The organism is Lysinibacillus xylanilyticus (assembly GCF_001708185.1).
GTDB classification, from domain to species: Bacteria; Bacillota; Bacilli; order Bacillales_A; family Planococcaceae; genus Lysinibacillus; species Lysinibacillus xylanilyticus_A.
On sequence record NZ_MDDN01000010.1, the window covers coordinates 57,672 to 115,342 of the forward strand.

Here is a 57,671-nt window from a genome sequence, read left to right on the forward strand (position 1 = left end):
GATATACCTACTCAATATAATGTCTTCTTCAATATCCCAGCCTACTTTGATGGCAGCCTGTAAAGCTGGAATATTCCCTTTGTAAATATGCATAGCAATTTCCGGTAGATCATTAAACTTCCCAACACCTTTTAGAGTAATCATCCAGTTCCCGTTCCTCCCTAAAGTTTCATGAAAAATTTGCTTTAATTGAAGGGACATCTTTGATTAATGGTCTCCATTCAACTTTTTTTGATTAAATCATGATGATTTTGTCATTAATTATACTCTACTGTAATATATTTATTAATATGGATGATAGTTTTCAACTATACTTATTTTGTAATTAAAATTTTTTTGGATTATCACCAAAAGTTTTGGATGACATTTTTTTAAGTATATACCTGTATATTAGTTGATTGGAGTGGAAACCGGGCGACTCCTTGGGGATTAGCGATAGGGGAACGAAGGCTAAGAGCATCATGTCCTGTGATAACGCCTTCGTGACCAACATCGTGCTGCTGCCGCTACGTTTGCACTACGCTTTCGCGCAAAAAACATCCTGCTGCTGCCGCTACGTTTGCACTACGCTTTCGCGCAAAAAACATCCTGCTGCTGCCGCTACGTTAACACTACGCTTTCGCGCAAAAAACATCCTGCTGCTGCCGCTACGTTAACACTACGCTTTCGCGCAAAAAACATCCTGCTGCTGCCGCTACGTTTGCACTACGCTTTCGCGCAAAAAAACATCTGTTGGCCCGAGACCCTGGAGCGAAGCGTCAGCGGTAAAGCGCCCAGTCGGAATGGAAATCAACCGCTCGTTATGGTGATGAGCCGATTTTTTGGAAACAAAAAAATAGAACCTTCAATCCAAAATTAGATTGAAGGTTCTATATTATATGTCGTAGAAACATGATGCTTACATCCACTGTTTCTACATCAAAATTTTATTTTAAACGAAGGGCTTCGTCTGTAGAAGCATTAATTTCATTAAGAAGCTCTGGGTTTTCTGCTAATTTTTTGCCATAAGATGGGATCATTTCTTTGATTTTAGGTTCCCATTCTTTAACATTTTGAGGGAAGCATTTATTGATTACCTCAAGCATAACGTGTACAGCAGTAGAAGCACCAGGAGAAGCTCCAAGTAATGCAGCAATTGAGCCATCAGAAGCACTTACAACTTCCGTACCAAATTGAAGCGTTCCTTTACCACCAGCTTGTGTATCTTTAATAACTTGTACACGTTGACCAGCTACAATAATATCCCAATCGTCGCTCTTAGCATTCGGGATGAATTCACGTAGCTCTTCCATACGTTGTTCTTTAGATAGCATAAGTTGTTGGATTAAATATTTTGTTAATCCCATTTCTTTAACCCCTGCCGCTAATAACGTTGTAATATTATGCGGTTTTACAGAAGCAAATAAATCCATATTCGAACCTGTTTTTAAGAACTTAGGTGAGAAACCTGCGAACGGTCCAAATAGTAATGATTTTTTGTTATCAATGTAACGTGTATCAAGATGCGGAACAGACATTGGTGGAGCACCAACTTTAGCTTTTCCGTATACTTTTGCATGATGTTGGTCAGTAACTTCTTGATTTTTACATGCCAAGAATAATCCACTGATTGGGAATCCACCAATATGTTTTCCTTCAGGAATACCTGATTTTTGAAGCAACTCTAGGCTTCCTCCACCAGCTCCAAGGAAGACAAATTTCGCTGTATGGTATTCCATTTTACAGCCGTTTTTGTCATGCACTCGTACTTCCCATGAACCGTCGCTAGTACGTTTCATGCTTTCAACACTATGATTGTAGTTGATATCAACGTCTTTAGTTTTTAAGTGATCGAATAACATACGTGTTAATGCACCAAAGTTAACGTCTGTACCAGTATCAATTTTTGTCGCAGCGATAGCTTCATCTGCTGGACGATCCTGCATAATAAGAGGAATCCATTCCTTTAGTTTTTCTGGGTTATCAGAAAATTCCATACCTTGGAATAAAGGATTTTTTGTCATCGTTTCATGACGTTTCTTTAGAAACTCTACATTGTCTTCCCCTTGTACTAAACTCATATGAGGTAAAGGCATAATAAAGTCTTGTGGATTACTGATCAGTTTATTGTTCACAAGATAAGACCAAAACTGTTTTGAAACATGGAACTGTTCATTAACGTTAATCGCTTTACTAATATCGATTGACCCGTCTTTTTTCTCTGAAGTGTAGTTAAGCTCACAAAGTGCCGCATGCCCAGTTCCCGCATTATTTAATTCGTGAGAACTTTCTTCACCTGCTTTATCAAGCTGCTCAAACACTGTAATTTTCCAATCTGGTGCTAATTCTTTAAGTAATGTCCCCAAAGTAGCACTCATGATTCCGGCACCAATTAAGATAACATCTGATTTAATTTGTCTGTTACTCATTTTTACCTTCCTTATATATTAAGATTTGCAGAAAGGATGTAAGCTCTCCTGCTTCAGTAAGCCATGGAGTAACTTTTGAGCACACCTTTTCTGTATCAATTATTACCTTATTGCAGTTTATCACAATTACCTAAAGATTAAAATATTAACTATCTATATGAGAGTTATGTGCATTTTTCGAGCCTTCCTCTTAATAAATCAAGAGAAAAACCTCCTATTCCCTCATCAAGAAATCCAGCATTTATTGAATCTTTATGGAATAATTGTCCTAAAATTGGCTAGCATTTTCATATAATAATGAGGATTTTTTAATTATTATATCTCTATAATAACATAAAAAGATGGAACCAGTCTTGTTTTTACACCAGCCCCACTCCACATTAAAATATAGCGAATTTTCACAATATTTTCTAGTGCTATTTTAAAATTATTTCTTTTTTATTTTAACGCAAGTTGAAATATCTATACTTCGACGGGACTTTTTATTTTCCAACCATCTATTTCAAAACCACCAGCCTGATTAAATACATGGTTTACTAACTCTTCATAAATCTCGATCATCTTTTGTTTATCCGCTTCTTGTAATGCTTTTAAAAACATTTCTTTAAATATTGAATCGGGAAAAGCCTTTTTCACATATTTCTTACTGTATATTGGATCTACAAGGTAGGACCTAATTTGATAATAAGGAATGCTTTCTAAATTTAAAAACCTACAGTACTCCGAGAATAAATTAGCTAATGAATTATAATAGACAAAGTGGAAATCTTCTTTGTCTTGTTCACAACAATCTTTTAAATTATCTAATGAATCCCATAGTAAATACTTTTTTATTTCTAAAGCTGTTTTATTTAGTTCATCGTATTTTTTATTTAGCCATTTTTCAGCCTCGATTCTTATTTCACTAATTATTCCCGTGTTATCGAATAAAATCTCTCCTGTAATAAACTGAATCATGGACATTGTTCTATGGTTTTGAAAATCCTCTTGAAAGTATTTTTGAATTTGTTTTGGAGGGTTAGCAAAATATTCTATAAGAAAGCCATTAATAATTTTATTTCCTCTCTCTCTCCAATCTACATCATCAGTTAAAATAATATGTATATCTATATCAGAACGCTTTGAAGGATTTCCAGTAACATAACTCCCACATACAAGTGCACCTACGACATCATTTCTGTTCTTCCAATCTTTTAAAAACTCTCCAAGTGCAATTTGCCATTCTTCCATAAAATTATCATCACCTTTCTCAAATATAAAATCGTTCAATACCGATATATTCAATATTTGTTTAGATAACCCTTCCGGAACTAATGACGCTGAATATGAAAAAACACAGCATTTTTAGCTGCATTAATTACGTTATTATCATGAAAGAACTTGGTGATAAAATCATTTTTTTATAACCTCCAACATTGTCTCTCCTTCACTTTTTCCGTTAATGGGTTATTCATTAAACATCCTATTTATATTATTAAGTTCTATCTTTTCTTCTTCTTTTCGATAATCGCGATAATCATTTTCTTCAGTAATTATTAGTCGTTCTTCTTGAAAGAATGATAACAAACGCCCTACTTCTTTTATTAGCTTTGGCTTGATATCATTTAGTATTTCTCTTCTACTATTAAATTCATTTTTATCCCATTCATCTCCTTGCATTAGTTTAGGTATTGAATCAATTCCTGTTATATATGTAAGCCCTAAAAATCGAAGAAATGAATATCCACTGCAATAATCATCATATAACTGCTCCATTATCTCTACTACATCACCTTTTTCAAATATGATGTTTTTCAAAAGAGAAATAATCCGTGACTGTTCAAACTCTCCAAGTGGAATTTCCATCTTTATTATCTTCACTAATTCAGTTTTAATATGCTTTTTTCTATAATCTAAATCAAGTAAGTTAAAGTAAAAGTCATGGTTATAAATACTTTCAATTTCTTGTGTTTTATAAAGCCATTCTTCAAATTCTGAGATGCTAATATATCCTTTATATATTTTATAAAACTGTTTTTGAATATCCGCTTTACTATTCATTTTTTTCTTCAACTCCTTCAATATTTCTATTTGCAACATAACAAGAACTATTTTGTTTTTTGGTTCAAAGCTTTAGAGGTTAAATAAAAGGAATTGGATAAAAATCCAATCCCTTTTATTTAACCTTGACTCTGTGTCTAGACTATACATTACACTTATTTAAAAAAATCAGCCAAATAGGTTTGAATAGATTCAGGTAATATTTGAAAGAACAATCCTTCATATTTAATGTCGAGAATACCAGCAATGAAAACCATAATAATGATGACAAATACAAGGGGTTTCTTATTTTTAGAAATCCACTTCAATAGGTTCCCCTCCTCTGAATAACTTAATAGTTTGCAAGTTAAGTATATATTGATTCATGTGAGATATAAACCAATCCTTTTGATGATCATAACATTCTCTGTCACCCAAGTTGGGAATGTTACATAAATTAAAATGATGCTGTTCTAAAGTATTATAAATTGATTTCAAATCAATCCCTTTGGATAAACAATACTTCTGTCTCACCAATACCGTTTAGAAAGGAATGGCTATGGTAAATTTTAAATCGTTTCGTGGGGTCGTTACACAGATTGAAGATTTTTCGATTGGGCAAAATGGAGAAAGAGAAGGCTGTTATAAACTTATGACGGTAGTAGATGATACTGGCGGCATCGTCAATTTTGTCATCTCTCCTTCCACTTACTTTGTAAACCAAGAAATCGTGACTCTCCGTGATCGGATTACTGGATATTATGATGGAGATGCACCTGTACCGTTGATATACCCACCTCAATATCGTGCACTCATCGTTGTTAAGGAAAATAATTTTCAAAATGTTAAAGTCGACTTTTTCAATAGCCAATTAGTGAGTAGTGATGGCCAATTACAACTAAATCTCTCTCCCTCTACTGTTATCTCGCTAAAAAACGGGCAGCCTTTTTTAAAAAGCCCAACAAATCGAAACCTAATTGTTATCTATGGTCCTACTACAAGAAGCATTCCTGCGCAAACCACACCGTATAAAATAATCGTTTGGTGTTAACAATACAAAAGTATAACAACAATATTTCCCAGGAAAGAAAGCGAAATGTTTACTCATCTGCGCAACATTTCTCTAGAAACCGATAATTGACTGCAAGTGAACCTAATGAAAAATAATTAAGCGGCTTAAGCCCTTTTATATATAGGACTCAAGCCGCTTCATGCATTTTTATTATTTCTATTGTCTACTTACAGAGAGCAATTCAAAATTGAGTAAGTTTATATCTTACTTTTCTTACACTTCATCTTTCATTTCATGTAGCTGTTGCTTGATCTGCTCTAAGTATTCTTTATTTTGTTGGACTGTATCCAAATGCTCACCATATTGCACTGCATTCATAAAAGCATTTTCAGCATGCTCTAGATGATTGAAAGCATGCTCAATTGCTATCTCCTCGGGGTGTGACTTTGCGTGCTTTAATAAACGCTCTGCCTTTTGGACAGAGTTGCCGAACAAAGTGCTTGGATGATCCTTTTTCCAACTCGTATCTGAGTGTTTAGCCAATTATGCCTCTTCCCTTCCTGCTAATTAGATAAATTATCTAGACATAGTATTTTAAAATGTCCAGAAAATATGCACGGATGAATTAGCGAATAACCGCAAACCAAAAAACGCATTCTTAAACAAAAATTAGAAAAAGAGGCGGGAGACTTCTGTACCTGTCGCTACGCCTTCGGTACAAAAGACATTTGCTGAAAGAAGTTAAACTTGTATCTCACTCATTAATGCATGAGTATTATCTTCTGAGTCTTTAAAAAATACCATCCATGTTTCTGTTTGTCCCATTTTCGCTACAACATGTGGTTCATCAATAAAAGTAACTTCTTTCCTTACTAAATCCTCGTATGTCTTACTGATATTTTCTACTTGAAAATAAATTACTGAACTGGCATAAGTAAATTCATCTTTTTCTGGAAGGCTTAACAGGAGTCTCAATCCATTACAATCAAAGAACGCCATGCTATCCGTATTAAATAAAAGTGAAAGTCCAAGTATTTCTTTATAAAAATGGATTGCTTTATCTAACTTCTTAACGGGGATTCCGACTTGTCCGACTTTTTGAATCATGTTGATTTTCCTCCTCATGAGTTGTAAGAACATTTCTTTCTTAAAGTTCTTGATTAGCCATCTTCTTATTGTCAGGATGAATGCTTTTCATTCCTTCAAAAAATGGATACTCCCTACTTAAATATTTTTCTAGCTCTCCGTTATCACGAAGAAGCTGCTCTAAGTAATACTTTGAACAATCTATCCTTTTTTGAATTTCCTGTTGATTCTGTGTTGTCGAACCGTGTCCAGGTATGTGCGTCGTTATTTGATGATTTAGCAAAATATTTTCAGCTTTATTGATCGTATTTACATAGTCTTGATAATTGCTAAAGATGAACGGAAACTCAATATCTGACAGGTAATCACCCGAAAGAAATAGACCATCAGGCTCAATCACTGTAAATAAACCATCGTCCGTATGACCAGGTGCTTGATAAAATGTCATGGTAATCGAATCTAATTCTAATTTATGCCCATCCTCTGAAACAACAATATCTACAGTTGGGTATACGGGTGAATAGCTTCTATTCAAATAATATCCTTGGTCAAATTGTTTAATTTTTTGAATGATATCTTCTTTGTTCGGATTTTCATCAAATTGTTTAGATGCAATTACCTTAGCATCTGGAAAGGCTCCAGACCCAATAATATGGTCAAAATCGCTATGTGTGTAAATAATATATAGTTGTTTATCACCTTTAATGTTGTTTATGTAGCTCTTAATTTCTTCAATTTCAGTAGGTAACCAATTAGGATCTGTCATAATTATCGCTTCGTTCGTTTGAATGATTGCCGAGGTAGTCATATATAATGCACTTTGAAAAACTGTAATATTATTTTTTTGAAATTGAATCATTATGGACCTTCCTTTTCCCCTTATTATTAATACATATTTCTTTAATTCTTATTCATACGCATAGGTAGCATTTTAAAGTTAATGTGCCAGTTTGTTGGAAAAGAACTTTAATTTGTTTATTTGCTCTCTCTTAATTCAATAGTTCGAGGAATATCGATAAATTCCTTCTTTAGTAAAAAAAGTATGAGAAATCAATTTAAATTTCACATACTCTTAGTTTCTTAACATAGTAACAGTTGATTCATAAATCCCACATTCATCTAAAGAAAAAACATGCTCTTTCTCAAGAACATGTCTTCTAAAATGGCCTTTATTTATGATAAGGTTCTTCGTGACGTGATATGTCTAAGCGGTACTTCTTAATTTTTAATAAACTTAAATCTCCCTATTTAAAAACGCTAAACTTTTGTTTGATATATATCTGATTTTATCGGTTTTAAATTCAAAGGAACTTTAAACTCCTGAAGGCTTTCTATATGATTAAAAAATTCATCTATATCTTCAAAATCCATTGACCATTTTGCTACCTGGAACTTACGTAACTCATCTGTTGGCTCAAATTCAAAACTACAGAAAAGTTGTTCCATATGGGAATATTCATCTTCTTCATCAAGAATAGAAAATTGACGTACAAAGTCAAAATAAAATTTCTTTCCAGTATATTCATAAACACCACATTGAAATAATATTTCTTTTTCTTCTTCTCCTTCAATTGCCTCTTTCGAAAAAGCCTTAAACTCTTCCCAAACCTTTTTAATATCATTGGTATTTTCACCAATTCTGTTTTTTAGACAACTTTCAGTATTACTAACTGTAAGCATTACAACACCTCTGTAAAATTTAATTGTACAACTTAATATACTAATTTACTTGCTACAAAGTTGGCGTACATGAAAATAACTACAAAAGTATATACATTTTAACAATTTTTTTGTACATAGTTAAATGCATATTGGAATTTAATTCTCTACAATATATCACAAAAATTGGTATACAAAGGAATAACAATATAATTAATTTAACAGATATGCATATTATTTCAATTATTGAGTCATAAAATTAATTGAAGCTTAATAATTTTATGTACAAAAAATCCGGTCATATCAATTATTCTCGCCTATAATTAAGTAGAAATCTTTCCATTCAATCGAGGAGTATCAACATGAATAAAAATACAGACAACATAGAAGTCATCTTCCTTTCTGACCCATCCGAATGCTTGCTGCACCCATTTTATACTAAAAAAATCGTCTTTACAGGGGCTCTTTCCACTATGACACGTTCAGAAGCCGCGAAAAAAGTACGAGCTTGTGGAGGGGTTATGCAAGGAGCTGTTACACAGGAGACAGATTTCGTTATTCTTGGAAAGAAACGTCGTGGTATAAGTACGAAACAATCGAAAGCTGAGCAGTTGATTAGCCTTGGCCAGGACATCCAAATTATTTCTGAGGATGATTTTATTTGGCTCATTTCTATGCAAAAGGAAGATCCGCTGCCTCACATTTGAACAGCTTTCTAGAACTCATTTCATTAAAGAAGGATTGTAGCCCTACATAAAAAGACAAATCACAAAATGCTCTTAAGGATTTTTAACTAATTTCTATAATTTTTTTCCTACCTGTTTATTACTACTGTAAAATAAAAAGAATGAGCTATTTGATATGACTAAAGTAAACATTTAATAAGAATTTATATAGGACAACAAAAAAAGATTGGGGGTTCATTTAAATGTCTATCGAACAAACGAGGTATTCTCGACTGGCCAATATAACGAAAATGATCAACATGAAGCAAGATTTACGCGAAGTATTGGAGCAAGTAACACTAGCAATATCTGAAGAAATCGTCACATGTGATTCTGTGGGCATTTATTTACCGAGAAAAGATGGAACATTCAGAGGATATGTAGGAAAACCAGAAGTTATTAATGGCTGGACGTTGAATATGCATGTAATTGACACTGAAATAGATTTACTGGCAAAAGAAGTAATTGAAACAAAGAAAACCATCTATATTCCTGATACTTCAAAGGATAATCGACCTGATCCCAGAGCTGTTGAGGGGTTCCATATTAAATCTTTATTAGTTCTTCCCATCTCCTTTGAACAAGAGTTATTTGGGCTTGTTTTTTTATTTGATTATGGAATTCCAATGAACTTAACAGACGAAGAAATTCAAACGGTTGAGTCATATGTAAATATGGCTGCTGTTGCTATTCAAAACGCAAACAACTTAGCTTATAAAGAACGTCTCATTAACGAAAAGCAGTTGCTGCTTGATGTTACACGTGATTTATCAATGTGCTCCTCACTACAGAAGTGCCTTGATAAATGCTTTTTCTACTTAGAAAAGGTTCTAGATAATAGTAATATAGGCGTTCATCTATTAGATCCTTTAGCAGAAAAAAAAATTAAACCGGTTAAGTTGAGTAGAGATAGTGATTGGACAGAAGAAAATTGGCTAAAAACACATAACAAAATAAAAATTGACCAAAGCAATGATGCTGTCATACAGGAGGTTTTTGAAACCAAAAAAGCAATTCTTATTCCTAATGTATTTGAGGATGAAAGACCTAATCATGAAGTTTGTCGCAATTTTGGTATAAACGGTTTAGTTATGTTTCCTTTGATTTCAATGGGTGAAATTTTAGGACAAATATCTATTGTTAATCTTGAAAAAAAAGCATTTTTCTATTCAGAAACTCAATTACAGCTAGCCCAATCAATTGTTGACACTACAGCATCTGCATTATCAAACCTTTTATATATGGAAAAACAAGAAATCATTATCGAGGAGAGAACCTCGGAGATACTAGTCAAAAATAAAGAGCTTGAAAGAGTTATAGCAGAGTTACAGCAACTTAGCCGTGAAAAAGAGTTAATTCTCAATTCTGCAGGAGAAGGAATCTTCGGGTTAAATCTTGATCGAAATATTACATTCTGCAATCCAGCAGGTGCACTCATGTTAGGGTATGAAACAGAGAAGGAATTAATCGGAAAATCAGTCGATTTAATTATGGGTCGAAGTGAAACAGAGGATAAAATTATGGTTTCATCCTTTTTAAATACAAATTTCAACAACTACAAGAAATTTTTTCGAAAAGACAACTCCATTTTTCCAGTCGAATATGTCACCTCCTTAATCAAAGAAGGGGACAAGATTGTAGGAGAAGTTGTCACATTTAAAGATATAACTCAAAGAAAGCAACTAGAAGAGAAGATTAAATACCACGCTTATTTTGATAGTTTAACGGATTTACCCAATAGAATTCTTTTAAAAGAGAGACTAACTCAAGGACTGAAGTATGCAAAAGAAAATGGAGAAAAATTAGCCGTTCTTTATTTAGATTTAGATCGTTTCAAGTTAGTCAATGATTCTCTAGGACATAGCTATGGAGATCTATTGCTCCAAGATGTTGCCAAACGTTTAACTGCTTGCGTTCCAGAAGGTGCAACCGTATCACGACAGGGAGGGGATGAATTTACAATCTATTTACCTAATATTAAATGTGAAAATGACATTTTGAAGGTTATTAATTGTATAAACGCTTCTTTCTCTAAGTCTTTCAATCTAGTAGACAATGAAATATATATTAAAACAAGTATTGGTATAAGCCTGTTTCCTGAGAATGGTGATACTACAGAAACGCTAATCAAAAATGCAGACACAGCTATGTACAAATCGAAAGAAACCCCAGGTACTAGCTACCATTTCTTCAGCGAAGGGATGGATACAAGAAATTTTGAAACTATCAAACTTGAAAATGAATTATATAAGGCTTTGGAGCAAGATGAACTAATTATCTTCTATCAGCCACAAATAAATTATAAAACAAACAGCATTAAGGGAGTAGAAGCTTTACTAAGATGGAATCATCGAGAACATGGAATGATAGCACCAGATAAGTTTATTCCAATTGCTGAAGAAACAGGTTTAATCGTCCCTATAGGTGAGTGGGTTCTCAAAGAAGCTTGCAAACAATTGAAAAAGTGGCATAATCAAGGATGTCCATTAATTAGTATGTCTGTAAATTTATCGGTCCATCAGTTCGAGCAGAATAATTTATTTTCTATCGTAAAAAATGTCCTAAAAGAAACAGATTTGTCACCTGAGTATTTACAACTAGAGCTTACAGAAAATTTAATTGTTAAAAATACAGAGTTAACATTTAAAACGATGACGCAATTGAATGGAATTGGCGTAAATTTAGCTATTGATGATTTCGGTACCGGCTATTCATCTTTAGGTTATTTAAAGAATTTGCCGATTTCCACATTAAAAATTGATAAATCCTTTGTACAAGAAATGTTAACCGATGATGCAGCAGCCATTACAAATACGATTATTACTCTTGCTCAAAATTTAAACCTTGAGGTTATTGCTGAAGGGGTAGAAACAAAAGAACAGGCAGATTTTTTACTGGCACAAAATTGTCATTTAATGCAGGGATATTTTTTTAGTAAGCCCATGAAGGCTGAAGATATTATGAAAAAATATTTCTATTAGCATTCTATGTTCTATTTTAGAAAGTAAAGGAGAATTATTATGAAAGCAGCTCGTACGGTCTTAGAATATTTAAAAAATAACGGTGTTCAACATATTTTTGGTATTCCAGCAGGTTCCGTCAATGCATTTTTTGATGAACTCAATGATATGAGTGGATTAACACCGATTGTAACAAAACATGAAGGAGCAGCATCATACATGGCTGCAGCTTACGCAAAATACACAAACCAGATGAGTGTATGTATTGGTTGTAGTGGACCTGGTGGGACAAACCTGGTAACAGGTGCTGCAAATGCCATGCGTGAGCATTTACCGGTTTTATTTTTAACAGGTGCAGTTCCAGTTAACACGGTCGGTTTAAATGCTTCTCAAGAGTTGGATGCTGAACCGATCTTTCAACCCGTTACTAAATATAGTATAACGGTTAAAGAATCAAAGGACTTACTGAAAGAAGTAGTAAAAGCCTCCGAAATCGCTATATCTGGGGTGCCTGGTCCAGTGCATATTGCTATACCTATAGATGTTCAACACGAAATAATTCCAAACATAGAAATACCAGCTCCACCTAAGAGAACAGCAATAGTTCCTAACCTAGATACCATTAAAAATGTAGCTGAAGAGCTATTAACAAGAAAAAATGGTTACATATTGGTAGGACAAGGGGTAAGGAATTCAGTTGAGCAATTGCTAGAGTTAGCAGAAATACTAAATTGGCCGATTCTAACAACACCGCAAGCAAAAGGATACATTCCAGAGAATCATCCTCTCCTAGTTGGCATTTTCGGTTTTGCTGGGCACGAAGCTGCCTCAGAATTGATAGCTGAAGGCGATGGACAAGTATTATTAATCGTGGGTTCAAGTTTAGGAGAAACAGCAACAAATAACTACAACTTAAATCTTACAAAAAATCGTTTTTCTATACAAATGGACTATGATCAATCAGTGTTCAATCGAAAATATGAGATTGATCTACCTGTATTAGGTGATATAAATGTAAGTTTATTATTACTTATAGAAGAATTAAGAACTAAAGGGGCAACCCAAAAAAGCACTGCACTTGAGGTAAAAGAAAATAAAGAACTTGTTGGAGATATAGGAGAATATAACACGAAAAATGTTCTATTGAATATTCAAAAATATTTACCATCCTCCACTAGGTACACAATTGATATTGGCGAATTTATGTCCTATGTCATTCATCATATGAAGGTTTTAGATTATGATACCTTTGATATTAATGTACACTTCGGCGCAATGGGAAGTGGGATTGGGTCTGCCATTGGCTCAAAATTAGCTGAACCTGAACGACCTGTTGTATGTATCACAGGTGATGGTTGCTTTTTCATGCATGGCATGGAAATATTAACAGCAAAAGAACATAATTTACCGATTTTATTTATTGTTATGAATAATGCTCGTTTAGGAATGGTATACCATGGACATGCCCTACAGTTCCATCGTACTCACCCATCTTTTGAGCAAAATCCAATTAGTATTAGTGCTTTGGCTTCAGCGATGGATATACCAAGCTTCCGAGTAACGGAACTGCTAGATATTAACCAAGATATGATTAATAACTTATTGAATCTAAATGGGCCTGCAGTTTTGGAATTAGCTTTAACAGATCATAATACACCTCCTATGGGAGACCGAGTTAAATTTTTATCTTCTTTTGGAAAGTAGGAACTTTTGAAGTTTCATACATCCGCCGGAGGCTTTAAGCCAACGCGATGTTGGTCACTCAGGCGTTTTCACAGGATGTGAAAACGCCTGAGTTCCTCTATTTCAGTGGGTGTTTAGACACCCGCTGAAAAGGAACTTAAACCCATATTCATCTCACCAACTATAGAGGCGGAAGATTTCTGTACCTGTCGCTACGCTTTCGGTACAAAAGACATTTGCTGAAAGAAGTTAATAAAAAAGTCATATAAATCGGGAATCATACTCCCCTTATATGACTTTTTTTATCTTATAGAGATTTTCTATGACACCGTAAACAACCTGTTATGTCTATATAAATACAACTCTATCTTTAACTAATAGCTTACCTATCTACTAGCTTCTTTATACATTTGAGAATGAATTTTTAATGACTCCAAGTATAGCTCCCATTGTTTTTACTTTGAACTCATCTGGAACAGCTTCACCTGTGGGATTTAAGAAATAGTAACTATTGATATTCTCATCGAAGTAATACCCTAAACTCGTTAGTGAATGTTGTAAGTCAATTGGTAATTCTACTAGCCCAGTTTGTTCAGTGAAATAATTTGTAGGAAAGACCTTCACATCAATATCTCTTGCTCCAGTGTATACTACAAATAAGTCTTTTTCATGTTGAACGATCCACTGACCTTTTGAATATAAAGAAATTCCGGATCCTTCTAATGAAGATATTCCGTCTAAATTAACACCAAATATTTTATTGATTATTTTGCGAATTTCTGCGCCTGTTATTTCCCCGTCGTATTGATTTAGATAGTAATCTATTACTTCTCTAGCTACAAGGTCATTTCCTGTTGATGAAGAAACCCCATCTGCCTCTTCCTTCGCTTTAGGTAAAATAGGTACCTTATCTAAATTAATCTTGAAAATTAAATCTACAACATGACAAATCTCAGAACTACTAATATTTTTTCCATAAGAATTTAAATACTTATCCATCGTTTCTGTCTTTTTCATCATTTAACCCTCCCATAACAAATATAACTCTACAAACTATCACCGCGAATGTTATTTCAAATCTATATAACCTCACACAGTCACATTTATTATACCAAAGTTTAACAATATTTGATGTTTCATCTAAAAATAAGGGTTTTTTATACTGATAAAAACCTCATTCTCGGTTGTTATCGATTGCCAACATCTTTTTTATGCTCGTAAGCTTTCTGCATATTTTAATGCCAGCTGCGTTCGTGAAGTTACTTTAAATTTTCGATACAAATTTTGCAGATGCTTCTTTACTGTATTTTCACTGACATATAAATAACTGGCGATTTCTACATTTTTAAATCCCTTACATAAATACATTAACAGCTCTTTTTCACGTCGTGTAATTTGCAATGACTCGCCTGGCTGAACATATTGATGTAATAAATAAACATTTTCAATCATCCGCTTTACATAAGATAGCTTTTGACTATCCCGCTCTGTAAATGGTCTTTCCCCTTCTTTTCGCAAAAAGCCAATAGCTGCTGTTGGCTTTTGCTGCTTGTACAGATACATAACCATTTCATCTATAAAATCATTGAATTGTAAAAAGCGTTCAACATAATACCGCTTTTTCTCCTTCGATATTACTTCATTTCGTAGCATTAATTGAATATCGGGTTGGTTTTGCATATTCACTGGGTGTAAAGGATCATAATATTTATATTCGTGCAGATAGTTTTCTACCGTATATGTCTCTACATTGAAACAAACAGGCTGTTCATTTAACTCTCCATCTGCCACTTCCCAAAATACCGTATGCTCATATTGAAAACATTCACTCAATACTCGCAACATATTCAATTTAAAGTCCTCACTTGTTTGTTGTATATTCATATTCGAAATCCTAAACGTTGCTTCTAATAAATACTCCACCTCTTTTTGCTCATACAATATTAATTCCTCCTTTTCTCCATTAAGTTCATATATTCTCGTTCAAGACAAATTATCCTTTTGGGTAATATCAATTTTTTTCACTTCAATTTAAGATGAATTTGTAAGTCAAAACTATCATGAGGTGATCAAATGAATTTACAGGAATATGCATCATATGACGGTATTGGATTAGCGGAGTTAGTAAAAACAAAGCAAGTGACGCCACACGAACTTACAAAACTAGCGCTACAAGGTATTGAAAAGGTTAATCCTTCGATTAATGCCATTGCCAGCGTGTTAGAAGAACAGGCTGACAAAGCAATTTCAACTTTAAATGATAATCAACCATTTGCAGGTGTCCCATTTTTAATTAAAGAAGTTGTACTCCACGCGGAAGGTGTGCCACATAATATGGGCAGTCGTGTTGCAGAAAATGCTGTAATGTCCGTCGATAGTGAATTAATGAAACGTTTTAAAAACGCTGGTTTTGTATTAAGCGGTACAACCACAACACCAGAGTTCGGCTATAATGCCGCAACGGAAGCTGTCATTTATGGTCCAACACGTAACCCTTGGAATCTAGACCATAGCCCTGGTGGTTCAAGTGGCGGTGCAGCCGCTGCTGTCGCAAGTGGTATCGTCCCAATTGCGCATGGTAATGATGGAGGCGGGTCCATTCGTATTCCTGCATCATGCAGTGGTATCGTTGGCTTAAAGCCTTCACGTGGTCGCGTGCCAATGGGGCCTTATAATAGTGAGGCATTAAATGGGCTAGCAATTGAATTTGCGCAGACAAAAACCATTCGTGATACCGCTACATTACTGGACCAAGTAGCTGGGCCAGATTTAGGATGCTATTCGATTATTCAAAGCCCAGAAATGCCTTACAGTAAAGCCATTCAACAAAAGGTACGTCCACTGAAGATCGCCTGGACAACAGAAACAAATTCGGGTGCATTCGTTGATCCGGAATGTATCGAGGCCGTACATAAGGCCGTAAAATTATTAGAAGAGTTAGGGCATGAAGTAGTCGAAGCTCGACCAGTTTACGACGAAGCACCATTTTCACGCGCAACGGTAAATATTTGGACAGCGAATATTTATAAAATGATTGTGGGGGCAGCAGAATTAACAGGTAAAACACCTTCACGTGATAATATTGAGGCAGCCATTTGGCAATGCTATGAATATGGCAAAAACTTAAAAGCTAGCGCACTTTTAGAAGCCATTAATACGAATGCGCTTGTATCACGTCAAGTAGCGACATTCTTTGAAGATTATGATGTACTTTTAAGTCCAACAATCGGTACATTACCAGCGAAAATTGGTGAGCTAAATGCGGATAATCCAAATATCTCGGCGATTGAATGGACAGAGCAAATTTTCACATACGCTCCGTTTACCAATTTGTTTAACGCAACAGGTCAACCGTCGTTATCATTGCCGCTTGCGATGAGTGCGTCTGGCTTACCAATCGGGCTGCAATTTACAGGACGCTTCGCAGATGAGTTAACCCTTCTACAGCTTGGGAAACAATTAGAAGAATCTGCGCCATGGAAAGATCGTAAACCACCCGTACATGTAAGTGCAGAAGTTGCGGAAATTGCTACAACATAAAAAAAGTATTAAAAGGCAGAAATCCCAATCGATTTCTGCCTTTATTTTTATGGTATTACTTTATAGGAACTATGATGGGTTCAATTGCATAAGGTTCTTTAATGAGTTCTAGTGCACCATCACTGTCCTTCATTTTGTAAATACCTACTACAGGAGTAATCATTATCGATGTTGCTTTTTCATCAAAACGGTTTGTAGTAATGCGTGCTTGATTCTCGCTTAGGTCATTAAAATCTGTAAAATCTGTACTATGTCCTGTACCTCTGTGATGAACAATATTATACACATTTCCTAAATCATCGGACACCTTGTACTCAATTGATATTCCACGCCACTCTTCTTCCTCTTTAGCTATTGACGCCATATCTACTAATTCTGAAATTTTCAATGTTGTAGAAACAGGTGTTTCTGTTATTTCTCTAACGATTACTTCTGTACCTTCAGCTTCCGTTATTATACTACCTTTTTCAAATACTTTAGTTTCACTTGCGAGTTTTGCTAAAGTGAATTCAAATGACCAGTCTCCTGCTATTGCATTATTTCCATTATTTAAATCAACAATTTTATTTCCTTGGAAAGTAATTTGTACTTTCTCTGGCTTTGGTCCTTTAATGAGTTCGTAAATATATAATACAGCATACTCTTTGTCATTTATTTTTTTGACAATATAATGATTATCGAATCCACTATGTTTATATCTATTTTCAAATTCATCAGCAGTTATTTCACCCTCTAATTCACCCTCTAAGATCGGCCTTTCCCCTAATTTTTTTTCACTCTTTATTGTGTAAGCTATCGTAATATTTTCTCCATCGTAAACAGCATCTGTTACAGTTACTTCAACATCATTACTTTCTTGAGTCGTTCCAATACTTGTAGAATATTCATCATGCTTTTCGAATACATACTTCTCGTCATCAACGAATAACCCGAATATATTCCCGACAAACGGTATATTTGCCGCAAAAGTAGGGAATGCGTAGCCAATTGAAATACTTGAAGCAACTAAAAATACAACTGCAGCCACAAAAATTCTTGTTAAATGCTTTTTCTTATTTACTTTCATTACATTTCTTTTAATTCTCTCTTTTTCAAGAGTACTCACTTCCATCGGGTCCATATTCATGTCGATTTTTAAGTGATTAAATTGTTTATATAACTTTTTCATGTCACACTTCCCCCTAATCGAATCTGTTGTAACCGTTTTTTTCCACGATACAATCGGTTATCAATAGCAGCCTTTGTCAAACCGTGATGCTCAGCAATTTCTTCATTTCTCATATTTAAAAAGTATTTCATCGTAAAAATATCACGGTCTAATTGGTCTAATTGGCTCATCATTTTTAATAATTCTTCTGTAGAAATCTTTATCAAAAATTCTTCTTCAGCTGATTTTACCGCCTCACTTTTTTCATCTATCTCATAAAACAATGGCGATTTAGATAACTTTCTTTGTTTATTGATTGCTTTATATTTTGCTATTGTGCAAATCCATTTTCTAAAATCCTCTTTATCCCCTTCAAATTGCTTAGCATTTTCGAAAGCTCCCAAAAATGTATCACTTATACATTCTTCTATCATTTGAGGATCATTGTAAGATTTTAAAGCATTATATATAACTGCTTTTACGATACCGACATACTCGTCGATTACATATTGAAGTGCTTCTTCTCGCTTTTTCTTAAGATACTTTATAAAGTTTTCATTAGTTATCCTCATACAAACACCCTTTCTTAAAACATAAGAGCCCCTACACTTAAAACATCGCTCAAAATTAAATTAATTCTCGCAATCATTAGAAAACTTGTGAAATATTTTCAAAAAAAAAAAAAAAATTAAATAAATAAATAGTACGCCATATCAAACATGCTATTTATTTATAAGTTTCTTTTCGTCAATTCAACTTTATTACAAAAGTAGTAAGTATAAACAAAAAAACAGACCAAATCTTAATCGATTTAGCCTGTTATAGTTTATCTTTTTATACTTTAAGGTCTTCACATAAAAATTCCATAATAAAAAGCAGGGAATTCTTTCGAGATTCACCTATTTTTTTGATATTATTACAAAATTTGAATTTATAAAGAAAACCTCTAAGCATGTTATATAGTACGTCCCTACGTTAAGTCGCCGCTGCTGAGGAAACAGCAGCTTGGTCAGCCTTTACACAATCAATTGCGACAACGAGCGCAATAATGATAGCTTCCATCTCTTCATTCAATATTTGTACCTTGTAGCTATCGCCCCAAGTGAACCACTCCTTGTTCACTTTACCGACGACTTTACCATGCTGTAAGATTTGAAAATCCATATCCCACCAGTTACCTTCTACCTCAATGCCTGCCGCATCAATTGTATAGCGTGCTTTAAAAAACGAAAACTCCTTCTTAATCGTTAACACCTCTTGACCGTTTACTTCAACAAAAAACTTCGGTAAAAAGCTGAACACCTTTTTCGTAATAAGTGCGACCTCATCTCTTGCTGCATTCATAATGGAGAACGTTTTTGGAATTTGCATAAAACTGCCCTCCACGTAATAAACATCCTTCTCCTGCTGATCCTTTACCGTAAATTTTCCACTTAAACTGAATACCTTCTGCTTTATATAAAGTTGCTTCATACTACGCCTCCTTTTTAATAGCAACCACGATCTTCATTTTTTTAATGGTATGGCACAGCTTTGGCATTTTTTAAATTCTTTCATACTATTACCTCAAAATGTAATTTTATTAAGCTTCTAATGTTTTATAAATCTTTTCGACTCTTTTTAATTGTGGTGCTGTTAGGTATATTTCTCTTTTTCGTAACACATGCAATAATTCCTCTTTATTTTCATCTGTTACGGCTAAGAGCGTACTTTCCGAGTGCTGAGGAATTTCCTTTGGTCTGCAATTCTCAAGGTGATGGAGTAATATTGGAAAAATCACATCATTGTTTTTTTTACTGACGGCTGCTAGCTTCGCAAGAGTTAGGACACCTTTATCAATTGTAATAACTGAACCAACTTTCATAGCATTTTTTAATATGTCAAGATGAGCCATAATGGTTTCTGATGCTTCCTCAGTAATCGTCGCTAATGCCGTCATTCCACCCCAGACCAAACGATTATTACGGCTTTTTAGCAACTCTATAAAAGTCAGGACATACTTACTTATGAGTTCTGGTTTAACTTGTCCAATTTCGTACGCTACTTTAATACAATCGTATTGAATCTTTTTATCTTTGCAAGTTAGGTTTTCAATGATTTCTTCTATGCCCGTATAATTTTCTTCATTAGCTAATTTATGTGCTAGCTCAATATTTGGCCCTTCATCATTTCGACTTAGTTGAGAAGCTAACAGGTTCACAACTGACATGATTATCCCTCATTTATCAAATTTATTTTATGTATATATATCATCACATTTAACCCGTAATAAATCTATATGAGGTTCTCAGCACAATTTAAGTCTGATAATTTGTATTCTCTTATATGTTTTGACGAATTGACCATTGATCATTAATCAAAACAACTAAAATCTCAACCAACCACTATTTAAAATATTGTATATTAAAAACTAAAATATGTAGTATATTCCATAATCTTTATTTATGTTATATACTATACGCTAGAATAATAAAGGAGTTTATAAATTTGGCAAATAATATTAATTTTTTATTGCGGGTTATTTTCTTTTGCCATCAAAGACCAGACCGTTCATTCTATTATAAAGGGAAGAAATTCCCTATATGTGCAAGATGTACCGGTATGGCAGTAGGTTATCTCTTATCCACAATATTAGTCATACTTTTAGGCATATTTGATTTATGGATTATAGCCTTATTAATTTTACCAATGGCTATTGATGGTATAGGACAATTATTTGGTAAATGGACAAGTAATAATACTAGACGGTTCCTTACTGGATTACCTGGTGGAATCGGCATTATTTATATTTTCTACACTATTGGTTACCAGTTTTTTTTATTTGGTCAATATGTTGGAAGAAATCTATAACAAACTATTGGAGGTACTATTATGTATTGTACAAACTGTGGCGAACATATTTCGGAACACGCAGAAATTTGTATCCACTGTGGTGTCCGTGTAAAAAATACAAGTGGTGAAGACAAACCAAACTGGGGTGTTAACATAATTACACTTTGCTGCGTGCCACTTGTTGGATTAATTATGTTCTTTATTTGGAAAGACGAAAAACCAGTTGCTGCTAAATCCGCTTTAACGTTCTTCTTTATTAACATAGGAATTATCGTATTATTCTATATTGCAATGTTCATTATTGGATTAGCAAGTAACTAAAACGAGGGATTACATATGTAATGTACTAATTGCTAAAACGGCAAGGCAAGAAAGATGGTAAATGAGAATTTTCTAATATGCAGGGGGTTTTGATATGTATTGTCCTAATTGTGGTTCTAGCATTAACGAGAATGCTGAAATTTGTGTACATTGCGGTGTTAACGTATTAAAATTTAGCAACCAAGTAACTGCAGCAAAAAATGATACACCAAACATTTGGATTAATGTACTCAGTTTATGCTGTTTCCCGCTACTTGGAATTATTATCTATTTTGTATGGAAAGATACACAACCAAAAGCAGCAAAATCAGCTTTAATATATGCATTGTTTGGTATAGGTATTTCAATTATTATCATGATTATTTCATTTGTAATAGGTTTTACAGCAGGAATGGTGGAAGATAGCTATTATTACTAATAAAAAAGGATTGTTTCATTTTAATTTAGCTGCAATATGCCGCCGCTTAATAATTAAGAAGGGTAGACATTTAGAAAAGTCTCCCTTCTTTTTATTGTATTACTATAAATAAAAACAACAAGCTTAAAATAATGTATATACAAGCCTATCGTTTTTTTATGAAGATTTAATAAGGTTGCCGTCTTTATCAGTAAATTTACCAACAATAATCATTATCAAATCAATTATTGTCCAAATACCGAGTCCTCCTAATGTGAGAACCATTAAAATACCTGTACCGATTTTACCAGCATAAAAACGGTGAATACCTAGACTTCCTAAAAAGAAACAAAGTAATAATGTTGCTACGAAACTTTTGTCTGACATATAAATACCTCCTATAAATTTATAAATACTATATTATGAGACCGTACTCAATAAGTATATTACAGAATAAGTGTTTTTCAACATTTTTTTCCTCGAAACTGTTCTACATTATTGATATTTACTTCCTATAAGAACAATCCTTTTAGAAAGTCGATTTTCTATCATTGACCTTTGATCGTCATCTCTTCTCCGTGATGAATCTAAATGATATTGTTGTTTTTGAGAGCTGCCGCTGTACACTCCATTCTATGAAACTATGTTTAATTAAACCAAGTTAGTCTACTACACAATCTTCTATGCATCTTGGGCAAGTACAAGCTAGTGGCATACATGATTGAAAGAAATGTTGTTCGATGAAGTAATCGCCTGTGTACCCCAGCATGCCTCTAGTTTCATTAAAAAGAACAGGTTTATCTAAAAAGTTTTCAGCTATAAACTTTGCACGAAGTGAATCTTCTGGTAAAAGTATAGCTTCTGCTATTTCTACCCCATTTGGTTTAATATGTGGTGTTTCTTTAATTCATTGTTTTCAATTGATTCTCTTCTTACATCTTTATATCATTGTTAAACAAGATCTTTTGTAATCAAGGTTTTTTCATTTTCAATATAAATGTGACCTCTCCAAACATCCAAATTTAATAAAAAAAACCGCACCTACTTATGGTACGGTTCACCGTAACTAATCTAAATGAGGTTATTGTTCATTATTTTCATAATTAAATTTAACTAAAAAGATAGTGCCTTCCGATCCTGTTTGAATTTCTATTTTTGCATTATGACGGGCAGCAATGGCATAACATACGCCTAACCCCAATCCAGTTCCATTATCTTTGGTCGTGTAAAATGGAGTACCCAGTTTCTCTAATACTTCAGGCCTGATACCTTTTCCTTGATCCCGCACTGCAAGTACCACACAATTTTTACCTTCCTTGTAGGTGCTAATGGTTAGAACTTTCCCTGTGCTCATCGCTTCTAAGCCATTACGGTATAGGTTTATTAATAATTGCCGTATCTCATTACGATTTAAAAGTAATTCCGGAATGTCATTTGTATCGACTTGAATATATTTATTTTGATTATACCCATCAATCTTTATTAAAGGAAAAATATCATGGATAATTGAATTTAAATCTAACATCTGCAAATCGGATTTCCTTGTATTACCTGTTGAGAGAAATTCAGTAATAATAGAATTGGCACGGTCAAGTTCTTCAATCATTAAATTAAAGTACATATTATGTTTCTCATAGGTGTTCTCTTCTTTTAATAACTGCAACAATCCTCGTACTGTTGTCATTGGATTTCTAATCTCATGGCTGATACCCGCTGCCATTTGCCCTATTAAATCTATGTTGGATAACCTTTTCAATTCCTTCGCATATTGCTTTTTTTCCGTTATGTTTTTAAAAATACAACAAATACCATTATCATACGGGTATGCAATAACTTCGTGCCAATATTCATCAAAGGTAGAAAGAAATTCGAAATGAACTGTAGTTCGCTCTGACATTGCACGATGAAACTCCTTATACATAACTGTGTCAACGCTACTCGGGAAAACCCCCCATATATTCTTGCCTAATACATCTTTTGCTGTTTTTCTTTGTGGAAAATATTGATGCTTATTTACGTACGTAAATTCCCATTTATTATTCAAAGTAAAGAATCCATCCGTAATACTTTCAATCACACTTGTAACTTTTTCATTAGCGGCAGCTAGTTCTCTCGTTCGCTCTTCCACCATGCTTTCAAGTTGATCCATATATAACAAGTTTGAAAACGTAGGAGCTGTGGCATCAACGATAGATTTAGCCAGTTGAATTTGGGAATTATCGTAATTGTGAGCTTTTTCCTCTTTGCCACCAACGATTACCCCTAATACTTCTCCCATTGAAACCAATGGAATCATCAGTAGACCCTTACTATCTATATTTTTTGTTTGAATAACCTCATGGATCTTGGCTTCATAGCTTTTCTCCATCCAATCCGCTTCTGTCCATTCACAGTCCTTGCTTAACTTCGTTGTTTTAATCGTTGTTTTGTCTAGCGGGTCTAAAAGGTGGACAGCCATGTTTTTACTCTCTAAAATCTGTCCTAAGTAAAAAAAACATTTATCAAAACTCTCCTGTATCGAGGAACACATTGATAAATCACGGGTAACATTTAGTAACAGCTGCTTCTCGGCAATAAGGGTTTCCTTTTGAGTTAAATTATTTGCGTTTTGAATTGCGACGGCAGCCATATTTACATAAGCTTCAACACTTTGAATTTCTGAATCTGTTAAGTTCTTTGGAGCTCCATAATCAAATAAAAAAACCAGACCAAATAACTCTTGCCCAAATGAGATAGGCAGTACTAATAAGGACTTAATTTTGAACGCATAAACTGGTCTCGTATCCAGCCGATGATCCTTTGAGGTATCAGGGATATAGATGGTTTTTTTGGTTTCAATAACTTCTTTTGCCAGTATGTCTATTTCAGGATCAATTACCTGAGTATCGAGTGCTACGCCATTTATAGTCTCTGGTTTTCCTGCAAACCCTCTAAATGTTCCATCTTCCTGAGGTAAAAAAATTCCAACAGCGTTGCATTGAACAATCTCCTCTGATATCGCCATTGTTACACGCTGCAATACTTCACGTAGTTCTAATTTTGTATTTATTATTTTTGTAATATTCGCGAGCCTAGAATATCTCGCCTGATCACTTAACATTCACATAGCCTCCAATTATAGACATAATAAAATAAACATAATAATATCAGTGAAAATCAAGACCAACCTGCCATTTTCGATTTTCTTCTGTATTCTTTTCTTCCCCTTGTTTTACATAGAATACCGCATTTACTTATGATACGGTTCTCCTTTCATAATCCTAAAACTCCTATAAATCTGCTCCACCAACACAAGCTTCATCAGCTGATGTGGTAACGTCATCTTTCCAAAGGACTGCTGCTCATCTGCTCGCTTCAACACATCATCATGTAAGCCAAGGGAGCCGCCGATGACAAAGGCAATTTTGCTTTTGCCATAGGTCATGAGAGATTCGAGATCTGTTGCCATTTGTTCAGAGGTTTTCATTTTGCCATTAATGGCTAGGGCGATAACGTATGTATCTGGGCCGATTTTAGATAGAATACGTTCACCCTCTTTTTTCTTAACGATTTCCATTTCAGCATCGCTTAGTTGCTCAGGTGCTTTTTCATCTGGTACCTCGATTAGATCCATTTTTGCGTAGCCACCGAGACGTTTTACGTATTCGTCTATGCCCATTTTTAAGTACTTTTCTTTTAGTTTTCCGACTGATACAATCGTTATATTCACACGTTATCCACCTTTACAATTCATTTACAAACAAATTATCCACAAAAGTTATCAACATATCCACATAACATTCCTATATATTGTGTAAAGTTATTTACTTGATACAATATATTCTGCAGGTTGTTCACAGTAGCTACATTTTGTGGATAACTTTTGATCCTCTTCGACTTTATCCATAATTGGGAACTCTTTTTGTTCTGCCACAAACATGTCTAAAGCGTGATCTATATGGTTTTCACAGCTGTATTTTTCCATTTTTACACCTCTTCTTATTTTTCAAAATTTCCACAAACTTATTCACAATTAGGTCTATGTTATCCACAATCTATTGTAACAAAGGTTAAGCCAGTATGGAAGAATAGGCTTTCACCGCTATTCGCCGGTGTAATGTTATTATTCACAATTTTCTAGTTATCCACAATATTTTCTAAATCATTCATTCAACTCCTTTCGAATATTTTTTTCAACATCAAAAAATCAGTGGGAATTCTATAATCCCCACTGATTATTCACTTACAATGTATTGCTATTTGTTAATGTTAGCGATAGCTCCACCAATTTACCTTGGCGATATACTTTCATCGTTAATTTATCACCAACTTTTTTGTTGTTATATAAATGTTTACGTAAATCGATTGCTGTTTCAATTTTTTTACCATCCATTTCAACAATAACATCGTACTGTTGTGCGCCTGCTTTTGACGCTGGTGAATCATTCACAACATCTGTAATAACAACACCTGTTGTGATGTCTTTTGGCAATTTTAACGTTTCTTGTTGGTAGAATGACGGAACATCCGTTAAATCTACGAATGAAATACCCATTGTTGGACGGTTCATTTCACCATTTTTCTCTAATTCCTCGATAATTGGAATTGCTGAGTTAATTGGAATTGAGAAGCCTAGACCCTCAACAGAGGATTCAGCAATTTTCATTGAGTTTATGCCGACTAAATCACCAGCAAGGTTAACAAGTGCTCCACCACTATTACCAGGGTTGATTGCTGCATCTGTTTGTAATACTTCTTGTTGCCAATCCACTGTACCATCACCATTTATGTCAACCGGTACAGAACGGTCCTTACCAGAAACAACACCTGTTGTAACAGAGCCATAGAACTCTAAGCCAAGTGGGTTACCGATTGCGATGACTGTTTCACCTTGTTTTAGTACATCTGAGTTACCGAATTTCGCAACTGTTTTAACATCTTTAGAACTGATTGAAATAACAGCTAAATCTGTCCAAGGATCGCGTCCAACTAATTTTGCTTCTTCTTTCGATCCATCTGGCATTGTCACCTCTAACTGTTTTGCACCTTCAATAACATGGTTATTTGTCACGATAAAGGCTGTGTTACCTTGTATTTTATAAATAACGCCTGAACCGCTTCCAGCAGGCTGGCTAGTTGTAGTTGGTGGGTTCCAGAATCCACCACTTGTCACTTCTTGAATATTAGTAATCCCTACAACAGCAGCTGAAGTCTTATCTACCGCTTTCGTTACATCGGTTGTTACTTCCGTTGCAACTTGATTGATGTTTGTTTCATTTTTACCTGTGCTGCTTGTCCCTGGCATTTGATTGACAAGTCCAGGTAACATGAGCCAAACAAGTAAAGCGCCTATGATGACACCGATAAAACCGGTAAATAAATAACCACCCTTACCTCCGCCACCGCTTTTCTTTTTATGACGCTTTTCTTGGATCTCTCGCTCCTCTCGTTCGAGTCGCTCCTGAAGAGGTGATTTCTCTATTTTATCGTCTTTTAGAAAATCACTGTTTTTATCATCATCTTGAAAATTGCTCATTCTCCTCATCCTTTCAATTATTAGTATTTGTTAGTTGTTACCCTTATATTACGGTTCAAACATTAAAATCAGATGAAAAATAAATAAAATGGATATAAAAAATAGCTGTTCAAAGCATTTGCTATAAAATGCTATCGAACAGCTCATTAAAGATTCATTTTTTATTGTTTAAACCGTGACTAATTTAGTCGGTTCCTCTGCTTCTGTATCAAATAAATTTAAATACTCTCCGACAATAATTCCGCAAGATTGCAATGTTTGTGTAACACTCATGCGCGCAAGCTCTTTCATGTTATTGTCCTTACTCAAATGTGATAAATAAATATTTGTTGGTTTTTCAAATACTACCTCACTCATTGCAATGGCTGCATCCTCATTTGAAACGTGCCCTACATCACTTAAAATACGACGTTTTATAGACCACGGATAACGTCCCATTTGCAGCATATTGACATCATGGTTACTCTCAAATACAAAGGAATCAGCACCTCGAATGATGCCTTTCATACGGTCGCTTACATAACCTGTATCCGTTATAATAACAAGCTTACGCCCATTTTCATGAAAGCTATAGAACATTGGATCTGCTGCATCATGTGATACGGCAAAGGATTCAATAGCTAATGAGCCGAAATGCTTGACTGTATCCATTTCAAATTCAAAACGTTGCTCTAACGGAATATCACCAACAAGCCCGTCCATCGCCTGCCACGTTTTGGCGTTCGCATAAATGGGTACATTATATTTTCGCGCCAATACACCTATTCCTTTAATATGATCACTATGCTCATGTGTAACGAAAATGCCACTTAGCTGTTTCATATTGCGGTCGATTTTTGTAAATAGTTGCTCCATCTTTTTACCACTGAGACCGGCATCGACAATAAATGCATGATCCTCATTCTCTACATAAATCGAATTGCCTGTACTGCCACTTGCTAAAACACTAAACCGCATCATTCAACTCCCCAGTCTTCTTCTTCGCCCTCTTGCTTGTTTTCTTGGATTTCAATAACATTACCTTCACTAGCATTGACAAAATATTCTTCTGTTTCTCCATCTAATTTCACTTGTACTTCCCATGTCGGTACTAACACTTGCTTTTGCGTTAAATAACCCATTGTCGAGTAACCTAACTTCATTTGCGTAATATGCGAATCTGGCTTTAGTAGCGATTTATTATAAAGTGTCTGGATAATTTGAAGTGGTGGTATGACAGTTTCCTGTTTCTCCATTTCTTCAATATTATCAAGCATCGTTTGTTCATACATTGTAACTTCGTTGTCCATATTCCATTGTACTTTTAATAAGGCACTCTCATTGTAATAGAACATTCGATTACCTTTTTTCTGGAAGAATATGGCGGTTCTTTGCTCACGATCTACCTTCCATAATGCATAAGAATCCCCATCTTTTACGTTTGCACGGACAAACTCTGTAATACTTGTCTCATCATCATTTCGTAATTTCACAGGGTTTATAAAATCAACATGTACAAGTGTATCATCCTCACCTATAATATTTGGTTGCTGATTGCTCTTAGTAAATTCAGTAGGTGTAAATTTATGCACTTTGCCCGTAATATAAACAACAAATTCATTACTATTAGGAAGTGATCCATACGTAATATTATCCTCTTTCAAACGGGCTTCTATTGTTTTTTCACCAGGTATCTCCACGCTCTGCGCTTCATTATAGCGATTTAAATAAAAATAATACAAAAAGATATTTAAGATTAAAAAAACGAATATAAAAATAGATTTTGTTCTATTCCAATCCATTTTTGACACCTCCTAATGTTTCAGGCGTCAGATTCGTCCATACACCGTTACTTATCGCAAACCAGCACGGTTCTAATGTCATATTTTGTTTACTTTTATCTTGCGTTAAATAGTAACCCACAACAATATCATCTATATCTGACAATACAGTGTTATTAAACTTTTGAATCTTTTCAACGATTTCCGATCCTGATGGCAGTTCTTTAATCTCCTTTTCGGATGGAATGTCTGTACTTAAAGAATAGTACGGACGTTTGTAGCGGAAAATACGATTATCTCCCCAAATAGTTGTAATTCGATTTATAGCTTGATCACTATAAACTGGTAATCCATGTAAATATAGCTGATAATCTAATTGGTTATTATTTGTACTTGTTGATACATAGCGATAATCAGCTGTAAAACCTCCATGTTCATTGATAAATTCAAAGCTATCCGTCAAGAGCTTAGAAGGTTCTATTTTTATACTACTTTCTGCAGTTGGATAAACAAAAATCAATGATTTCAAATTCTTATCAACCGTCATCAGTGACGTACCATCTTGATATTTTACAGAGTTTGGACTTTCATCGGTGCGCTGGACAACATTTGGTTCTGTAAATAACACATCTTTAAAAACATCAGGTGATTTCTCATTGATAAAATACGTATATTTTGTTGATTCAACTTTATCGTTATCAATATAAAGTGAAGTAAAACCATCACGCTCCACTTCTTTAAAAGTGTCGTATGTTTTCGCTGGTTCAATAACATTTCGTACAAATTGATTAGCATTTTGTAGACTGACATGCGAACGCATCAATGTTTCATTATTGCTACTTATGAAAAATACTTGTAATTCTTTGTTATTATAATTACTCCAATCTATAACCATACGATTAAAGGTTGTTTCAGGTAGCTCCTTGTCAGCAAACTGAAAAATTGAGCTAAAGGCGGAGTAAGGAATTTCGCCAGCAAAAAAGATAGTCATACAATTATTAGAACGAATCATCTCGTTTATAGAGCTGGCTGTAAGGTTATTGTTATCGCGCACTAGATCAATATTCCAGCCCACAAATGATTTCATAATATCTTCCATTGCAGCATTAGATACAGTTCCGGTAAATTCCTTATCAAAACGGTAAATAGCCTTATAAGGACGAATTACATCTTCCATTTTTTTTTGTGGTCCAATTTGGATTTCTTTTTCCTCAGTTTTTTCAATCACTTTATAATCTGGCGTGTATGTCCAATTCAAAAAGGTTAAAACCACACTTAGCATAACGAGTAGGAATAATACAACTGATTTAACTGGTTCTATATATTTCATTCCCACTCACCTGCCTCGTCAAAATCATCTAAATCAAGTGGTAATGTGAAGAAAACCGTTGTTCCTTGCCCTTCTTCACTTTCAGCCCATATTTTACCACCATGAGCTTCAATCATTTCCCTGGCAATAGCTAGCCCTAGACCTGTGCCGCCCATAGAACGAGCACGAGCACGATCCACACGATAAAAACGATCAAAAATACGTCCCACATTTTCCTTAGGAATTCCCATACCATCATCAGAAATCATGACCTTTAACATATTCCCTTGCACAGTAAAGCCAAAGCGAATATTGCCTCCATCTGGTGAATATTTAATAGCATTAGAAATGATATTATCGATAACCTGTGTCACCTTATCCGTATCAATTTCTACATAATAAGATGCCTCTGGGAATAACCGTTCAAACATCACTTTGTCTGACTTAGACATTTCAAAGCGATCGATAATTCGGTTAAAGAAGGAATGGAATAGAACAATGTCTTTATTCAACTCATAATCTGTACTATCCATTCGTGATAACTGCAACAAGTCATTTACTAAGCGGATCATACGCTCTGTCTCTGTTTGTGTGACATTCAAAAATGTTGGAGCAATGTTTTCATCTTTCCATGCACCGTCTGCTAACGCCTCTAAATAACTACGCATCGTCGTTAATGGTGTCCGTAATTCATGTGACACATTTGATACAAATTCTCGGCGGTCCATCTCTATCTTTTCCTGCTCTGTAATATCGTGCAGTACAGTAATTAAACCATTAATAAAACCAGTTTCTTTTTGAATAACAGAGAAATTCGCACGTAAAATATACGGCGCGTCTGCTGTACTGAAATCTAAATTCACTGCATCATTCATATGAATTAAATCTTCAAAACTATACTCTTGGTCAATGCCTAAAACAGATGCAATAGGACGACCTACTGTTATATCTCTTGTAATATGCAGCAGCTCGAGTGCGGGATCATTAATAAGAATGATGCGCCCTTTTCGATCGGTCGCAATAACACCATCCGTCATATTACTAAGGACCGAATCGAGCTTTCGCCGTTCTGCCTCTGTAGTAGATTGCGCCTCCTGCAAGCGATTCGTCAAGTGATTAAAGGTTATAGCAAGTTGACCTATTTCATCTGTACCATAAACTCGTACTTTTCGTGAATAGTTTCCTTTTGCCATCGCCTGAGCCTGCTTACGCATATCTGCAATTGGCTGTGTAATTGTTCGTGCCACTAAAATCCCTAAAAAGATAGTAACCACCAAGGACACTGCTGTACCACCGAGGAAAATACGGTTAATGTCATTCACCTGTTCGAAAACAGATTCAATATTAGCTTCAATATAGAGTACCCCAACGATTTCATCATCAGGACCTGCACCATCTCGAATTGGCGAAGCTAACACCCACACTCGATTTCCTGTATTACTATCAAGTTTAATGTTTTCAAATAATGTTTCTGCAGAGATTGCACGGCGTACGAGATCATTATTCGAGCGCTGTCCAATCAAATTTTGATTGTCTATCTCAGATGTGGCGCGAATACGCTGTCTAGTATCGATAACGCGGATTTCTAAAATGTCTTCATTAGAAACATCCTTCAACCCCTCGGAAAACTCCATTACAATTGTTTTCAAGCTTTCTTCAAGAGATGGCATAGTTTCATCGCGTTCTTTTAAGATTTCTTCACGAATGCTATATTCCATCAAATCGACTCGTTGAAAAATGGATTCTCGGAAATTGGTTTTTAAATTGTTCTCTAATTCGCGCGCAAAATAAATACCTATTATTTGCAAAGCTAGCAGTATTAACAAAATATAAATTAATACTAGCTTGACATGAATGGATTTAAAGAAGCTTACTTTCTGCATTCCTATTTACTCCTGTTCAGGATTTCGTAAATAATATCCTACACCACGGCGTGTTACAATCCAAGCTGGGTGACTTGGATTATCCTCTATTTTTTCACGTAAACGACGAATTGTTACATCAACTGTTCGTACATCACCAAAATAGTCATAGCCCCACACAGTTTGTAGTAAATGCTCACGCGTCATTACTTGTCCAATATGCTTACCTAAGTAATGTAATAACTCAAACTCCCTATGGGTTAATTCAATTGACTCTTCACGTTTCAATACTAAGTAGGCATCAGGCTGAATAACAAGCGACCCTACCACAATTTCATTGGACGCTTCTTCAACCTCTTCGGCAGCAGGAGCTACCACTTGTAAGCGACGCATATTTGCCTTTACACGTGCAATAAGCTCACGTGTACTAAATGGCTTTGTCACATAATCGTCTGCGCCCATTTCTAATCCTAATACTTTATCAATCTCAGAGCCTTTTGCTGTTAGCATAATGATAGGAAAATCATATTTTTTACGTATTTCTCTACAAACTTCCATCCCATCACGCTTTGGTAACATTATATCTAAAAGCATTAAATCTGGTTGTTCTTCTTCAACCTTCTCTAGTGCTTCATCTCCATCATAAGCACAAATAACTTTGTAGCCTTCTTTAATTAAATTAAACTGTAAAATATCTGCGATTGGTTTTTCATCGTCAACAACTAAAATTGTTTTGTCCATCTTTTTTCTCCCTTTCGCTATTTATCTATTCTTAAACGAAGTGTAATGATCTATTCTTAAACAAAATGTATTGTTCCGCTGGATGCTTTAGTCCAACAGATTGGTCACTCAAGTGTTTCCACAGGCTGTGAAGTTCTTAGCCTAAGTTCCTCTATTTCAACGGATGCTAGGACACCCGCTAAAATTAACTTTAACCAACATTCATCTCACTACCTATAGAGATGGGAGACTTCTGTACCTGACGCTATGCTTTCGGTACAAAAATTACCTACTGAAAGAAGTTAAAGTCACTACTCTTAACTCTACCATGCTTTTAACTTCTATGCATTATTCTAAATCTAAAGACATTAGACGATATTGTATTGAACTACATTTCGACAAATATTTCTCGGGAAATAACTTGGAATTATAAAAGAACTATACAAAAAGACAGCCCCTTTTTGGCTGCCTTCTATCCGAATGGATTAACGACCTACATATGATAATGGATTTACTAACGAACCATTCTTTTCAACTTCAAAGTGTAGATGTGTACCTGTTGAATTTCCAGTAGAACCCATAACACCTATAACAGAACCTTTTTCTACTATCTGCCCGACTTTAACATTAATTGAAGATAAGTGTCCGTAAAGTGTCGTATAACCATTATTATGATTAATCACGATACGATTACCATAGGTACCTGATTCGCCAGCTGCGGCAACAACGCCATTATCAGAAGCTAAAATATTGTAGTTACTTGGACGGGCAATATCAATACCACGATGGAAATCTCCCCAACGTTCACCCATCTGACTTGAAATATAGCCACCTACAGCAGGCCAAGAAAATTCACCCGTGCCACGAGATGAAATTACTTTCGTACCAACAACTTCAATTTGATCAACAGGTTGCTGTACGATTTTTTCTTCTGACGCAACTTTGGATGTACGATTCCCATTTTCAGACGTTAACAAATAAGTGGTTTCTTTCTTTCCATTAACACCTTGTTGTTTAATTACTTTCTCACCTTTATACATCATCGGATCTTCTTCGATTATTTTCTTAAACGGAATTTGATCAGTAACTTTCTTTTCCTGTTTTACTTCAAGTGTTACAAATGGTTTAGCAACTGTTACATTTAATGCTTGTCCAATTTGTAAAACTGTATCAACCGTGATACCAGGATTTAACGCTAATAGCTCAGCTGTTGTTAAATCATGTTTTTTAGCAACCGAACCTAGAACATCACCTGATTGAATTATATATATTTCTTGCTCAAGAGCACCTGTCATTAAATATTTCACAGCTTCCTCAGGCGTTACAATAGCATTCGGGGCTACTTTTTGTGCTCCACCTGAAATTCCCTGTTTAAAAGAAATATCTAAAAGTCGTGTTTCACCAGTTTGTAACGGTGGTATATTCGTAGATTGCTGGTTAGTATCTAAACTATTTAACTCTTGCTGTGAAACATATTGTAGCTTTAGCATACGAATAGTATCTTCATAGGCTTTTGCATCTTTTAAGTAAACAACAGGCTTATTATCTACAAATAATGTAAAAGCTGGAGACTGAGCTACTAAAGATTGCTCAATCTTAGCCAAAGTTTCCGCATCTTTTGTTTCATCACTAAACACTTGCTCTGGGATTATTTTAACAGATGAGTTAGCATCGATCGTTAACTCTTTGTATTGTTGTTTTGCCTCTTTTTCCTTGGATGCAATGATTTCTTGGACCGCTTTCTCATTAGAGACCGCACCAATATATTTATTTCCCACGTAAACGTGATAAATTTTATGTAAATCTTCTTGATGATTTTCTTTTGCATAACCTACATTAAACGTTAAACTTGTCATTAAAACTGTAATAATGGATACCTTTTTAATTGAAGAAAAATTGTAAGTGAATCTATCGTTTTTTTCTTTTCTAAACCAAGATGAACTCATCAATAAAGCTCCTTCCAACTTTAACCTATTATAGGATGAATTACCCATAAGGCTTTTTTGCACCACTATACTGTATCATAAAGAAAATACGGTTTGAATGTTTTCATCTTTTTGTAATGTAAATGTATTATTTATCTACTAATTGTTACATAATCCCTATTTTCCGTAGTTTTTTTAATAATAATATTTTCATATAATTAGTCAGGGTAAAATGTAGGCGTTATCACAGAATATGATTTCTTTCACAAACATAAAAGGGTGTACCGCATATGGCACACCCTTTTGTGTTTTTCATTTATTATGCTTCCCAAACGTCTACTAAAACGTTCGTTTGTTCACGTGCAGGACCAACAGAGAAAGTAGCAATTTGAATACCTGTTAATTCACTAACACGTTCTACATAGCGTCGTGCATTCTCAGGTAGCTCTTCTAATGTTTTGCAACCTGTAACATCTTCTGACCAGCCTGGTAGCTCTTCATAAATCGGCTCACATTGTTCAATAATATGAAGATTTGCAGGATACTCCGTAATTGTTTCATCTTTATATTTATACGCTGTACAGATTTTCACTGTCTCTAAACCAGATAAAACGTCAATAGAATTAAGTGCAAGATGTGTAATACCACTTACGCGACGTGAATGACGGACTACTACTGTATCGAACCAACCTACGCGACGTGGGCGACCTGTTGTCGTACCATATTCACGACCTACTTCACGAATTTGTTGACCCACTTCATCAAATAATTCAGTTGGGAACGGACCATCACCAACACGAGATGTATAGGCTTTAGATACACCAATAACACTTGTAACGCGTGATGGACCAACGCCAGCACCGATCGCTACACCTCCGGCAACAGGATTCGAAGATGTTACAAATGGATACGTACCTTGATCGACATCAAGTAAAATACCTTGTGCACCTTCAAATAACACTTTGCCGCCCTCATCAAGTACATCATTTAAGATTTTAGATGTGTCTGTTACATATTTTGCGATTTCTTGCCCATAGCCGTAATATTCTTCGAAAATTTCTTCGAATGTTACACCTTCAACTTCATAGAATTTCTCGAATAATTTATTTTTAATTGCCAAATTATGACGTAGTTTTTCTTCAAATACTTCTTTGTCTAATAAATCAGCCATACGGATACCGATACGTGCTACTTTATCCTGATAGCAAGGCCCAATCCCTTTACAAGTCGTACCAATTTTTTTATCGCCACGGCTTTCTTCATCAGCGATATCTTGTTTGATATGATAAGGTAAAATAACATGTGCACGGTTAGAAATACGTAGATTATCCGTATCAATACCACGCTCTTGTAAACCTCTAAGCTCAGTTACTAATGACTTCGGATTAACAACTAATCCATTTCCGATTACTGAAGTTTTTTCTTTATAAAAAATACCTGATGGAATTAAATGTAGCTTATAAGTCTCCCCATCAAATTTAATTGTATGTCCAGCATTATCGCCACCTGCAAAACGAGCGATTGCTTCGGCTTTTTGTGAAAGGAAATCTGTAATTTTACCTTTCCCTTCGTCTCCCCACTGTGTTCCTACAACTACAACTGATGTCATAATCAGCACCTCCGTTAGATACGTTTGTATCACAATTTTCAAGCCGTTAATTATTGTAACAATGATAGAAACGCCTAGTCAACAAAAAAATAGTTAAAACACGAACGTAAAATCAAATAATTTGATTCAACGTTCGTGTTTAATGACAGAATGGTATGAATATTATCTAACATTCAGATTAATTCCACCTTGGCGTAATTGCTGACGTTAAGTTCCTCTTTAGAGGTAGCGGGCTTCTACTGAATGAAGATAAATAGCATACGTTTTAACAAATGTCATCTCCAACTATTGGTGATGAACCAAATAAATATTTAATCACGTGGAGGTGGTGGCGGCATTTGCGACCAATCCACATTAATGAATTTATTGAATTCTTTTTTAAACGCAAGTGTAACCGTACCTGTTGGACCGTTACGTTGTTTAGCAATAATAATTTCAATCATATTTTTACTCTCGGACTCTTTATCGTAATAATCATCACGATATAAGAAGGCAACAATATCAGCATCTTGCTCAATACTTCCCGATTCACGTAAGTCACTCATCATTGGTCGCTTATCTTGACGTTGCTCAACGCCACGTGATAACTGTGATAATGCGATAACTGGAACCTTTAATTCACGTGCTAATCCTTTTAATGAACGTGAAATTTCAGATACCTCTTGCTGACGGTTTTCACCTGGTTTACCACTACCTTGAATAAGCTGTAAATAATCGATTAAAATCATACCAAGACCATGCTCTTGTGCTAAACGTCGACATTTTGCTCTAATTTCATTGATACGTACACCTGGTGTATCATCAATAAAAATACCGGAATTCGATAAACTCCCCATTGCCATAGTTAGTTTACCCCAATCTTCCGTTGTTAAAGCACCTGTACGTAAAACTTGTGCATCTATATTTCCTTCTGCACAAAGCATACGCATAACTAGCTGCTCAGCACCCATCTCTAAGGAGAAAATCGCAACATTTTCACGTGCTTGAACGGCAACACTTTGTGCGACATTCAATGCAAAGGCCGTTTTCCCTACAGAGGGACGTGCTGCTACAATAATTAGATCGTTGCGCTGGAAGCCAGCTGTGATATTGTCTAAATCACGGAAGCCTGTCGGAATACCTGTAACGTCTCCCTTTTGTGATTGAAGCTTCTCGATGTTATCGAAGGTTTCTACCAATACGTCTTTAACATGCTTAAAGTCACCCGCATTTTTACGATTGGCTACCTCCATCATTTTCTTCTCTGCTTCACCTAGTAATGCCTCTACTTCATCCTCACGTGTATAGCCATCTTCTACTATTTTAGTAGCTACACGAATTAAGCGACGTAATAGGGCCTTTTCTTCGACAATTTTCGCATAGTGAGCGACGTTAGCGGCCGTAGGGACAGCATTGGCGAGCTCTAGTAAATACGATAGCCCGCCAACGTCCTCAATTTCTTTTTTAGCTGATAATTCTTCAGTAACTGTTACAACATCTATCGCTTTTCCTTGATCACTTAAACGTAGCATCGTTTCAAAAATTTTCTTATGTGCATTCTGATAAAAATCATCTGCTAGTAAAATTTCAGATGCAGTGATTAACGCTTGAGGATCAAGAAAAATTGCACCGATAACCGATTGCTCCGCTTCCCGGTTATGCGGTGGGACGCGGTCCATCATCGGTTCATTCATGGATTGTCGCCCCTTATTCTTCCGTTACATGAACTTTTAATGTTGCAGATACTTCATGATGTAGTTTTACAGGTACATTTGTAAAACCTAGCGCACGAATTCCATCAATTAAAGTCATTTTACGTTTATCAATTTTAATGCCATGCGTTTTTTGAAGCGCTTCTGCAATTTGCTTTGTAGATACAGAACCAAATAGGCGACCACCTTCACCTGATTTTGCTTTTAATTCTACTGTTAACGCTTCTAATTTTTCTTTTAATGCTTTTGCTTCAGCTAATTCTGCAGCAGCGTTTTTAGCCTCTAATTTCTTTTGACCGTCTAATTGACTTAATGCTTGAGCATTTGCTTCTGCAGCATAGCCATTTTTAATTAAGAAGTTTTGTGCATAGCCATCTGCTACATTTTTAACTTCTCCTTTTTTTCCTTTTCCTTTAACATCTTTCAAAAATACTACTTTCATGATTCAGAACTCCCTTCGAGTACCTCATTTATGGCCTCTTCTAAATATTTTTTTACTCCAGCAATGGAATTTGCTTCGATTTGGCAAGCTGCATTCGTTAAATGCCCACCGCCACCAAGTTTTTCCATAATAAGCTGTACGTTTACCTCGCCAAGTGATCTTGCACTTATACCGATTTTGCCATCTAAACGATGCGCTATGACAAAGGAAGCACCAACATCCTTCATGGTTAGTAAAATGTCTGCTGTTTGCGCAATTAGTACAGAATCATATATTTTTGCTTCCTCACCTACAGCAATAGCAATACCTGGCTTCACGAAATTAACAGTCTGCACTATTTTAGAACGCTCAATATACGTATCGACATCTTCTTTTAATAATCGCTGTACTAACACTGTATCTGCACCATTTGTCCGTAAATAAGATGCTGCTTCGAAAGTACGGGCTCCTGTACGCAGTGTAAAACTCTTCGTATCTACAATAATTCCCGCCAGTAATGCAGTAGCCTCTAGCATATTAATCTTTGCACGTTTTGGTTGATACTCGAGTAACTCTGTCACAAGTTCAGCCGTGGACGACGCGTATGGTTCCATATAAACAAGCATTGGATTTTCTATAAAATCCTCACTTCTACGATGGTGATCAATCACTACAACTTTTTCAGCTAGCTTCAATAGGTGTGAATCAATGACTAAATTCGGTTTATGTGTATCGACAATAACGAGCAATGACTTTTCTGTCATTTTTGTCGCAGCTTCCTCTGGTGTTAGGAAATTTTCATAAAAATCCGATTTATTCTCAATTTCATTCATTAAACGCGTTACACTACCATTTAATTCGTCAAAATTTATGATGACATAGCCCTTTACATCATTCATTTGTGCCATTTTACGTACACCAACAGAGGCACCAATAGAATCCATATCAGGGTTTTTATGTCCCATGATAAACACTTGGTCACTATCTTGAATTAAATCACGTAGTGCATGAGAAATAACACGTGCTCTAACGCGCGTACGTTTCTCAACCGGATTCGTTTTCCCACCATAGAATTTTAACTTTCCAGTAGGTTGCTTAATGGCAACTTGATCACCACCACGGCCTAAAACTAGATCTAGACTTGACTGTGCTAATTCACCAAGTTCTACTAATGAAGATGATCCTGCGCCAACACCAATACTTAATGTTAATGACGTATTTTTTTGTGCTGTTTTTTCTCGAATGGTATCTAAAATAGCAAATTTTTTCTTTTCAAGCTCCATTAAAATGGATTCGTTTAATACCGCTAAAAAACGATCAGATGATATTCGTTTCACAAATATCCCTTGCTCAGCCGCCCAATCATTAACAATTGATGTCACCATCGTATTCGTTAAACTACGCGGCTGATCATCCATCGCTTGTGTAATTTCGTCATAGTTATCAACAAATAAAATCGCAATAACTGTACGATCTGCATAATATTGTTTTTCAATGGCTATTTGCTCAGTAATATCAAAGAAATATAGCAAATTCTCTTCTTTTTTATAATACACTCGATATTTACGATCACGAAGCGTAATCGTATCTTCGTTGGTCTCCTCGGTCTTCATTAGCACGTAGATGTCATCAGATATATTTACGATTCCCTCACCTACTAAATTTTCCATATTTAAAACACTCTGCATATATGGATTCGACCATTCTATTTCATACTGCTCATTAACAAGTAAAATCCCAATTGGCATTTCCAGCAATGCCTCTTCCCCAACTTTTTTCATGCGGAAGGAGATGGATTCAATATGCTTTTCCGTTTCTTCAAAGGTAATTTGTTCTACCTTCCACGTATAGGCCATTATTAGAACAAACCCTACTCCATAACCGATACCTACTCCGATATTCCAAATACATAGAAGCACGAACGTCACAATGCCAAAAATGGAAAGAACAAAAAGCGGATAGCGGATTGGTCGTTTTCTAAAAGTCCCCATTACATCAGCCCCTTATTCTTTAGTTTTCCCCTTCACAAGTGAACGTAAATCGAAACCTAAATCTACAATACCTAGCAATATCATAAAGGATGATAATGGTAAGGCTAACAAAGTAGCTATCCATTTAACACCATTCGGCATTTCCTTTTTAGAAATGAAATAATGTAAAAAGGAAATCCCCTGCAGGATTAATAACATCCATAAAACATAAGAAACATTTAAAACAATAACATCTAATGTAGACCCAAATTCTGGACGCATAAATAAATTAATGCACAACACAATCATGTAATACCAAAGAATAGATCGTGGTAGACGCATATTTTGGAACGATGCAAATTTCGGTACGTCTAAACCAAGACGTTTTAATACAGGTAAATTTAACGTTATGATAATAAATGCTGCGAAAAATGCAGAGATTGTTATTGTTGCAGGCATTGTCAGCTCCATAGTTTTTAACATTGCCTCAATTATCTCTGGCTGAAATACTACTTGACCTGTCACATTTTTTGCAAGTTCATTTGATTGCTCATAATTTTCGCGTAAAATCTCTAAACTCATGTCAATTATGTTGATGCCAGCAAATTGTACATAAGCTACATAGACTATTGTCATTGATAGAAGAAAAGCAATCCCAGATGACATGAATAGGTAAAGTTTGCTCTTCTTTAGATAAATTGCATTTCCTATTACGACACCAATTAACGCCAAAATAAAGGCAAATGGTAACATAGTTATACCACTCGTTAAAGTGGTTAAGGTACAGCCTACTACTGCTACGAGTATTGATGAGGAACGCTTGTAATTTGCGCTATACCAAGCAATCGGTAGTGGGGCAAATATTAGACCTACTATAAAAATGATTGGTACGTATGCAGAAATAAGCATTAGAATCGTAAAGATTGCGACCATCATTGAGCCTTGTACAAGCGCCTTTGTTTGATTATTCGGCATTGAAAACCTTCCTTTTTTCAGTCAAACTTACTGACCTTTATTGTACCATTTTTTCACGTTATTGAACAAAAAACGCTAAGAACAACTGTATGCTTTGTCATTAATTTTGTAAAACCATTGGCTAAAGTGTTAAAAACATAGCTATATAGAAGATTTTTTATCGTAAGAACACTTAATATTACTATTTATCACATAAAAAAAGGCTTTTAACCAAAATGATTATAAGCCGTTTTGTTTATAAATTAAATCTACTTTCACTTAGTCGATTGTTTATTTCATCCGCACATTTCTGTAATAGGATGGCATTTTGTTTTTCAATTACATATTTCATTTTCCGTTTTTCATGCCTTTAAAAGTGTAATCAATTCTTATGATAATGGCAAATGGTAATATATAGAGTCAGGTGTATTGATTTTTATCCACTCCGATTAATTAACAGAATCTGATTTTCACTACGGGCTACAATCCGTTAAAAATGGAAATGTACTAGCGAAATAGCATCAAAACGATCCTTTTATCGCTCAATAATAAACCTATTTTTCCCCAATCAATACACCCGATATAGATTGAGATTAAGTTATTCCAAATTCTCCGACCAAACGGTTAACATATCGCTTTCCCTCAGATAAAAGTTATTATTGTATCAAATCTAACTAGACGACCTTTACTATAAAAAAAAGCACAACAAGATTTTATCAACCTTTGTTGTGCTTTATATCTATCTTATTTATCTTCTGCAACGAATGGAAGTAATCCCATGATACATTCTCTTCATTTTTACAAATTCACTCCAACCAATCTCTTTGCATTTATTGTAGAGGAAAAAGATAGTAAGTTCTCTTTTAGAAAAAGCCGTAACTAAAGTTGTGTTAAATCCAGGAATATTTAGAAACTTAGGTTCAAGGTCAAAATTAATTCGATAGAGAGCACTATTTTCAGTAACAATAATATCAGAAACATATCTTCTCTGAATTGTTCAATATTTTTTTCTGGTTCATTACCCTACATCATTGAGCTGGCTTTCAATATTGCTGAAATGCTTGATTGAATTTCTTCTTTAACTTCTTCAATTCCATATTTTATATCAATAAAATAGCCTTCCTCATTAAAAAGTTGCGCACCAATCGTATTTATTTTTGGTAAATTATAATAAGCAGTTGAATCAGTAATTGCAATATTAAGGGTTACCTTATCGAAAAAAGAAATTATTAATGAAGGAACAGAGGAGACGGAATGTATGAAAACAAGAATTGCAATTATAGAAGATGAAGATAATATACGAGAGATATGTAAACGGTACTTAGAAAGAGAAGGGTATGAAGTATACACTGCTGTGAACGGAACAGAAGGATGGAATGTATTTCAACAATACCAACCAGATCTAATTATTTTAGATTTAATGATGCCGGAAAAAGATGGATGGGAACTATGTGAGGAAATTCGCCAACATTCTAATGTACCTATTATTATGTTAACCGCGAGAGGAGAAGAAAGAGAGCGGATTTTAGGATTAACAATGGGAGCGGATGATTATGTAACAAAACCCTTTTCACCTCGTGAATTAGTATTGAGGGTACAAATTATATTAAGAAGAGGAAGTCAAGTAACAATTCAAGGAATAGAGCCTGCATCAGGATTGATAGAGTTTCTAGATTTGAAAATTGATCCAAAGAAAAGACGGGTATTTGTTTGTCAATATGAAATAGAGCTAACAGTGAAAGAGTTTGATGTGCTTTATCTCATGGCAAAACATCCTAAACAGGTGTTTTCACGGTCTCAACTTCTTGAACAAATTTGGGGATTTGAGTATGAAGGATGTACAAATACAGTAACTGTATTAATGAGTCGTTTACGTGAAAAGTTGGAGAAGCATGCAACAAAGAACCGTTGGATTCACACAGTTTGGGGCATCGGTTATTGCTTTGAATCAGATGGAGGAAATGATAAGTGAAGTTACGAAATCAACTTTTATTGATGAATCTATTAAGCACGGGTATTATGGTAATTTCTATATGGTATAGTGAAAGGCAAATGTTACTTAGACCAGAACAAACACGGTTATTAATAGTAATTATAATTGTAGCAATGATTATTTCTACGATGATTTTTTGGTTAATGACACGCCCTATCATGAGGTCTATTCAAAATTTAATTGCCTTGACCAAACAATTTAGTGATAGACAATTTGGAACGATGTACATAATAGGGAGAGAACCAGAAGAGTTTAAAGAATTAGCGGAAGCTTTTCGAGAAATGGCCAAAAAACTAGACGAAAGCTTTGCTAAGTTAGAAAAAGGAGAAAAAGCACGTACAGAGCTGATTGCGAATATTTCCCATGACCTACGAACTCCTATGGCTAGCATACAATTGATGGTAGAGGCATTACAAGACGGTTTAATTGAAGACCCTGATATGAAACAACAATATTTAACGACAATCCTAAATGATATACAACGATTAAGCGGATTAATTAATAATTTGTTTGACCTTTCTAAGTTAGAACTTGGACAAGAAGTTTTTAATCCTAGTTTAATACATGTAGATAGTATTCTATTAAAAGTAATAGATTCACATGCCATCTTATTGCAAGATAAAGAGATTGATTTACAATTGTACGTTTCTGAGACATTACCACGACTTTGGATTATGCCATGTAAAATAGCACGAGTTATCAATAATTTGTTGCATAACGCGATTCGGCATTCTCCTACATGTGGAGCTATCGAATTAATTGTTGAGGAAAATAAACAGAAGCAGCAAGTTCAATTCACCTTGCGTGATGAAGGAGAAGGTATTTCCTCCGATGATCAATTACGTATATTTGAACGCTTTTTCAGAACAGACCCATCAAGAAGCTCACAATCTGGAGGTTCTGGACTTGGTTTAGCCATTGCAAAATCGCTAGTTGAAATGCATAAAGGACAAATTGGTGTTCAGGATCGTCAAGATGGGAAACAGGGATGTGAATTTTGGTTTACTATTCCCGTTACATCAGAAAAGAAATAAGATTATGAAAGACTTTTGTAACATTTACGAAAGGGAATTGTTATACTTTGATATTAATATATAAATATGACATTTTAGTCCGTATGAAAAAAGTATAAGCAATGTACGGTACTTAAAAGCAAGGAAGGAAAGAAAGGAAGAAATTATATGATTAATAAGAAAAAAGTGATTCCCACAGCACTAGCATTTGCTGTTTTAGCAAGTCCTGTTTTTTCTTTAAAGGCCGAAGCAAGCACATTACCTTCAGATTCTAGTGCAATTACTTCTGTTGAAAAAGAAAATCAGTCTTTAAATCTTAAAGAGGGACAGGTATCAGAAGAGAATTCCAATGTAAACCAAGAGTTTGATCCAAATTATATCAACAATCATATTATTAAAGCGAATTTTCCATCTGTGACACCACCTCATATTAAGGAAGCAAAACCACTTGAATATCTATATTTAGATTATTCTTATGTAAATGGCAATAAAATTATTGAGGATTGGAGAAATAAAGAGCTAAAACATATGGATCCACCACCTAGATTTTATTACGATTTACAATTCATGGGATATAGCCCGTCTCAAATTGAAGAATACTTTGGAAGTACTTATGGAGAATCTTTTGTAAAAGGCCTTGTTCTGGAAACATTAGAAAACTTTTTCCAAACTCGATATGCACAAGATCCAAATGATCCTGATGTGCAAAAAATATTACAATCTAAATACTACGAAAAAAGTGAAGCTGAAGATTCATTTTGGTTACCAGAATTTTTCCAAGGTGAAGGTGGATTAAAAAGAGCCATTCTAGAGGAATTCGGAAAGAAAAGTTTAGATGAGCTTGGAATCCAAGTTATTTGGGGTGACAATAATTGGGGCGCTGAAAAGGCTGTAACAATTGGTTATTCAGCGAAAACACCATTTAATCCACTAAAAGATGCTGTATTAACGGAAAAGAAATACCTGAAGAAAGTTCCTGGTGGATCAGCATCTATTCCAGCTAAAAATACAGGATATGAAGTAACATTTGACATCAAAACAGGCATGACAAATGAACAATCACAATCATTTGCTCACACAGTAGGTGTAAATGCAGGTGTGGGTATTGAAGATGTTTTCGAAATTGGAGCAAGTTATGAGTTCCAAAGTACATTTGGTACAAGTATCTCATTAAGTGAAGAACAAACAGTTTCCCGTAAGTTTAGTCTTACTAACGAATCAGATCGTTCCATTACAGCTGCATTATATCAAGTTACTGCTGAATATACATTAAAACCAGGTTCAGTAGCTACTGGAATTGTAAACAAAACAGTAAAATCACCTTTCGCGCAGTTCTGGCAAGGTGGCCATTATTGGGATACATCTACAAAAGTAAAAGTATCATCTACTTCAACAGGTGCAATTAAAACGGATGATTTAAAATTAATTCGCTCAGATGTATTAGAATGATAAAATCGATCAAACCGAGCTCCTTTGGACTAAACAAAACCCACAGAAAACATTCTTGTTCTCTGTGGGTTTTGTTTAAATTTTCATTAGGATAGTAACCTTTTATCTTTACAAGTGGTGATTACTCAACAAATCACCAATAACTTCAATATGCCTATAAAATGAACTAACTGTTGCTAAGTAACGATTTAGTGTTGCAGTAGAAACTTTGCCAATAGCTTTCCGATTATCAATAAACTCAATAAAGTTTGGTGTGTCTGATGGATTTACTTCATAAAACTTTAATTTTTCCTGTTCAAGCCATAAATAAAAAATTTTTAAATCTTCTAAGTAGCTTTCCACAGTATTTGGTGACAGTCCTTTTTGCTCTAAAGTATTCGTAAGATCCAAGACCTCTGAAATAATCTTCATATTTTAATTACCCCTTAAAATAAGAACGTATATTCCTAAATATTAAATTATAATATTTTATAAAATTATCCAATTCTTAGGTTCATCACCAAAACGTGTGGTTGATTTCCGTTCCGACTGGGCGCTTTGCCGCTGACGCTTCGCTTTCGCGCAGAGCAGAGCTTCCTGGGGGCGTCCGATGAGCCGCTTCACTCGCGTTGCTCGCTCCAGGGTCTCATCTGTGACGCTGATCCCCAAGGAGTCACCCAGCCTCCACTCCAATCAACTTATTTATATAGTATATGTTTTAACAAATGTCATCCACAACTTTTGGTGATGAGCCAATTCTTAGCACTTAAACCCTCAAATAAAAACAAAAAAAATACAACAAGGACTAATTAAGCCTTGTTGTATTTTTGTTATTTTTATTTATCTTCTGCAACGAATGGAAGTAATCCCATGATACGAGATACTTTGATAGCTGAAGTTAATTTACGTTGGTACTTAGCGCTAGTGCCAGTTACGCGACGTGGTAAGATTTTACCGCGCTCAGAGATGAATTTTTTTAATAAATCCACATCTTTATAGTCGATATGCGTAATGTTATTAGCAGTGAAGTAGCAAACTTTACGGCGTTTGCGGCCTCCGCGACGTGGTGCCATAGTGTGTCTCCTCCTTATCATTTTTTATTTTAGAAGTATTAGAACGGTAAATCATCCTCGGATACTTCTATCGGTCCTTTGCTATTAGCAAATGGATCCTCATCTACACGTGTATAATTCGGCTGATTCATAGGTGGTTGATTTTGCTGATAAGCATCGCCGCCAAATGAACCCTGCCCTGGCATAGCACCACCAAATTGTTGTTGTGGTTGACCACCGCCATATGACGGTTGGTTATTACCGTAAGTCTGTCCACCGTATTGAGGTGATGCAGGAGCACCGCCACCATTACGAGGTTCTAAAAACTGTACGCTATCTGCCACTACATCTGTTGTGTATACTCGCTTACCATCTTGTCCTTCATAACTGCCTGTTTGAATGCGGCCTTCCACTCCAATTAAACTTCCTTTTCGCATGAAGTTCGCAAGGTTTTCAGCCTGTTTGCGCCAAGCAACACAGCTAATGAAATCAGCTTCGCGATCGCCTTGTTGGTTTGAGAATGTTCGATTCACAGCAACTGTAAATCTTGTAGACGCAACACCATTCGGCGTATAGCGCAGCTCAGGATCTTTTGTTAGTCTTCCAACTAATACAACACGGTTTATCATCAGAAATGCAACCTCCTTTTCAGCATTTTGTTAAAAATAAATGATTACGCTTCTTGGCGAACCGCAATGTGACGAATGATATCTTCGCTGATGTTAGCAAGACGTGTGTATTCGTTAATTGCATCTGAAGTAGCGTTTACTTTCACGATTTGGTAGAAACCTTCGCGGAAGTCTTGAATTTCATAAGCTAAGCGGCGTTTGCCCCACTCTTTTGATTCGATGACTTCTGCACCGTTAGAAGTTAAGATTTCGTTGAAACGTTCAACTAAAGCTTTCTTCGCTTCGTCTTCAATGTTCGGACGTACGATGTACATTAATTCGTATTTTCTCATCTGTTTACACCTCCTTATGGACTTAGGCTCTCCTGTATACAGGGAGCAAGGAGCAAGTAATAATTATTACTCACATCAATGAATTGTAACATATAGGTACTTTTCTTTCAAGTCGCAAACAAAGAATTCATTCTATATAATAAAAATAATAGATTTATGAAAGGAGAATCTTCATGTCACTAGATACAGAACCAATCGTAATAGAGTTAGATATAAAAAAACTAATGATGGACAATATTGTTATCACAAGTGGACTTGTCATATTATTTGTAGCGATCCAATATATTTGCTTTAAAGATTTTGATTTTTCATTTTGGAGTATGATTAGTGGGGTCATACTCTTTGCCATCCTGTATATTGTTCTCATTATATTGCATGAAGCCTTTCATTTAATTGGCTTTATGGTCTTTGGAGGCGTGCCCTTTAAATCATTAAAATATGGTCTTAATTTAGAGCTTGGCGTAGCGTACGCAACAACTGAACAACCATTACCAAACCATACAATGAAAAAAGCTTTATTACTTCCATTCTGGACGACTGGCGTCCTTCCGACAATTGCTGGTTTCTACTTTAACAGTACTGTTTTAGTAGTAGTGGGTGCTTTTTTAATAGCTGGAGCAGTCGGTGATTTTGCCATGTATAAAGAATTACGCAAATATCCAAAAAACGCGTTAATACAGGATGACCCTCAATTTCCTAAGCTTTATGTATATATGCCTGAGAAAAAAATAACTTAGATTAGAAAACACTTTGATACGTTCCAAATAGAATCTGCTTGGCTCCAAGCAGATTCTATTTTTTTACATACATTTATGGGGTTAAAAAACCATGCTGTGCAGCTGTATATAAATTTCTCCAAATACGATTGATCGAAGAGGTTTCCGTAATTGCATCCATACCAAGTCTGCGTATTAAGTTATTAGCAATATCTACACATGCTGCAGCGATATCTTTACTCAGTCGTGAAAACTGTTGTAGTTCTTCCTCAGCTAGCTTATGACCTTCTTGATGTTTTTTCCAGTACTCACTCAATATTGAATAAAATTGCTCTTCAAGCTGTCTAAAGTGCTTCTGTTGCTGCATCAATAAAAATTGTAATGCCCCCATACGTTCAGTACGGTTTGGATCATGATTTCTTTGCTTCACTAATATAGACGTCTCTTCTAAGAAATTTTCTGTTATCCCAAGACAAACGCTTAAAAAAGAAGCTTCCGCAAATGCGCCAAATGGAAAACTATGTACTGCACTTTCATACTTGTTTTTAATTATGCCTAATTGAAATGTTGCCTCTTGTGGTACCCAAGTACTTTGCACACGAATTGTATGACTAGCTGTTGCTTTTAAGCCCATTGCCCGCCAATCGTTAAGAACCTCTACCTGGTCACGCTCCACTGAGCAACTAATTATTTCATCTGTCCTAACACCGTCATGTTCGACAAAGCAATTCATTGTAAAAGTTGTAGCATAATCTGCGCCACTACAATACTTCCACTGCCCTGTAACACTATAGCCTCCATCCATTTTTTTTGCTGTTCCTGTAGGATAACCACTGCCTGCTATTACTGCATTTCTTGGTGAATAGATTTTTTCACAAGCAGCTTGGTTTAATGTTGGAATAAATGCATTACCACCTGTACCGATTGTGACAAGCCATCCAAAATTCCCATCGAGTGCTGACATTTGTTGAAATACTTTCATACCCTCTAGTAAATCTAAATCCTTACCTCCTAATTCCTTTGCTGTGAATAACTTAAACAATCGGTGCTCATAAATGACCTCTAACACATCTTCTGGCAATCTACCTAGCTCTTCAATTTCTAAACCACGTTCTTTTATTTGTACTATTTTCATACTATAACTCCCCCCCCTTAAGGATTGAAAATTCAGATAACTATATAGACAAAAAAAGGGCAATCTTCCTATGATTGCCCTGCACATTTTTTATACATTGAAACGGAATAACATAATATCGCCGTCTTGCACTACATATTCTTTACCTTCAAGACGTACTTTACCAGCTTCTTTAGCAGCAGGTTGAGATCCAGCTTCAACTAAATCATCGAAAGCAACTGTTTCCGCACGGATAAATCCACGTTCAAAGTCTGTATGAATGACTCCAGCACATTGTGGTGCCTTCATGCCTTTACGGAATGTCCATGCACGTACTTCTTGTACCCCAGCAGTGAAATATGTTGCTAGTCCTAGTAAATCATATGAAGTACGGATTAATTGATCTAAACCAGATTCTTTAATGCCTAGTTCTTCTAAGAACATTGCTTTTTCTTCATCATCCAGCTCAGAAATTTCTTCTTCGATTTTTGCACAAATTGTGATAACTTGAGCCCCTTCAGCAGCTGCATACTCACGTACCTTTTGTACATACTCATTATTATCTGCGTCAGCTACTTCATCTTCTGAAACGTTCGCCACATAAAGCATAGGTTTAATTGTTAAAAGATGAAGTCCTTTAATAACCTTTAGCTCGTCTTCTGAAAGCTCTGCAGCACGTGCTGGTCGACCGTTTTCCAATTGTTCTTTAACTTTTACAAGAATTGGTTCTTCAATCATTGCTTCTTTGTCTTTTTGCTTTGCCATTTTGCCAACACGTTGTAATCGCTTATCAACCGATTCTAAATCAGCAAGTGCAAGCTCTAAATTAATGACTTCAATATCGTCAATTGGATCTACTCCACCTGATACGTGCGTAATATTTTCATCAACAAAACAACGTACAACTTGGCAAATTGCATCAACTTCACGAATGTGAGCAAGGAATTTGTTCCCTAACCCTTCACCCTTTGAAGCGCCTTTTACGATCCCAGCAATATCTGTGAACTCAAATGCTGTTGGTACTGTTTTTTTAGGTGTTACTAATTCTGTTAATTTATCTAAACGTGCATCTGGTACTTCAACAATACCGACGTTCGGATCGATTGTTGCGAATGGATAGTTTGCAGCCAATGCGCCCGCTTTTGTAATTGCGTTAAATAATGTTGATTTTCCAACGTTAGGTAAACCAACGATTCCAGCTGTTAATGCCATAAATGGACACAACCTTTCTATATCTGTTCAAATTTGCTCTTATCTCCCGTACTAAAAAACGGATACTACGAGGGTGCAGAAATTCCCCACTGATTAATCACTATATAACCCTATCTATTATATTGATTCACTCATAAAAAGTCTAATACACATCTATTTCGCCTTGGTGTAATTGCGTCCGGATTTTGAATTGACCGCACAATTCATTCCTTTCATAATCCGTGACATCCGCCGGAGGCTTTGGGCCAACGTGATGTTGGTCACTTAGTCGTGTGTTGTTGCTGTCGCTTCGCTTTCGCACAGATAAAACCGTGTTGCTGTCGCTCATGGCGTTCTTAGACTGAGTTCCCCTATTTCAGCAAGTGTCTTTTGTCCAAAAGCGTAGCGACAGGTACAGGTGTTTGAACACCCACTGAAAAGGAACCACATGCGCATTCATCTCACCACCTTCTGAGATGGGAATCTTCTGTAACTGATGTTTCACTTTCGCTACAAAACATTTGCTGAATGAAGATAAAAGTTAGTCTTCACTAGAGGAATCTAATATCTTTTTCATTTTTTTCTCAAATTCACGGCGTGGAATCATCACACTATGCTGACAGCCTTCACATTTAATACGTACATCTGCACCCATACGAATAATTTTCCACTTATTTGTGCCACATGGATGTTGCTTTTTCATTTCGACAATATCATTGAGACTGAACTTTTTAGCTTCCATCTTATTCACTTCTCCCCTCTTCTTTCCCATTAACACCATACAACATCATTTTCGGATGAGCCATTGGAATATTATGTTCTTCAAAGAGTCTAGTAACATCACGACGAATTGCACGCGCCACACCGTATTGTTGCTGTGCCAATGTTTCTGCGACTATACGAATAGTTACCTCTGTACCCTTAACACTTTGTACACCTAAAAAGACTGGTACTGATACAAGCTCTTTATGAATATCTGGTAGAGTTGCTAAATACTTTTTAACAATAGCTTCTGCCTTTTCAAAGTCTGCATCCGTCATCATTTGTAAATCTATAAAGATTTTAGAATTATTTATAGAATAATTGACAACCTCACCAATCGAACCATTTGGAATAATAAACTGCTCACCAGTAGCACCATTAATCTTTGTTGTTCGTAAACCGATTTCTACAACAGTTCCTTCTGCTGCATTTATTTTTATATAATCACCTACACCAAACTGATCTTCAAAAATAATAAAGAATCCCGTAATGACATCCTTAACTAAACTCTGTGCACCAAAACCGACTGCTAAACCGACAATCCCTGCTCCAGCTAATAATCCCGCTACCTTAATATGTAAGATAGAAAGAATAGCAATGATTGCTGAAAAATAAACGACATAGGAGATGACACTTTGTAATAATCTGGCAATTGTCTTTTGTCGACGTTCTGAGTGGTTTAACGGTGAACTCATTCGTATTAAAAACACTTTTTTAATAAATTTTTTACCTAATCGTACGGCTAGCCACGATGCTATCAAAATAAGCGTAATTTTAATTGAAGCATTTATTATATTTTCCCAAAACTCCTCTGACATCACCGTATCCCAAAATTTCTTCAATACCTTTTCGTTAAAGTAATCCATTAATACCACCTCTTGAATAACTTGCTAAAAATTTGCGTATACTGCATAAAAATCGAGCGCTTCTTACAAATAAAAAGGAAAGTGAGTTTTTTTATGAATACTATACCAAAATTATTACTCCCTTATACTCTTCATCATGAAAGTAAAAATGCCGTTTGGCAGTTAAGTACATTATTTTTAGAACATATACCCTTTCATCATGAACGCCTTATTTTCTGTTGTATTGGAAGTGACCGTTGTACAGGTGATACACTCGGCCCATTAACAGGTAGCTTCCTAAAAAAGTCTGTTAGCTTTCCATATGAAGTTGTAGGTTCTTTAGAAGATCCTTTGCATGCTCTTAATTTAGACACTACTATGCAACAGCTACACAATCATACTATAAAACCTTTCATTATTGCGATTGATGCATGTCTTGGAAGTGAACAAAATGTTGGACATATTTCTGTGCAAAATGGACCTATTTTTCCAGGAAAAGCTGTAAAAAAACAATTACCTCCAATCGGTGACATTTCTGTTAAGGGGATAGTCAATATTGGAGGCTTTATGGAAATGCTTGTTCTACAAAATACAAGACTGCATATTTCCTATGCAATGGCTGAAAAGCTTTCAAGAGCTCTATTACTCGCTGTACATCGGTACTCACTGAAAAGTATAGAGGATAGCAACCGTAACACCGACAACAACGATACCTGGCAACAAGTTAGCAGCCTTGATCTTAGTTAAGCCCGCTATATTTAAACCGATGGCAAAAATCATAACACCGCCTACAGCAGTCATTTCTGTAATAAACATTTGTAATGCCCTATCTGGTATAAAAGAGCTAATGGCACCTGCAAAGAGTGCAATCAATCCTTGATATATAAATACAGGTATAGAGGACAGCAACACGCCAATGCCTAATGTAGATGCTAAAATTATCGATGTAAATCCATCGATCAATCCTTTCGTAATAAGCACATTATGATCATTGCGTAGACCACTATCGAGTGCACCTATTACAGCCATAGAGCCAACTACGAATATTAGTGAGGCTGTTACAAAGCCCTCTGCAATATTAATTTGATTATCATCAGTCCGCTTTTTGCTGAATAAAGATTCTACCCATTGTCCAAGTCTATTCATTTGCTTATCTAAATCTAACCATTCACCAATGACTGTACCTACAACTAAACTTATCACCAAAATAATAAAATTATCACTTTCAAAGCCCATTTTAATCCCTAAAAGTGCAACTGCTAAACCGATAATCGATAATACAGTAGATTTCATTGATTCAGGAATATTTTTGAAAATCCGCCCTACTAATGCACCCGCTATAATGAGTAAAGCATTAATTAATGTCCCTAGTAATACCATAGCCTATCCTTCCTCCTCTCTAGAAAAATAGAGAGCGCCTTTTAGCTCGGCGCTCTGATTACGTGATCGATATTTCTCTTACTCTTCCTGTAAATTTAGTATTTCTAAAATACGTTCTAAATCATCTTCAGAGTAAAATTCAATTTCAATCTTCCCTTTATTGTTAGCTTTCTTAATTTGGACATTTGTTCCAAAATAATCACGCAATTGTGATTCCTTTGCTACAACAAATATATCCTTTTTCTTCGATTGATTTGTTTCACGTGAAACTTCTTCATTTAAATTTTGTACCAACATTTCAACTTGACGGACATTTAAGCCTTGTTTAATGACTTTATTGGCTACTTCTGATATTCTTCTTTTATTTTTTAATCCAAGTAATGCTCGTCCTTGTCCCATCGATAGTACGCCATCGTTCATGAACGCACGAACATCCTCTGGTAATGCTAGTAAACGAACATGGTTGGCAATATGTGGTCTACTCTTCCCTAATCGTTTGGATAGCTCCTCCTGTGTTAGATGTAAGTTTTCCATTAGGCTTTGATATGCCTCAGCTTCTTCGATAACAGTCAAATCTTCACGCTGTAGATTTTCTAAAATCGCTAACTCCATCATTTGCGTATCTGATAGCTCTTTTATAATAGCTGGAATAACCTCTAATCCTGCTAATTGAGTTGCTCTATATCGGCGTTCCCCAGCGACGATTTCATATTTTCGTCCTTTTTTACGTACAGCAATTGGCTGTAAAATACCATGTTCCTGTATTGAGTCTGCTAATTCTTGTAAAGTTTCTTCATCGAAAATTTTACGAGGCTGGAATGGGTTTGCGACAATAAACTCTAATTGTATTTCTTCCACTTGTCCACTTTGCTCTAAAGACTCTCCAGGAAATAATGCACCTATGCCTCTTCCTAAACCTTTAGCCATTTTTAATCACTTCCCTCGCCATCTCTAAATAAACTTCTGCACCTCTTGATCTTGCGTCATAAATGATAATTGGCTGCCCATGACTTGGAGCCTCACTTAATCGTACATTACGAGGGATAATTGTTTTGTATACTTTATCTTGGAAATATTTTTTTACTTCATCAATAACTTGTAAGCCTAGGTTTGTTCGTGCATCAAGCATCGTCAATAATACGCCATCAATATATAATTGCTGATTTAAATGCTTCTGCACTAAACGGACGGTTGATAACAACTGGCTTAGTCCCTCTAATGCGTAATATTCGCATTGTACAGGGATAATAAGTGCATCTGATGCAGTCAAAGCATTAATTGTTAGAAGCCCTAACGAAGGTGGACAGTCAATAATAATATAATCATAGTCTTCTTTAACATCTTGAAGTGCATGCTTTAAACGTACTTCTCTTGAAATTGTCGAAACTAATTCAATTTCTGCTCCTGCTAGTGAAATGGTTGCTGGAACAATCGATAAGTTTTCGACATTTGTTTCTTTAATGACATTTTCAACGTTTTCATCATCAATTAACACATCATAAATACAGCCTTGAAGTTCTCCTTTATTAACACCAAGTCCACTTGTTGTATTTCCTTGTGGATCCGTATCGATTAAGAGCACTTTCTTTCCTAAAAACGCTAAACAAGCGCTCAAATTGACTGATGTTGTTGTTTTTCCTACGCCACCCTTTTGATTGGCGATCGCTATAATTCTACCCATTTAAAAGCACCTGCTTTCATTTATCAAAGTTCACTTTGACAAATCAATTGTAAAATCACTGATCAATTATGCCTCCGGCGGATGTTTGGACATCCGCTGCAAGAAGTTAAATACTGCTATCTTACTTTCATTCTATCAAAAAAATAGAAAAGAGTTGTATAAAATATTAAGAATATATACAAAAAAAAGGAGACATCACAGAAATATTTCTGTGATGTCTCTAAAAAATTCAACGAATTACTTTCCTAAAATAACTTTAATTCTTGTACTCAAGATTTTTTCTTTTTAGGTATCTTCACTGTAATTTGATAATATTCCTCTGTATCTTCTTCTTCAGTCTTAACTGTTATACCACTCTTCGTTACCATAGATAATGATTGTTTAATAGTATTCAAAGCAATACGCACATCTTTACTAATCGCCTTACGTTTAGGTTTTGCCTTCTTCGGCGTTGCTTCTTCTTGATCTGCCGCCACAGGATGTAATAAAGCATAAATTTGTTCTTCTAACTGACGAACATTCCAATCATTTTCTATCGTTTGTTGTAAAATTTCTAGCTGTAATGGCTGATCTTTTATCGCAATTAATGCACGTGCATGTCGTTCAGAAATTTCACGCTTTAAAATAGCTCGCTGTACTTCTTCAGGCAGCTTTAATAAACGTAATTTATTGGCTACTGTGGATTGTCCTTTTCCAAGTCGTTGGGCCAGAGCTTCTTGTGTTAGCTCATGAAGCTCTAATAATTTTTGATAGGCCACAGCTTCTTCAATTGCAGTTAACTCCTCACGCTGCAGGTTCTCGATTAACGCGATAGAAGCTGTTTCCTTATCAGTTAAATTTCTTATAATGGCCGGAACTTCTGTCCATTGTAGCTTTTTCATTGCTCGATAACGACGCTCACCAGCAATGATTTCATATTGATTTTCCGCAGTTTTACGTACAACAATTGGCTGAATCACACCATGCGTATGAATGGTTCTTGATAATTCTTCGATTTTTTCATCATCAAAAATAGTACGTGGCTGAAAACGGTTAGGCACAATTTGATCAATAGGCAGCTTTATAACTTCTTCTGCTGCATGAACCGTCTCTGCTTGTTCTACTTCATTTTTCACAATAGGCTCTGTTTTATTTCCGCCTCCAAAAAAACGTGAAAAAGGACTTTTCATCCAAGTGGCACCACCTTTAAGTAACTATCTTGCTCTGTGTCATTCTATTATTATTTATTATATTTCTTAAAATGTATATAGTTCATAGATGTCATTTGCGTGAACCATCCATAACTAGTATGTATGCTCAAAATAGAAAAATTATTTTCTACTTTGAGAAGTTTCACATGAAACACTAATTATTGAATCGGTGATTTATTTGGTACACCTGGTTTACGCGGATATTTTTTTGGTGTTCCTTTTATTTTATCAAAGATATATAAAACACGGTCACTTTCTTCAACAGGTAGCTGGAAAGAAAATTCTTCTTTTAGTGTAACCCCTAATGTAACTAATGCCTTTTTTGCATCTTTTAATTCTTCTGCGCCTGCTGCTGCTTTTAAAGCAACAAAATATCCACCTTGTTTTGCTAATGGTACGCATAACTCCGATAAAACCGATAAACGGGCTACTGCACGGGCTGTTACAACGTCAAACTGCTCACGATATTTCGCATTTTGAGCAAATTCCTCTGCTCGCGCATGTACAAAATCCATGTTCTCTAATTGCAACTCATCACTTAAATGATTTAAAAATGTAATTCTTTTATTTAAAGAATCAACAATTGTTACGTGTAAATGCGGGAAGCAGATTTTAATTGGAATACTTGGGAAACCAGCTCCTGCTCCAACATCACAAACTGTTATTACTTTTGAAAAATCAAAATAGAAAGAAGCACTAATCGAATCATAAAAGTGTTTTAAATAAACACTTTCTAAATCGGTAATAGCAGTTAAGTTCATCTTTTCATTCCACTCAACAAGTAACTCAAAATATTTTTTGAATTGAGCCATCTGTTTTT

58 protein-coding genes and 1 pseudogene (2 of these 59 cut by a window edge) are annotated in these 57,671 nt (G+C 35.3%); 13 read left to right on the forward strand and 46 right to left on the reverse strand.

The annotated features are described in order from the left end of the window. The 5 genes from BFJ97_RS16550 to BFJ97_RS23805 form a co-directional block, all read right to left on the reverse strand. Positions 1 to 144: the start of an ankyrin repeat domain-containing protein gene (locus tag BFJ97_RS16550; RefSeq protein WP_068985765.1), read on the reverse strand. It extends 936 nt beyond the left edge of the window; the window shows 144 of its 1,080 coding nt (coding positions 1-144); the start codon lies at positions 142 to 144; the stop codon falls past the left edge of the window. Between the two features lie 782 nt (positions 145 to 926). Next, positions 927 to 2,408: a malate:quinone oxidoreductase gene (locus tag BFJ97_RS16555; protein ID WP_068985766.1), complete on the reverse strand. Its 1,482-nt coding sequence runs from the start codon at positions 2,406 to 2,408 to the stop codon at positions 927 to 929. Between the two features lie 462 nt (positions 2,409 to 2,870). Then, entirely contained in the window at positions 2,871 to 3,638 is a 768-nt protein-coding gene (locus BFJ97_RS16560; protein WP_068985767.1) for a nucleotidyltransferase domain-containing protein, read from the reverse strand. 216 nt (positions 3,639 to 3,854) lie between these two features. Beyond that, the gene (locus BFJ97_RS16565) at positions 3,855 to 4,448 is read right to left on the reverse strand and encodes a hypothetical protein (RefSeq protein ID WP_068985768.1); all 594 of its coding nucleotides are present in this window, start codon (positions 4,446 to 4,448) and stop codon (positions 3,855 to 3,857) included. Between the two features lie 155 nt (positions 4,449 to 4,603). Then, positions 4,604 to 4,756: a hypothetical protein gene (locus tag BFJ97_RS23805; RefSeq protein WP_175401786.1), complete on the reverse strand. Its 153-nt coding sequence runs from the start codon at positions 4,754 to 4,756 to the stop codon at positions 4,604 to 4,606. Between the two features lie 230 nt (positions 4,757 to 4,986). Between BFJ97_RS23805 and BFJ97_RS16570 the strand changes: the two genes are divergently transcribed. Beyond that, positions 4,987 to 5,478, forward strand: a complete 492-nt coding sequence (locus BFJ97_RS16570) for a hypothetical protein (RefSeq protein ID WP_068985769.1) — start codon at positions 4,987 to 4,989, stop codon at positions 5,476 to 5,478. A 234-nt stretch (positions 5,479 to 5,712) separates the two neighbouring features. On the opposite strand, the gene BFJ97_RS16575 is transcribed toward BFJ97_RS16570, so the two are convergent. The 4 genes from BFJ97_RS16575 to BFJ97_RS16590 form a co-directional block, all read right to left on the reverse strand. Continuing rightward, positions 5,713 to 5,982, reverse strand: a complete 270-nt coding sequence (locus BFJ97_RS16575) for a hypothetical protein (RefSeq protein ID WP_068985770.1) — start codon at positions 5,980 to 5,982, stop codon at positions 5,713 to 5,715. Between the two features lie 198 nt (positions 5,983 to 6,180). Beyond that, a complete protein-coding gene (locus BFJ97_RS16580; RefSeq protein WP_083227083.1) occupies positions 6,181 to 6,546 on the reverse strand; it encodes a VOC family protein in 366 nt (121 codons plus the stop codon). A gap of 40 nt (positions 6,547 to 6,586) precedes the next feature. Beyond that, positions 6,587 to 7,384, reverse strand: a complete 798-nt coding sequence (locus BFJ97_RS16585) for an MBL fold metallo-hydrolase (RefSeq protein WP_068985771.1) — start codon at positions 7,382 to 7,384, stop codon at positions 6,587 to 6,589. Between the two features lie 398 nt (positions 7,385 to 7,782). Further along, the gene (locus BFJ97_RS16590; protein ID WP_068985772.1) at positions 7,783 to 8,205 is read right to left on the reverse strand and encodes a hypothetical protein; all 423 of its coding nucleotides are present in this window, start codon (positions 8,203 to 8,205) and stop codon (positions 7,783 to 7,785) included. 341 nt (positions 8,206 to 8,546) lie between these two features. On the opposite strand from BFJ97_RS16590, the gene BFJ97_RS16595 reads away from it, so the two are divergent. The 3 genes from BFJ97_RS16595 to BFJ97_RS16605 all read left to right on the forward strand — a co-directional run bounded on the left by BFJ97_RS16595 (position 8,547) and on the right by BFJ97_RS16605 (position 13,573). After that, positions 8,547 to 8,891 (forward strand): BRCT domain-containing protein, encoded by a 345-nt coding sequence (locus tag BFJ97_RS16595; RefSeq protein ID WP_068985773.1) that lies wholly within the window; start codon positions 8,547 to 8,549, stop codon positions 8,889 to 8,891. A 278-nt stretch (positions 8,892 to 9,169) separates the two neighbouring features. Further along, positions 9,170 to 11,890, forward strand: coding sequence for a sensor domain-containing phosphodiesterase (locus tag BFJ97_RS16600; RefSeq protein WP_439098004.1), 2,721 nt, complete (start codon positions 9,170 to 9,172; stop codon positions 11,888 to 11,890). A 39-nt stretch (positions 11,891 to 11,929) separates the two neighbouring features. Next, on the forward strand, positions 11,930 to 13,573 hold the full coding sequence (locus BFJ97_RS16605) for a thiamine pyrophosphate-binding protein (protein ID WP_175401787.1): 1,644 nt from the start codon (positions 11,930 to 11,932) through the stop codon (positions 13,571 to 13,573). Between the two features lie 381 nt (positions 13,574 to 13,954). Here the strand turns inward: BFJ97_RS16605 and BFJ97_RS16610 are convergent, their stop codons facing one another. Both BFJ97_RS16610 and BFJ97_RS16615 read right to left on the reverse strand, forming a co-directional pair. Continuing rightward, positions 13,955 to 14,572 (reverse strand): hypothetical protein, encoded by a 618-nt coding sequence (locus BFJ97_RS16610; protein WP_254660196.1) that lies wholly within the window; start codon positions 14,570 to 14,572, stop codon positions 13,955 to 13,957. A gap of 189 nt (positions 14,573 to 14,761) precedes the next feature. After that, positions 14,762 to 15,493 (reverse strand): response regulator transcription factor, encoded by a 732-nt coding sequence (locus BFJ97_RS16615; RefSeq protein ID WP_068985777.1) that lies wholly within the window; start codon positions 15,491 to 15,493, stop codon positions 14,762 to 14,764. Between the two features lie 132 nt (positions 15,494 to 15,625). Between BFJ97_RS16615 and BFJ97_RS16620 the strand changes: the two genes are divergently transcribed. Then, on the forward strand, positions 15,626 to 17,092 hold the full coding sequence (locus tag BFJ97_RS16620; protein WP_068985778.1) for an amidase: 1,467 nt from the start codon (positions 15,626 to 15,628) through the stop codon (positions 17,090 to 17,092). 55 nt (positions 17,093 to 17,147) lie between these two features. Here BFJ97_RS16620 and BFJ97_RS16625 read toward each other — a convergent pair whose 3' ends face one another. The 4 genes from BFJ97_RS16625 to BFJ97_RS16640 form a co-directional block, all read right to left on the reverse strand. Next, on the reverse strand, positions 17,148 to 18,260 hold the full coding sequence (locus BFJ97_RS16625) for a DUF4179 domain-containing protein (protein WP_068985779.1): 1,113 nt from the start codon (positions 18,258 to 18,260) through the stop codon (positions 17,148 to 17,150). Next, positions 18,257 to 18,811: a sigma-70 family RNA polymerase sigma factor gene (locus BFJ97_RS16630; RefSeq protein WP_068985780.1), complete on the reverse strand. Its 555-nt coding sequence runs from the start codon at positions 18,809 to 18,811 to the stop codon at positions 18,257 to 18,259. The genes BFJ97_RS16625 and BFJ97_RS16630 overlap by 4 nt, the downstream gene beginning before the upstream one ends. Positions 18,812 to 19,214: 403 nt before the next feature. Further along, a complete protein-coding gene (locus BFJ97_RS16635; protein WP_068985781.1) occupies positions 19,215 to 19,712 on the reverse strand; it encodes an LURP-one-related/scramblase family protein in 498 nt (165 codons plus the stop codon). A gap of 109 nt (positions 19,713 to 19,821) precedes the next feature. Next, positions 19,822 to 20,448 (reverse strand): hypothetical protein, encoded by a 627-nt coding sequence (locus BFJ97_RS16640; protein ID WP_068985782.1) that lies wholly within the window; start codon positions 20,446 to 20,448, stop codon positions 19,822 to 19,824. A gap of 278 nt (positions 20,449 to 20,726) precedes the next feature. Here BFJ97_RS16640 and BFJ97_RS16645 point away from each other — a divergent pair, with 278 nt between their 5' ends. From BFJ97_RS16645 to BFJ97_RS16655, 3 genes are all read left to right on the forward strand, one after another. After that, positions 20,727 to 21,089, forward strand: coding sequence for a DUF2085 domain-containing protein (locus BFJ97_RS16645; RefSeq protein ID WP_083227084.1), 363 nt, complete (start codon positions 20,727 to 20,729; stop codon positions 21,087 to 21,089). A 21-nt stretch (positions 21,090 to 21,110) separates the two neighbouring features. After that, positions 21,111 to 21,392 (forward strand): zinc ribbon domain-containing protein, encoded by a 282-nt coding sequence (locus BFJ97_RS16650; protein WP_068985783.1) that lies wholly within the window; start codon positions 21,111 to 21,113, stop codon positions 21,390 to 21,392. A gap of 94 nt (positions 21,393 to 21,486) precedes the next feature. Next, complete coding sequence (locus tag BFJ97_RS16655; RefSeq protein WP_068985784.1) at positions 21,487 to 21,810, forward strand: zinc-ribbon domain-containing protein; 324 nt, start codon at positions 21,487 to 21,489, stop codon at positions 21,808 to 21,810. 156 nt (positions 21,811 to 21,966) lie between these two features. On the opposite strand, the gene BFJ97_RS16660 is transcribed toward BFJ97_RS16655, so the two are convergent. The 17 genes and pseudogenes from BFJ97_RS16660 to BFJ97_RS16735 form a co-directional block, all read right to left on the reverse strand. Then, complete coding sequence (locus BFJ97_RS16660) at positions 21,967 to 22,176, reverse strand: TM2 domain-containing protein (RefSeq protein ID WP_068985785.1); 210 nt, start codon at positions 22,174 to 22,176, stop codon at positions 21,967 to 21,969. Positions 22,177 to 22,534: 358 nt separating this feature from the next. Beyond that, positions 22,535 to 22,696, reverse strand: a pseudogene (locus tag BFJ97_RS25290) (purine-nucleoside phosphorylase); the annotation flags it as partial. Between the two features lie 174 nt (positions 22,697 to 22,870). Continuing rightward, complete coding sequence (locus BFJ97_RS16665; RefSeq protein WP_068985786.1) at positions 22,871 to 24,889, reverse strand: GAF domain-containing sensor histidine kinase; 2,019 nt, start codon at positions 24,887 to 24,889, stop codon at positions 22,871 to 22,873. Between the two features lie 129 nt (positions 24,890 to 25,018). Then, entirely contained in the window at positions 25,019 to 25,498 is a 480-nt protein-coding gene (rlmH, locus tag BFJ97_RS16670) for a 23S rRNA (pseudouridine(1915)-N(3))-methyltransferase RlmH (RefSeq protein ID WP_068985787.1), read from the reverse strand. 90 nt (positions 25,499 to 25,588) lie between these two features. Beyond that, a complete protein-coding gene (locus BFJ97_RS16675; protein ID WP_068985788.1) occupies positions 25,589 to 25,753 on the reverse strand; it encodes a CxxH/CxxC protein in 165 nt (54 codons plus the stop codon). A 258-nt stretch (positions 25,754 to 26,011) separates the two neighbouring features. Further along, a complete protein-coding gene (locus tag BFJ97_RS16680) occupies positions 26,012 to 27,304 on the reverse strand; it encodes a S1C family serine protease (RefSeq protein ID WP_068985789.1) in 1,293 nt (430 codons plus the stop codon). Positions 27,305 to 27,472: 168 nt separating this feature from the next. Continuing rightward, positions 27,473 to 28,261, reverse strand: a complete 789-nt coding sequence (locus tag BFJ97_RS16685; RefSeq protein ID WP_068985790.1) for an MBL fold metallo-hydrolase — start codon at positions 28,259 to 28,261, stop codon at positions 27,473 to 27,475. Further along, positions 28,261 to 29,085, reverse strand: coding sequence for a two-component system regulatory protein YycI (locus BFJ97_RS16690; protein WP_068985791.1), 825 nt, complete (start codon positions 29,083 to 29,085; stop codon positions 28,261 to 28,263). Before BFJ97_RS16690 ends, BFJ97_RS16685 begins: the two co-directional genes overlap by 1 nt. Next, entirely contained in the window at positions 29,072 to 30,394 is a 1,323-nt protein-coding gene (locus BFJ97_RS16695; protein WP_068985792.1) for a YycH family regulatory protein, read from the reverse strand. The genes BFJ97_RS16690 and BFJ97_RS16695 overlap by 14 nt, the downstream gene beginning before the upstream one ends. Next, complete coding sequence (gene walK / locus BFJ97_RS16700; RefSeq protein WP_068985793.1) at positions 30,391 to 32,256, reverse strand: cell wall metabolism sensor histidine kinase WalK; 1,866 nt, start codon at positions 32,254 to 32,256, stop codon at positions 30,391 to 30,393. The genes BFJ97_RS16695 and walK overlap by 4 nt, the downstream gene beginning before the upstream one ends. 6 nt (positions 32,257 to 32,262) lie before the next feature. Then, on the reverse strand, positions 32,263 to 32,976 hold the full coding sequence (yycF, locus tag BFJ97_RS16705; RefSeq protein WP_068985794.1) for a response regulator YycF: 714 nt from the start codon (positions 32,974 to 32,976) through the stop codon (positions 32,263 to 32,265). A gap of 464 nt (positions 32,977 to 33,440) precedes the next feature. Then, positions 33,441 to 34,901, reverse strand: coding sequence for a M23 family metallopeptidase (locus tag BFJ97_RS16710; RefSeq protein ID WP_068985795.1), 1,461 nt, complete (start codon positions 34,899 to 34,901; stop codon positions 33,441 to 33,443). A 298-nt stretch (positions 34,902 to 35,199) separates the two neighbouring features. After that, on the reverse strand, positions 35,200 to 36,489 hold the full coding sequence (locus BFJ97_RS16715) for an adenylosuccinate synthase (RefSeq protein ID WP_068985796.1): 1,290 nt from the start codon (positions 36,487 to 36,489) through the stop codon (positions 35,200 to 35,202). 311 nt (positions 36,490 to 36,800) lie between these two features. Then, positions 36,801 to 38,162 carry a replicative DNA helicase gene (gene dnaB / locus BFJ97_RS16720; RefSeq protein ID WP_068985797.1) on the reverse strand — a complete coding sequence of 454 codons (1,362 nt, stop codon included), beginning with the start codon at positions 38,160 to 38,162 and terminating at the stop codon, positions 36,801 to 36,803. A 13-nt stretch (positions 38,163 to 38,175) separates the two neighbouring features. Then, positions 38,176 to 38,622 (reverse strand): 50S ribosomal protein L9, encoded by a 447-nt coding sequence (rplI, locus tag BFJ97_RS16725; RefSeq protein ID WP_068985798.1) that lies wholly within the window; start codon positions 38,620 to 38,622, stop codon positions 38,176 to 38,178. Beyond that, positions 38,619 to 40,592 carry a DHH family phosphoesterase gene (locus tag BFJ97_RS16730; RefSeq protein ID WP_068985799.1) on the reverse strand — a complete coding sequence of 658 codons (1,974 nt, stop codon included), beginning with the start codon at positions 40,590 to 40,592 and terminating at the stop codon, positions 38,619 to 38,621. The genes rplI and BFJ97_RS16730 overlap by 4 nt, the downstream gene beginning before the upstream one ends. Positions 40,593 to 40,604: 12 nt before the next feature. Beyond that, positions 40,605 to 41,546 carry a YybS family protein gene (locus tag BFJ97_RS16735; RefSeq protein ID WP_068985800.1) on the reverse strand — a complete coding sequence of 314 codons (942 nt, stop codon included), beginning with the start codon at positions 41,544 to 41,546 and terminating at the stop codon, positions 40,605 to 40,607. 1,237 nt (positions 41,547 to 42,783) lie between these two features. Between BFJ97_RS16735 and BFJ97_RS16740 the strand changes: the two genes are divergently transcribed. From BFJ97_RS16740 to BFJ97_RS24820, 3 genes are all read left to right on the forward strand, one after another. Next, positions 42,784 to 43,497, forward strand: coding sequence for a response regulator transcription factor (locus BFJ97_RS16740; protein ID WP_068985801.1), 714 nt, complete (start codon positions 42,784 to 42,786; stop codon positions 43,495 to 43,497). Continuing rightward, positions 43,494 to 44,552: a sensor histidine kinase gene (locus BFJ97_RS16745; protein WP_068985802.1), complete on the forward strand. Its 1,059-nt coding sequence runs from the start codon at positions 43,494 to 43,496 to the stop codon at positions 44,550 to 44,552. Before BFJ97_RS16740 ends, BFJ97_RS16745 begins: the two co-directional genes overlap by 4 nt. Positions 44,553 to 44,699: 147 nt before the next feature. Next, positions 44,700 to 45,980, forward strand: a complete 1,281-nt coding sequence (locus tag BFJ97_RS24820) for a hypothetical protein (RefSeq protein ID WP_175401788.1) — start codon at positions 44,700 to 44,702, stop codon at positions 45,978 to 45,980. A gap of 108 nt (positions 45,981 to 46,088) precedes the next feature. Here BFJ97_RS24820 and BFJ97_RS16755 read toward each other — a convergent pair whose 3' ends face one another. The 5 genes from BFJ97_RS16755 to rpsF all read right to left on the reverse strand — a co-directional run bounded on the left by BFJ97_RS16755 (position 46,089) and on the right by rpsF (position 47,972). Further along, complete coding sequence (locus BFJ97_RS16755; RefSeq protein ID WP_068985803.1) at positions 46,089 to 46,391, reverse strand: site-specific integrase; 303 nt, start codon at positions 46,389 to 46,391, stop codon at positions 46,089 to 46,091. Positions 46,392 to 46,448: 57 nt separating this feature from the next. Beyond that, positions 46,449 to 46,583, reverse strand: coding sequence for a hypothetical protein (locus BFJ97_RS25515; protein ID WP_302621808.1), 135 nt, complete (start codon positions 46,581 to 46,583; stop codon positions 46,449 to 46,451). A gap of 212 nt (positions 46,584 to 46,795) precedes the next feature. After that, entirely contained in the window at positions 46,796 to 47,032 is a 237-nt protein-coding gene (gene rpsR, locus BFJ97_RS16765) for a 30S ribosomal protein S18 (RefSeq protein ID WP_012296211.1), read from the reverse strand. A gap of 38 nt (positions 47,033 to 47,070) precedes the next feature. Beyond that, entirely contained in the window at positions 47,071 to 47,640 is a 570-nt protein-coding gene (ssb, locus tag BFJ97_RS16770) for a single-stranded DNA-binding protein (protein ID WP_068985805.1), read from the reverse strand. A 44-nt stretch (positions 47,641 to 47,684) separates the two neighbouring features. After that, positions 47,685 to 47,972: a 30S ribosomal protein S6 gene (gene rpsF / locus BFJ97_RS16775; protein ID WP_068985806.1), complete on the reverse strand. Its 288-nt coding sequence runs from the start codon at positions 47,970 to 47,972 to the stop codon at positions 47,685 to 47,687. 173 nt (positions 47,973 to 48,145) lie between these two features. Between rpsF and BFJ97_RS16780 the strand changes: the two genes are divergently transcribed. Further along, complete coding sequence (locus BFJ97_RS16780; RefSeq protein WP_068985807.1) at positions 48,146 to 48,709, forward strand: DUF3267 domain-containing protein; 564 nt, start codon at positions 48,146 to 48,148, stop codon at positions 48,707 to 48,709. 73 nt (positions 48,710 to 48,782) lie between these two features. On the opposite strand, the gene BFJ97_RS16785 is transcribed toward BFJ97_RS16780, so the two are convergent. The 4 genes from BFJ97_RS16785 to BFJ97_RS16800 form a co-directional block, all read right to left on the reverse strand. Continuing rightward, positions 48,783 to 49,823: an acyl-CoA dehydrogenase gene (locus tag BFJ97_RS16785; RefSeq protein ID WP_068985808.1), complete on the reverse strand. Its 1,041-nt coding sequence runs from the start codon at positions 49,821 to 49,823 to the stop codon at positions 48,783 to 48,785. 90 nt (positions 49,824 to 49,913) lie between these two features. Beyond that, complete coding sequence (gene ychF, locus BFJ97_RS16790) at positions 49,914 to 51,014, reverse strand: redox-regulated ATPase YchF (protein WP_068985809.1); 1,101 nt, start codon at positions 51,012 to 51,014, stop codon at positions 49,914 to 49,916. Between the two features lie 520 nt (positions 51,015 to 51,534). Next, on the reverse strand, positions 51,535 to 51,735 hold the full coding sequence (locus tag BFJ97_RS16795; protein ID WP_068985810.1) for a DUF951 domain-containing protein: 201 nt from the start codon (positions 51,733 to 51,735) through the stop codon (positions 51,535 to 51,537). A 1-nt stretch (position 51,736) separates the two neighbouring features. Beyond that, complete coding sequence (locus BFJ97_RS16800; RefSeq protein ID WP_068985811.1) at positions 51,737 to 52,621, reverse strand: mechanosensitive ion channel family protein; 885 nt, start codon at positions 52,619 to 52,621, stop codon at positions 51,737 to 51,739. 93 nt (positions 52,622 to 52,714) lie between these two features. Here BFJ97_RS16800 and yyaC point away from each other — a divergent pair, with 93 nt between their 5' ends. Continuing rightward, positions 52,715 to 53,347 carry a spore protease YyaC gene (yyaC, locus tag BFJ97_RS16805; RefSeq protein WP_068985812.1) on the forward strand — a complete coding sequence of 211 codons (633 nt, stop codon included), beginning with the start codon at positions 52,715 to 52,717 and terminating at the stop codon, positions 53,345 to 53,347. Here yyaC and BFJ97_RS16810 read toward each other — a convergent pair. The 5 genes from BFJ97_RS16810 to rsmG form a co-directional block, all read right to left on the reverse strand. Further along, positions 53,264 to 53,980 carry a DUF554 domain-containing protein gene (locus BFJ97_RS16810; RefSeq protein ID WP_068985813.1) on the reverse strand — a complete coding sequence of 239 codons (717 nt, stop codon included), beginning with the start codon at positions 53,978 to 53,980 and terminating at the stop codon, positions 53,264 to 53,266. The genes yyaC and BFJ97_RS16810 overlap by 84 nt on opposite strands. Positions 53,981 to 54,058: 78 nt before the next feature. After that, positions 54,059 to 54,907, reverse strand: a complete 849-nt coding sequence (locus BFJ97_RS16815; RefSeq protein WP_068985814.1) for a ParB/RepB/Spo0J family partition protein — start codon at positions 54,905 to 54,907, stop codon at positions 54,059 to 54,061. Then, a complete protein-coding gene (locus tag BFJ97_RS16820; RefSeq protein ID WP_068985815.1) occupies positions 54,900 to 55,661 on the reverse strand; it encodes a ParA family protein in 762 nt (253 codons plus the stop codon). Before BFJ97_RS16820 ends, BFJ97_RS16815 begins: the two co-directional genes overlap by 8 nt. 269 nt (positions 55,662 to 55,930) lie before the next feature. Next, positions 55,931 to 56,830: a nucleoid occlusion protein gene (gene noc, locus BFJ97_RS16825; protein ID WP_068985816.1), complete on the reverse strand. Its 900-nt coding sequence runs from the start codon at positions 56,828 to 56,830 to the stop codon at positions 55,931 to 55,933. A 179-nt stretch (positions 56,831 to 57,009) separates the two neighbouring features. Continuing rightward, positions 57,010 to 57,671, reverse strand: the 3' portion of a protein-coding gene (gene rsmG, locus BFJ97_RS16830; RefSeq protein WP_068985817.1) for a 16S rRNA (guanine(527)-N(7))-methyltransferase RsmG. Its footprint extends 55 nt past the window's final position; the window shows 662 of its 717 coding nt (coding positions 56-717); its start codon lies off the right edge, out of view; its stop codon occupies positions 57,010 to 57,012.

Coding starts and splice junctions, on each gene's coding strand:
- BFJ97_RS16685 (WP_068985790.1), bottom strand. CDS start 28,261: ATGCGGTTTAGTGTTTTAGCAAGTGGCAGTACAGGCAATTCGATTTAT.
- BFJ97_RS16595 (WP_068985773.1), top strand. CDS start 8,547: ATGAATAAAAATACAGACAACATAGAAGTCATCTTCCTTTCTGACCCA.
- ychF (WP_068985809.1), bottom strand. CDS start 51,014: ATGGCATTAACAGCTGGAATCGTTGGTTTACCTAACGTTGGAAAATCA.
- BFJ97_RS16795 (WP_068985810.1), bottom strand. CDS start 51,735: ATGGAAGCTAAAAAGTTCAGTCTCAATGATATTGTCGAAATGAAAAAG.
- BFJ97_RS16580 (WP_083227083.1), bottom strand. CDS start 6,546: ATGATTCAAAAAGTCGGACAAGTCGGAATCCCCGTTAAGAAGTTAGAT.
- BFJ97_RS16695 (WP_068985792.1), bottom strand. CDS start 30,394: ATGAAATATATAGAACCAGTTAAATCAGTTGTATTATTCCTACTCGTT.
- yycF (WP_068985794.1), bottom strand. CDS start 32,976: ATGGACAAAACAATTTTAGTTGTTGACGATGAAAAACCAATCGCAGAT.
- BFJ97_RS24820 (WP_175401788.1), top strand. CDS start 44,700: ATGATTAATAAGAAAAAAGTGATTCCCACAGCACTAGCATTTGCTGTT.
- noc (WP_068985816.1), bottom strand. CDS start 56,830: ATGAAAAGTCCTTTTTCACGTTTTTTTGGAGGCGGAAATAAAACAGAG.
- BFJ97_RS16605 (WP_175401787.1), top strand. CDS start 11,930: ATGAAAGCAGCTCGTACGGTCTTAGAATATTTAAAAAATAACGGTGTT.
- BFJ97_RS16665 (WP_068985786.1), bottom strand. CDS start 24,889: ATGTTAAGTGATCAGGCGAGATATTCTAGGCTCGCGAATATTACAAAA.
- BFJ97_RS16585 (WP_068985771.1), bottom strand. CDS start 7,384: ATGATTCAATTTCAAAAAAATAATATTACAGTTTTTCAAAGTGCATTA.
- rpsF (WP_068985806.1), bottom strand. CDS start 47,972: ATGAGAAAATACGAATTAATGTACATCGTACGTCCGAACATTGAAGAC.
- BFJ97_RS16680 (WP_068985789.1), bottom strand. CDS start 27,304: ATGAGCAATTTTCAAGATGATGATAAAAACAGTGATTTTCTAAAAGAC.
- BFJ97_RS16600 (WP_439098004.1), top strand. CDS start 9,170: ATGAAGCAAGATTTACGCGAAGTATTGGAGCAAGTAACACTAGCAATA.
- yyaC (WP_068985812.1), top strand. CDS start 52,715: ATGAATACTATACCAAAATTATTACTCCCTTATACTCTTCATCATGAA.
- BFJ97_RS16815 (WP_068985814.1), bottom strand. CDS start 54,907: ATGGCTAAAGGTTTAGGAAGAGGCATAGGTGCATTATTTCCTGGAGAG.
- BFJ97_RS16570 (WP_068985769.1), top strand. CDS start 4,987: ATGGTAAATTTTAAATCGTTTCGTGGGGTCGTTACACAGATTGAAGAT.
- BFJ97_RS16740 (WP_068985801.1), top strand. CDS start 42,784: ATGAAAACAAGAATTGCAATTATAGAAGATGAAGATAATATACGAGAG.
- BFJ97_RS16715 (WP_068985796.1), bottom strand. CDS start 36,489: ATGACATCAGTTGTAGTTGTAGGAACACAGTGGGGAGACGAAGGGAAA.
- dnaB (WP_068985797.1), bottom strand. CDS start 38,162: ATGAATGAACCGATGATGGACCGCGTCCCACCGCATAACCGGGAAGCG.
- BFJ97_RS16755 (WP_068985803.1), bottom strand. CDS start 46,391: ATGAAGATTATTTCAGAGGTCTTGGATCTTACGAATACTTTAGAGCAA.
- BFJ97_RS16640 (WP_068985782.1), bottom strand. CDS start 20,448: ATGTCAGTTGTGAACCTGTTAGCTTCTCAACTAAGTCGAAATGATGAA.
- BFJ97_RS16820 (WP_068985815.1), bottom strand. CDS start 55,661: ATGGGTAGAATTATAGCGATCGCCAATCAAAAGGGTGGCGTAGGAAAA.
- BFJ97_RS16625 (WP_068985779.1), bottom strand. CDS start 18,260: ATGAAAAAGTTATATAAACAATTTAATCACTTAAAAATCGACATGAAT.
- BFJ97_RS16650 (WP_068985783.1), top strand. CDS start 21,111: ATGTATTGTACAAACTGTGGCGAACATATTTCGGAACACGCAGAAATT.
- BFJ97_RS16560 (WP_068985767.1), bottom strand. CDS start 3,638: ATGGAAGAATGGCAAATTGCACTTGGAGAGTTTTTAAAAGATTGGAAG.
- BFJ97_RS16660 (WP_068985785.1), bottom strand. CDS start 22,176: ATGTCAGACAAAAGTTTCGTAGCAACATTATTACTTTGTTTCTTTTTA.
- BFJ97_RS16810 (WP_068985813.1), bottom strand. CDS start 53,980: ATGGTATTACTAGGGACATTAATTAATGCTTTACTCATTATAGCGGGT.
- BFJ97_RS16785 (WP_068985808.1), bottom strand. CDS start 49,823: ATGAAAATAGTACAAATAAAAGAACGTGGTTTAGAAATTGAAGAGCTA.
- walK (WP_068985793.1), bottom strand. CDS start 32,256: ATGCAGAAAGTAAGCTTCTTTAAATCCATTCATGTCAAGCTAGTATTA.
- BFJ97_RS16690 (WP_068985791.1), bottom strand. CDS start 29,085: ATGGATTGGAATAGAACAAAATCTATTTTTATATTCGTTTTTTTAATC.
- BFJ97_RS16555 (WP_068985766.1), bottom strand. CDS start 2,408: ATGAGTAACAGACAAATTAAATCAGATGTTATCTTAATTGGTGCCGGA.
- BFJ97_RS16610 (WP_254660196.1), bottom strand. CDS start 14,572: ATGATGAAAAAGACAGAAACGATGGATAAGTATTTAAATTCTTATGGA.
- BFJ97_RS16620 (WP_068985778.1), top strand. CDS start 15,626: ATGAATTTACAGGAATATGCATCATATGACGGTATTGGATTAGCGGAG.
- BFJ97_RS16800 (WP_068985811.1), bottom strand. CDS start 52,621: ATGGATTACTTTAACGAAAAGGTATTGAAGAAATTTTGGGATACGGTG.
- BFJ97_RS16655 (WP_068985784.1), top strand. CDS start 21,487: ATGTATTGTCCTAATTGTGGTTCTAGCATTAACGAGAATGCTGAAATT.
- BFJ97_RS16590 (WP_068985772.1), bottom strand. CDS start 8,205: ATGCTTACAGTTAGTAATACTGAAAGTTGTCTAAAAAACAGAATTGGT.
- BFJ97_RS16735 (WP_068985800.1), bottom strand. CDS start 41,546: ATGCCGAATAATCAAACAAAGGCGCTTGTACAAGGCTCAATGATGGTC.
- BFJ97_RS16780 (WP_068985807.1), top strand. CDS start 48,146: ATGTCACTAGATACAGAACCAATCGTAATAGAGTTAGATATAAAAAAA.
- rplI (WP_068985798.1), bottom strand. CDS start 38,622: ATGAAAGTAGTATTTTTGAAAGATGTTAAAGGAAAAGGAAAAAAAGGA.
- ssb (WP_068985805.1), bottom strand. CDS start 47,640: ATGATAAACCGTGTTGTATTAGTTGGAAGACTAACAAAAGATCCTGAG.
- BFJ97_RS16565 (WP_068985768.1), bottom strand. CDS start 4,448: ATGAATAGTAAAGCGGATATTCAAAAACAGTTTTATAAAATATATAAA.
- BFJ97_RS16630 (WP_068985780.1), bottom strand. CDS start 18,811: ATGAGGATAACTAATGAAAACTTTATAAAGTATCTTAAGAAAAAGCGA.
- BFJ97_RS16710 (WP_068985795.1), bottom strand. CDS start 34,901: ATGAGTTCATCTTGGTTTAGAAAAGAAAAAAACGATAGATTCACTTAC.
- BFJ97_RS16675 (WP_068985788.1), bottom strand. CDS start 25,753: ATGGAAAAATACAGCTGTGAAAACCATATAGATCACGCTTTAGACATG.
- rpsR (WP_012296211.1), bottom strand. CDS start 47,032: ATGGCACCACGTCGCGGAGGCCGCAAACGCCGTAAAGTTTGCTACTTC.
- BFJ97_RS16635 (WP_068985781.1), bottom strand. CDS start 19,712: ATGAAGCAACTTTATATAAAGCAGAAGGTATTCAGTTTAAGTGGAAAA.
- BFJ97_RS16730 (WP_068985799.1), bottom strand. CDS start 40,592: ATGGGGACTTTTAGAAAACGACCAATCCGCTATCCGCTTTTTGTTCTT.